General features: G+C 49.7%; 57 protein-coding genes (2 of these 57 only partly in view). 40 read left to right on the top strand and 17 right to left on the bottom strand.

Going from position 1 to position 56,669, the window contains the following annotated elements; genetic code table 11:
* Window positions 1-720: the 5' portion of a succinyl-diaminopimelate desuccinylase gene (gene dapE / locus AYJ59_RS06810; RefSeq protein WP_127119668.1), read on the bottom strand. Its footprint begins 417 nt before the window's first position; only the first 720 of its 1,137 coding nucleotides appear in the window; it begins with the start codon at window positions 718-720; its stop codon lies off the left edge, out of view.
* Between the two features lie 99 nt (window positions 721-819).
* A complete protein-coding gene (locus tag AYJ59_RS06815) occupies window positions 820-1,167 on the bottom strand; it encodes an arsenate reductase (protein WP_127119669.1) in 348 nt (115 codons plus the stop codon).
* A 164-nt stretch (window positions 1,168-1,331) separates the two neighbouring features.
* Between AYJ59_RS06815 and AYJ59_RS06820 the strand changes: the two genes are divergently transcribed.
* Window positions 1,332-2,231: a DapH/DapD/GlmU-related protein gene (locus tag AYJ59_RS06820; protein WP_029938197.1), complete on the top strand. Its 900-nt coding sequence runs from the start codon at window positions 1,332-1,334 to the stop codon at window positions 2,229-2,231.
* Window positions 2,232-2,331: 100 nt separating this feature from the next.
* On the top strand, window positions 2,332-2,715 hold the full coding sequence (locus AYJ59_RS06825) for a VOC family protein (RefSeq protein ID WP_127119670.1): 384 nt from the start codon (window positions 2,332-2,334) through the stop codon (window positions 2,713-2,715).
* Between the two features lie 65 nt (window positions 2,716-2,780).
* Here AYJ59_RS06825 and glnD read toward each other — a convergent pair whose 3' ends face one another.
* Both glnD and map read right to left on the bottom strand, forming a co-directional pair.
* Window positions 2,781-5,453: a [protein-PII] uridylyltransferase gene (gene glnD, locus AYJ59_RS06830; protein WP_029938195.1), complete on the bottom strand. Its 2,673-nt coding sequence runs from the start codon at window positions 5,451-5,453 to the stop codon at window positions 2,781-2,783.
* A 57-nt stretch (window positions 5,454-5,510) separates the two neighbouring features.
* The gene (gene map, locus AYJ59_RS06835; RefSeq protein ID WP_029938194.1) at window positions 5,511-6,317 is read right to left on the bottom strand and encodes a type I methionyl aminopeptidase; all 807 of its coding nucleotides are present in this window, start codon (window positions 6,315-6,317) and stop codon (window positions 5,511-5,513) included.
* Window positions 6,318-6,553: 236 nt separating this feature from the next.
* Here map and rpsB point away from each other — a divergent pair, with 236 nt between their 5' ends.
* From rpsB to AYJ59_RS06910, 15 genes are all read left to right on the top strand, one after another.
* Window positions 6,554-7,288 (top strand): 30S ribosomal protein S2, encoded by a 735-nt coding sequence (rpsB, locus tag AYJ59_RS06840; RefSeq protein WP_127119671.1) that lies wholly within the window; start codon window positions 6,554-6,556, stop codon window positions 7,286-7,288.
* Between the two features lie 100 nt (window positions 7,289-7,388).
* Entirely contained in the window at window positions 7,389-8,273 is an 885-nt protein-coding gene (tsf, locus tag AYJ59_RS06845) for a translation elongation factor Ts (RefSeq protein ID WP_127119672.1), read from the top strand.
* A gap of 215 nt (window positions 8,274-8,488) precedes the next feature.
* Window positions 8,489-9,199 carry a UMP kinase gene (gene pyrH, locus AYJ59_RS06850; RefSeq protein ID WP_029938191.1) on the top strand — a complete coding sequence of 237 codons (711 nt, stop codon included), beginning with the start codon at window positions 8,489-8,491 and terminating at the stop codon, window positions 9,197-9,199.
* 33 nt (window positions 9,200-9,232) lie between these two features.
* A complete protein-coding gene (gene frr, locus AYJ59_RS06855; protein WP_029938190.1) occupies window positions 9,233-9,790 on the top strand; it encodes a ribosome recycling factor in 558 nt (185 codons plus the stop codon).
* Window positions 9,791-9,901: 111 nt separating this feature from the next.
* Window positions 9,902-10,645, top strand: a complete 744-nt coding sequence (locus AYJ59_RS06860) for an isoprenyl transferase (protein WP_127119673.1) — start codon at window positions 9,902-9,904, stop codon at window positions 10,643-10,645.
* Window positions 10,639-11,448: a phosphatidate cytidylyltransferase gene (locus tag AYJ59_RS06865; RefSeq protein WP_127119674.1), complete on the top strand. Its 810-nt coding sequence runs from the start codon at window positions 10,639-10,641 to the stop codon at window positions 11,446-11,448. Before AYJ59_RS06860 ends, AYJ59_RS06865 begins: the two co-directional genes overlap by 7 nt.
* Window positions 11,445-12,815, top strand: a complete 1,371-nt coding sequence (gene rseP / locus AYJ59_RS06870; protein WP_127119675.1) for an RIP metalloprotease RseP — start codon at window positions 11,445-11,447, stop codon at window positions 12,813-12,815. Before AYJ59_RS06865 ends, rseP begins: the two co-directional genes overlap by 4 nt.
* Window positions 12,808-15,102 (top strand): outer membrane protein assembly factor BamA, encoded by a 2,295-nt coding sequence (bamA, locus tag AYJ59_RS06875; protein ID WP_127119676.1) that lies wholly within the window; start codon window positions 12,808-12,810, stop codon window positions 15,100-15,102. Before rseP ends, bamA begins: the two co-directional genes overlap by 8 nt.
* Before the next feature lie 108 nt (window positions 15,103-15,210).
* Window positions 15,211-15,744, top strand: a complete 534-nt coding sequence (locus AYJ59_RS06880; protein WP_029938185.1) for an OmpH family outer membrane protein — start codon at window positions 15,211-15,213, stop codon at window positions 15,742-15,744.
* 20 nt (window positions 15,745-15,764) lie between these two features.
* Window positions 15,765-16,808, top strand: coding sequence for a UDP-3-O-(3-hydroxymyristoyl)glucosamine N-acyltransferase (gene lpxD / locus AYJ59_RS06885; protein WP_127119677.1), 1,044 nt, complete (start codon window positions 15,765-15,767; stop codon window positions 16,806-16,808).
* Window position 16,809: 1 nt separating this feature from the next.
* A complete protein-coding gene (gene fabZ / locus AYJ59_RS06890) occupies window positions 16,810-17,250 on the top strand; it encodes a 3-hydroxyacyl-ACP dehydratase FabZ (protein WP_029938183.1) in 441 nt (146 codons plus the stop codon).
* A gap of 24 nt (window positions 17,251-17,274) precedes the next feature.
* Window positions 17,275-18,045, top strand: a complete 771-nt coding sequence (gene lpxA / locus AYJ59_RS06895; RefSeq protein WP_029938182.1) for an acyl-ACP--UDP-N-acetylglucosamine O-acyltransferase — start codon at window positions 17,275-17,277, stop codon at window positions 18,043-18,045.
* A complete protein-coding gene (lpxB, locus tag AYJ59_RS06900) occupies window positions 18,029-19,219 on the top strand; it encodes a lipid-A-disaccharide synthase (RefSeq protein ID WP_237260280.1) in 1,191 nt (396 codons plus the stop codon). Before lpxA ends, lpxB begins: the two co-directional genes overlap by 17 nt.
* A complete protein-coding gene (gene rnhB, locus AYJ59_RS06905) occupies window positions 19,216-19,842 on the top strand; it encodes a ribonuclease HII (protein WP_127119678.1) in 627 nt (208 codons plus the stop codon). Before lpxB ends, rnhB begins: the two co-directional genes overlap by 4 nt.
* A 159-nt stretch (window positions 19,843-20,001) precedes the next feature.
* Window positions 20,002-20,988 (top strand): chemotaxis protein, encoded by a 987-nt coding sequence (locus tag AYJ59_RS06910; protein WP_127119679.1) that lies wholly within the window; start codon window positions 20,002-20,004, stop codon window positions 20,986-20,988.
* A gap of 80 nt (window positions 20,989-21,068) precedes the next feature.
* Here AYJ59_RS06910 and ykgO read toward each other — a convergent pair whose 3' ends face one another.
* Window positions 21,069-21,194 carry a type B 50S ribosomal protein L36 gene (gene ykgO / locus AYJ59_RS06915; RefSeq protein ID WP_011370693.1) on the bottom strand — a complete coding sequence of 42 codons (126 nt, stop codon included), beginning with the start codon at window positions 21,192-21,194 and terminating at the stop codon, window positions 21,069-21,071.
* Window positions 21,195-21,328: 134 nt separating this feature from the next.
* Here ykgO and AYJ59_RS06920 point away from each other — a divergent pair, with 134 nt between their 5' ends.
* The 3 genes from AYJ59_RS06920 to AYJ59_RS06930 all read left to right on the top strand — a co-directional run bounded on the left by AYJ59_RS06920 (window position 21,329) and on the right by AYJ59_RS06930 (window position 25,011).
* Window positions 21,329-23,248 carry an ATP-dependent DNA helicase gene (locus tag AYJ59_RS06920; protein ID WP_127119680.1) on the top strand — a complete coding sequence of 640 codons (1,920 nt, stop codon included), beginning with the start codon at window positions 21,329-21,331 and terminating at the stop codon, window positions 23,246-23,248.
* The gene (tsaB, locus tag AYJ59_RS06925; protein WP_127119681.1) at window positions 23,245-23,928 is read left to right on the top strand and encodes a tRNA (adenosine(37)-N6)-threonylcarbamoyltransferase complex dimerization subunit type 1 TsaB; all 684 of its coding nucleotides are present in this window, start codon (window positions 23,245-23,247) and stop codon (window positions 23,926-23,928) included. Before AYJ59_RS06920 ends, tsaB begins: the two co-directional genes overlap by 4 nt.
* Window positions 23,929-24,153: 225 nt before the next feature.
* Window positions 24,154-25,011 (top strand): hypothetical protein, encoded by an 858-nt coding sequence (locus tag AYJ59_RS06930; RefSeq protein ID WP_127119682.1) that lies wholly within the window; start codon window positions 24,154-24,156, stop codon window positions 25,009-25,011.
* Between the two features lie 21 nt (window positions 25,012-25,032).
* On the opposite strand, the gene AYJ59_RS06935 is transcribed toward AYJ59_RS06930, so the two are convergent.
* Window positions 25,033-25,323 carry a hypothetical protein gene (locus AYJ59_RS06935; RefSeq protein ID WP_237260281.1) on the bottom strand — a complete coding sequence of 97 codons (291 nt, stop codon included), beginning with the start codon at window positions 25,321-25,323 and terminating at the stop codon, window positions 25,033-25,035.
* A 316-nt stretch (window positions 25,324-25,639) separates the two neighbouring features.
* On the opposite strand from AYJ59_RS06935, the gene ycaO reads away from it, so the two are divergent.
* The 7 genes from ycaO to AYJ59_RS06970 all read left to right on the top strand — a co-directional run bounded on the left by ycaO (window position 25,640) and on the right by AYJ59_RS06970 (window position 34,169).
* Window positions 25,640-27,367, top strand: a complete 1,728-nt coding sequence (ycaO, locus tag AYJ59_RS06940) for a 30S ribosomal protein S12 methylthiotransferase accessory factor YcaO (protein ID WP_127119684.1) — start codon at window positions 25,640-25,642, stop codon at window positions 27,365-27,367.
* A 168-nt stretch (window positions 27,368-27,535) separates the two neighbouring features.
* Window positions 27,536-28,492, top strand: coding sequence for an acetyl-CoA carboxylase carboxyl transferase subunit alpha (accA, locus tag AYJ59_RS06945; protein WP_127119685.1), 957 nt, complete (start codon window positions 27,536-27,538; stop codon window positions 28,490-28,492).
* Window positions 28,493-28,515: 23 nt separating this feature from the next.
* Entirely contained in the window at window positions 28,516-29,790 is a 1,275-nt protein-coding gene (tilS, locus tag AYJ59_RS06950) for a tRNA lysidine(34) synthetase TilS (RefSeq protein ID WP_127119686.1), read from the top strand.
* 134 nt (window positions 29,791-29,924) lie between these two features.
* A complete protein-coding gene (locus AYJ59_RS06955; protein ID WP_029938171.1) occupies window positions 29,925-31,553 on the top strand; it encodes a CTP synthase in 1,629 nt (542 codons plus the stop codon).
* Between the two features lie 16 nt (window positions 31,554-31,569).
* The gene (gene kdsA, locus AYJ59_RS06960; protein WP_127119687.1) at window positions 31,570-32,403 is read left to right on the top strand and encodes a 3-deoxy-8-phosphooctulonate synthase; all 834 of its coding nucleotides are present in this window, start codon (window positions 31,570-31,572) and stop codon (window positions 32,401-32,403) included.
* 116 nt (window positions 32,404-32,519) lie between these two features.
* Window positions 32,520-33,800 carry a phosphopyruvate hydratase gene (gene eno / locus AYJ59_RS06965; protein WP_127119688.1) on the top strand — a complete coding sequence of 427 codons (1,281 nt, stop codon included), beginning with the start codon at window positions 32,520-32,522 and terminating at the stop codon, window positions 33,798-33,800.
* Between the two features lie 12 nt (window positions 33,801-33,812).
* Complete coding sequence (locus tag AYJ59_RS06970; protein ID WP_038151605.1) at window positions 33,813-34,169, top strand: FtsB family cell division protein; 357 nt, start codon at window positions 33,813-33,815, stop codon at window positions 34,167-34,169.
* 2 nt (window positions 34,170-34,171) lie between these two features.
* Here AYJ59_RS06970 and AYJ59_RS06975 read toward each other — a convergent pair whose 3' ends face one another.
* The gene (locus AYJ59_RS06975) at window positions 34,172-34,717 is read right to left on the bottom strand and encodes a Smr/MutS family protein (protein WP_127119689.1); all 546 of its coding nucleotides are present in this window, start codon (window positions 34,715-34,717) and stop codon (window positions 34,172-34,174) included.
* 56 nt (window positions 34,718-34,773) lie between these two features.
* Here AYJ59_RS06975 and surE point away from each other — a divergent pair, with 56 nt between their 5' ends.
* The 4 genes from surE to AYJ59_RS06995 are packed head-to-tail and all read left to right on the top strand — an operon-like array spanning window position 34,774 to window position 37,536.
* Complete coding sequence (gene surE / locus AYJ59_RS06980) at window positions 34,774-35,526, top strand: 5'/3'-nucleotidase SurE (protein ID WP_127119690.1); 753 nt, start codon at window positions 34,774-34,776, stop codon at window positions 35,524-35,526.
* The gene (locus tag AYJ59_RS06985; RefSeq protein WP_127119691.1) at window positions 35,523-36,224 is read left to right on the top strand and encodes a protein-L-isoaspartate(D-aspartate) O-methyltransferase; all 702 of its coding nucleotides are present in this window, start codon (window positions 35,523-35,525) and stop codon (window positions 36,222-36,224) included. Before surE ends, AYJ59_RS06985 begins: the two co-directional genes overlap by 4 nt.
* A gap of 22 nt (window positions 36,225-36,246) precedes the next feature.
* The gene (locus AYJ59_RS06990; RefSeq protein WP_237260282.1) at window positions 36,247-36,819 is read left to right on the top strand and encodes a YqaA family protein; all 573 of its coding nucleotides are present in this window, start codon (window positions 36,247-36,249) and stop codon (window positions 36,817-36,819) included.
* Between the two features lie 15 nt (window positions 36,820-36,834).
* Window positions 36,835-37,536 (top strand): peptidoglycan DD-metalloendopeptidase family protein, encoded by a 702-nt coding sequence (locus AYJ59_RS06995; protein ID WP_127119692.1) that lies wholly within the window; start codon window positions 36,835-36,837, stop codon window positions 37,534-37,536.
* Window positions 37,537-37,578: 42 nt separating this feature from the next.
* Here AYJ59_RS06995 and AYJ59_RS07000 read toward each other — a convergent pair whose 3' ends face one another.
* Complete coding sequence (locus AYJ59_RS07000; RefSeq protein WP_029938162.1) at window positions 37,579-37,962, bottom strand: Mth938-like domain-containing protein; 384 nt, start codon at window positions 37,960-37,962, stop codon at window positions 37,579-37,581.
* A 317-nt stretch (window positions 37,963-38,279) separates the two neighbouring features.
* Here AYJ59_RS07000 and alaC point away from each other — a divergent pair, with 317 nt between their 5' ends.
* From alaC to thrC, 4 genes are all read left to right on the top strand, one after another.
* A complete protein-coding gene (alaC, locus tag AYJ59_RS07005) occupies window positions 38,280-39,476 on the top strand; it encodes an alanine transaminase (RefSeq protein ID WP_127119693.1) in 1,197 nt (398 codons plus the stop codon).
* A 13-nt stretch (window positions 39,477-39,489) separates the two neighbouring features.
* Window positions 39,490-40,806 carry a homoserine dehydrogenase gene (locus AYJ59_RS07010; protein WP_127119694.1) on the top strand — a complete coding sequence of 439 codons (1,317 nt, stop codon included), beginning with the start codon at window positions 39,490-39,492 and terminating at the stop codon, window positions 40,804-40,806.
* A gap of 70 nt (window positions 40,807-40,876) precedes the next feature.
* Window positions 40,877-41,923, top strand: a complete 1,047-nt coding sequence (locus AYJ59_RS07015) for a hypothetical protein (RefSeq protein WP_237260283.1) — start codon at window positions 40,877-40,879, stop codon at window positions 41,921-41,923.
* 81 nt (window positions 41,924-42,004) lie between these two features.
* Entirely contained in the window at window positions 42,005-43,480 is a 1,476-nt protein-coding gene (gene thrC, locus AYJ59_RS07020; RefSeq protein WP_127119696.1) for a threonine synthase, read from the top strand.
* 88 nt (window positions 43,481-43,568) lie between these two features.
* Here the strand turns inward: thrC and AYJ59_RS07025 are convergent, their stop codons facing one another.
* On the bottom strand, window positions 43,569-45,374 hold the full coding sequence (locus tag AYJ59_RS07025) for a single-stranded-DNA-specific exonuclease RecJ (RefSeq protein ID WP_127119697.1): 1,806 nt from the start codon (window positions 45,372-45,374) through the stop codon (window positions 43,569-43,571).
* Window positions 45,375-45,388: 14 nt separating this feature from the next.
* Between AYJ59_RS07025 and AYJ59_RS07030 the strand changes: the two genes are divergently transcribed.
* A complete protein-coding gene (locus AYJ59_RS07030) occupies window positions 45,389-45,994 on the top strand; it encodes a YqiA/YcfP family alpha/beta fold hydrolase (RefSeq protein ID WP_127119698.1) in 606 nt (201 codons plus the stop codon).
* Window positions 45,995-46,038: 44 nt separating this feature from the next.
* Here AYJ59_RS07030 and AYJ59_RS07035 read toward each other — a convergent pair whose 3' ends face one another.
* The 4 genes from AYJ59_RS07035 to dksA form a co-directional block, all read right to left on the bottom strand.
* On the bottom strand, window positions 46,039-46,260 hold the full coding sequence (locus AYJ59_RS07035; RefSeq protein ID WP_029938155.1) for a hypothetical protein: 222 nt from the start codon (window positions 46,258-46,260) through the stop codon (window positions 46,039-46,041).
* 56 nt (window positions 46,261-46,316) lie between these two features.
* On the bottom strand, window positions 46,317-46,898 hold the full coding sequence (locus AYJ59_RS07040) for a hypothetical protein (RefSeq protein WP_237260284.1): 582 nt from the start codon (window positions 46,896-46,898) through the stop codon (window positions 46,317-46,319).
* A 24-nt stretch (window positions 46,899-46,922) separates the two neighbouring features.
* Window positions 46,923-48,518, bottom strand: a complete 1,596-nt coding sequence (locus tag AYJ59_RS07045; RefSeq protein ID WP_237260285.1) for a bifunctional aminoglycoside phosphotransferase/ATP-binding protein — start codon at window positions 48,516-48,518, stop codon at window positions 46,923-46,925.
* A 73-nt stretch (window positions 48,519-48,591) separates the two neighbouring features.
* Window positions 48,592-49,020, bottom strand: a complete 429-nt coding sequence (gene dksA / locus AYJ59_RS07050; protein WP_029938152.1) for an RNA polymerase-binding protein DksA — start codon at window positions 49,018-49,020, stop codon at window positions 48,592-48,594.
* A gap of 232 nt (window positions 49,021-49,252) precedes the next feature.
* On the opposite strand from dksA, the gene AYJ59_RS07055 reads away from it, so the two are divergent.
* On the top strand, window positions 49,253-50,014 hold the full coding sequence (locus AYJ59_RS07055) for an HAD family hydrolase (protein ID WP_127119699.1): 762 nt from the start codon (window positions 49,253-49,255) through the stop codon (window positions 50,012-50,014).
* Between the two features lie 27 nt (window positions 50,015-50,041).
* Here AYJ59_RS07055 and AYJ59_RS07060 read toward each other — a convergent pair whose 3' ends face one another.
* Complete coding sequence (locus AYJ59_RS07060; protein WP_127119700.1) at window positions 50,042-51,385, bottom strand: FGGY-family carbohydrate kinase; 1,344 nt, start codon at window positions 51,383-51,385, stop codon at window positions 50,042-50,044.
* 149 nt (window positions 51,386-51,534) lie between these two features.
* On the opposite strand from AYJ59_RS07060, the gene AYJ59_RS07065 reads away from it, so the two are divergent.
* Genes AYJ59_RS07065 through yjgA form a run of 3 tightly spaced genes read left to right on the top strand, consistent with a single transcriptional unit; the run spans window position 51,535 to window position 55,061 of the window.
* Window positions 51,535-52,449 (top strand): cell division protein ZipA C-terminal FtsZ-binding domain-containing protein, encoded by a 915-nt coding sequence (locus AYJ59_RS07065; RefSeq protein WP_127119701.1) that lies wholly within the window; start codon window positions 51,535-51,537, stop codon window positions 52,447-52,449.
* 14 nt (window positions 52,450-52,463) lie between these two features.
* Complete coding sequence (gene ligA, locus AYJ59_RS07070) at window positions 52,464-54,482, top strand: NAD-dependent DNA ligase LigA (protein ID WP_127119702.1); 2,019 nt, start codon at window positions 52,464-52,466, stop codon at window positions 54,480-54,482.
* Between the two features lie 33 nt (window positions 54,483-54,515).
* Complete coding sequence (gene yjgA, locus AYJ59_RS07075) at window positions 54,516-55,061, top strand: ribosome biogenesis factor YjgA (RefSeq protein WP_127119703.1); 546 nt, start codon at window positions 54,516-54,518, stop codon at window positions 55,059-55,061.
* A 55-nt stretch (window positions 55,062-55,116) separates the two neighbouring features.
* On the opposite strand, the gene AYJ59_RS07080 is transcribed toward yjgA, so the two are convergent.
* The 3 genes from AYJ59_RS07080 to lexA form a co-directional block, all read right to left on the bottom strand.
* Complete coding sequence (locus AYJ59_RS07080) at window positions 55,117-56,022, bottom strand: DMT family transporter (RefSeq protein ID WP_127119704.1); 906 nt, start codon at window positions 56,020-56,022, stop codon at window positions 55,117-55,119.
* 93 nt (window positions 56,023-56,115) lie between these two features.
* The gene (locus AYJ59_RS07085) at window positions 56,116-56,625 is read right to left on the bottom strand and encodes an asparaginase domain-containing protein (RefSeq protein WP_127119705.1); all 510 of its coding nucleotides are present in this window, start codon (window positions 56,623-56,625) and stop codon (window positions 56,116-56,118) included.
* 23 nt (window positions 56,626-56,648) lie between these two features.
* A protein-coding gene (gene lexA, locus AYJ59_RS07090; protein ID WP_029938144.1) for a transcriptional repressor LexA crosses the window boundary here: on the bottom strand, window positions 56,649-56,669 show its 3' end. Its footprint extends 444 nt past the window's final position; the window shows 21 of its 465 coding nt (coding positions 445-465); the start codon falls outside the window, past its right edge — the gene reads right to left on this strand; its stop codon occupies window positions 56,649-56,651.

The raw sequence follows: 56,669 nt of genomic DNA on the forward strand, positions 1-56,669 counted from the left end.
ACCGGCATGGATGTTGGAGACTTGAAAAGAGGTCGGCGGAAAATATTCGTTACCGGTGTCCCAAACCGTTTCGGTGAGGGTTTTCAGTGCCGGGGCCAGCGTATGAATCGGGTTTTCAGCCAATTCAGGATAGGCAATGTGACCTTGAATGCCTTTGACGGTCAAGCGACCGCTGAGCGATCCCCGACGACCGTTTTTGATGGAGTCGCCCAGTTGTTGGCTACTGGATGGCTCGCCCACCAGGCAGTAATCGTATTTTTCGCCACGTACTTCCAGTGCTTCCACGACTTTAACGGTGCCGTCCACCGCCGGACCTTCTTCATCACTGGTAATCAGGAAACCAATGGAGCCCTTGGCATCGGGATGTTTTGCCACAAAACGCTTGGTGGCGACCATGAAGCAGGCGATGCTGCTTTTCATGTCGGCCGAACCGCGTCCGTATAACTGACCTTTGTCATCGATGTGCGCAGAAAATGGTGGATATTGCCATTGGTCGGCTGGGCCAGTGGGGACGACATCGGTGTGGCCGGCAAATACGATGAACGGGCCGGTTTCACCGCGTCTGGCCCACAAATTACTCACGTCGCCAAACGGCATGGGTTCGATCTGAAATCCCAGAGGACGAAGGTAATCGGCAATCACTTGTTGGCAGCCGTTATCGTCCGGGGTGACGGATTCGATTTGAATCAATTGTCGGGCGAGTTGAATGGTTTCGGTCATATTATCGGTCGCAAGTTTGGTTATTATCGGTTTTTTTACCGTTCATTTTAGGTGTTCGGCAGTGGTTTTAGAAGACTTGATTGTTCTGACAATCAACGCTTACAGTGCCTGTTGATAGTCGGCTTCTTTAAAGCCAAACAACAGAGCGGTTTCGGTTTGCAGTACCGGGCGTTTGATCAGTGTTGGAATTTCGGCGAGCAATTCCAGGTTGTCGCCGGCCATCAACTGTTGTTTTTGTTCGTCGTTCAGCTGTTTCCAACCGGTGCTGCGTTTATTGACGATAACATCAATCGGTTGTTGTGCCAGCCAATGTTGAAGGGTGTCCAGCGTAAGAGGGTTCTTACGGAAGTCGTGAAATTGATAATCCACCTGTTGCGTGTCGAGAAATTTACGGGCTTTTCGTACCGTGTCGCAATTGGGAATGCCGTATAACGTGATGGGTTTCATGCTGCTCTTTCCAAGGTTCGATTTGAGTCAATCCGTTATTTTAAAGCATTTTAAGGTGGTTTGAAGGGGAAGATGATGCCTTTCTCGGACAGAACGGCTTCTCTGTTTTGGTCAGAAAAGGTATACTTTGCGTTTTTGATTTTGAATGTTAAGAGAAGAGTGTTATGACTATCAAACGAATCGGCCATCGTTATAGCGATGCGAAAACGGGTGCAACTTTAGATGTATGGTTTCCACGTTCAAACAAAGAAATCGCGCGTAATTGTCTGGCGTTGAAAGCCGGCATCATTAAAAGCGATTTTGTGACGGTCGAGATCGCTTCGGTGGACGATGCACCGACGTCAGCGGAAGACGCGTATTTGCGTCTGCATTTGTTGTCGGAATGCGCTTATAAGCCGCATGACATCAATTTGGACGGCGTCTTCGGTCTGTTGACCAATGTGGCTTGGACCAGTGCCGGACCGGTGTTGCCTTCCGAGGTGGAGAATCTACGTGAAGCGATTGCCGACGAGCCGATTCAATTGACAATCACTTCGATTGACAAGTTCCCGCGTATGGTGGATTACGTGATTCCGGAAGGGGTACGTATCGGGGATGCGGACCGTGTTCGTTTGGGTGCGCATCTGGCACCGGGCACCACCATTATGCATGAAGGCTTCTGTAACTTTAATGCCGGCACTCTGGGTAACTCCATGGTGGAAGGCCGTATCAGTGCCGGTGTGATTGTAGGTGAAAACACCGATATCGGTGGTGGTGCTTCAATTATGGGTACACTGTCCGGTGGCGGTAAACAAGTCATTTCCATGGGGCAACGTAACCTGCTGGGTGCGAATGCCGGTTTGGGGATTTCTTTGGGCGATGATTGCATTATTGAGTCCGGCCTGTACTTGACGGCTGGCACCAAGGTTAAGATGCCGGACGGTTCGATTGTGTCGGCCCGTGATTTGTCCGGTCAATCCAAGCTGTTGTTCCGTCGTCATAGTCAAACCGGTCAGGTGCAGGCAATTATGACGGACGGTACGGTTTGGGGCGGTTTGAACGAAGCGCTTCACAGTAACGACTGATGACAAATTCATAACAACGCCTTCAGTTGTTTGAATACAATGAACCCAGCCTTTGCGCTGGGTTTTTTATGGGCCTTTGAAAAAAAGATAGGAGAAAAAGATGGCCAGAGTCATTGGGTTGGATCACGTCAGTATCCTGGTTTCGGATGCGGAGGCCAGTTTGAATTTTTACCAGGGGTTGTTGGGTTTGTCGGTTCTGGAAAAGCCGGATTTGGGTTTTCCGGGCTATTGGTTGGATTTATTCAATGGCCAAAGCCTGCATATTATGCAATTACCGAACCCGAGTAGTGGGTCTGAACGGCCTGAACATGGCGGGCGGGATTTTCACTTTGCACTCCGAGTGGATTCGATTGCCGATTATGAAGCGCATTTGCAACAACATGGTTTGACGTATACACGGAGTCGTTCCGGTCGAAAAGCCTTGTTTGTCAAGGATTTGGATGATAATGCGTTTGAATTGTTTGAAGTCAGTTCGAATGTGTAAAAGCGCCAGGCCTGGTCAATATGGAAATTTGCCAGGCCTGGCCGGAAGTAAGGATGCCGAATATTCTAAGGTTCGATATTATCCAGTAGGGCGGCCTTTAACGCTTCCTGCGTATGATGGGAATGAATCGAGTGGTTGCTGGTTGAACTGATCATAAAGACGTCTTCCGCCTTTTCACCTACCGTATTGATTTTGGCGTCGTGTACGCGAATCTGGCAGCTTTTGAAGGCTTGGCCGATGCGGGCCAGCAGGCCGGGGATGTCTTTAGTGGTGATGCTCAGTTCCGTGAGCTCTTCATTCAACTCTTGGAATTGAATTTCGGTCGGCGTGTGGAAAGCTCGCGTCCGTCTGGGTTCCGGCTGCGGCTGCGGGGTGCTGTCCGCTTTCAGGAATAATTGGTATTTCAGCGTGTCCTCGATTTCCGCCAGAATCATGTCGTCGGTAATCGACAGGCTTTCGTGGTTAAGCAGATAGATAATCACCAGCGTCATGTTGTCGGAGCCGGAGTAGATTTTCGCTTCCACGATGTTCAGGCCGAGTTTGTCAAGAATCTGGGTGAATTGCGCGAAGAGGTAATCACGGTCGTGCATGTAAATAATCAATTCGGTGGCGCCGCGAGACGTTGTCGGTTGCAGGTGTACGTTGATTTCATCTTCGCTTTCATCGTGCAACGCTTCGGTGATGCGCGCGATTTCGCCGGGGCTTTGGCGGTTGAAAAAATCGGTTTGTTCAAACGACTGCCAGAAGGTTTGGAATTCCGGTGGTGTCAGGCCTTTGCTCTTCAAAAATTCGCTGGCTTTTTCTTTATTGAAAATCGCTTGTTTGGCACGGTCTCTCGGCAAGGTCGACGTGGCGTCCAATGCCTGGGTGGTGTTGTGGTAAAGCTGTAGGAAAAGTTGGTTTTTCCAGTCGTTCCAAACATCATCCGAGGTGGAGCGCACATCCGCCAACGTTAGCAGGTAGAGATAGTCCAGGCGTTCCTGTGTGCCGACCTTTTCGGCGAACTGAGCGATGACTTCCGGGTCGGACAAATCTTTTTTCTGGGCAACGTAGGAGAAATCCAAGTGGCGCAATACCAGCCAGCTGAGGAGTTCGGTATCGTTTTTGTTCAGGTTGTGTTTGAAGCTGAATTCTTTGGCATCAATGGCACCGAGCTTTTCGTGTGCGCCGTTACGGCCTTTGGCAATGTCGTGGAATAAACCGGCCAGTAAGAGAATCTCCGGTTTGCACAATTGTTTGGCGATTTGGTGCGCCGTCGGGAACTCGTAGGCGTACTGGTTGATGAAGAAACGTCGCAGGTTTCGGATAACTAAAATGGTATGTTCATCAACAGTATAGGCGTGAAAGATATTAAACTGCATTAAGCCGGAAATTTTTTTGAAACTCGGCAAGTAAGCGCTCAAAATGCCATAAGCATACATGCGTTTGAGTGCGGCATTGACGCCTTTCGGTTGGCGGAAAATTTCAATGAATAACGCCTTGTTGATCGGGTCGGAGCGGAACTGGTCGTCGATCAAGTGCAGGTTGTTGCGAATCAAGCGGATGGTGCGCGAACGAATTCCCTGAATCAGATGTTGGTAGTTTTCGATGATGATGAAAATTTCCAGCAGTGCCGTTGGGTTTTTTTCGAACAAATTGGTTTTGGTGACATCAAGGTAGTTGTTGACGATACGGAAACGTGGGTTGATCTGCTCGATGTGGTCTTCACTGGTGCGGAAAATTTCTTCTTTAAAATGCTGTAACAGGATTTCATTCAGACGTGCCACAATATGCACGTTCTGATAATAGGGTTTCATGAAAGCTTCGACCGCCTTGACGCTGTCGTCGCTGGACAGATTGGGGTACAGTTTTTCCGCGAGTTGTTGCTGGTTGTCGAACAGTAAACGGTCTTCATGACGTTTTTTCAAACGGTGCAGGGCAAAGCGAATGCGGTTGAGGTAGAGGTAAGCCGCTTGAATTTCCTGAAATTCGTGCAGGGTGATGAAGTTGTGTTGCATCAGTTCCTGCAGGGAGCTGGCGCCGAAGTGACGTTTAGCCACCCAGAGAATGGTTTGGATGTCGCGCAAGCCGCCGGGACTTTCTTTGATGTTGGGTTCCAGCTGGTACAGGGTGTTGTGATAGCGTTTATGGCGGCGTGCTTGCTCTTCCAGCTTGGCTTCGAAAAACTCTTGGCTGGGCCAGAAGGTTTTGAGGTTGAAGAGGTTTTGCAGGGCTGAGAACTGTTCGTAATCCCCCGATAACCAGCGTGCTTCGAGTAGGTTGGTGGCGGTGGAGACGTTTTCCTTCCCGGATTCGATGCATTCTTCCAGATTGCGCACTGCGTGGCCGACTTCAAACCCCAAGTCCCATAAATAGGTGATGAATTCGATGATGGTTTGTTGGTGGGCTTCGTAAGATTCGCCGAGAATCAACAGGTCGATATCGGAGTAGGGTTGTAGCTCACCACGGCCATAGCCGCCGACGGCAATCAAGGTCAGCCGGTGGTCGCCGTCCTTCGGAAAAAAATGCTGCCAGATTTTTTTCAGTAACTGGTCGATGAAGGAGGTGCGTTCTTTGATCAGTGCTTCGATGGAGCGTCCCTGATCAAATTTAGTGAATTGCTGTTCGTTGAATTCTTTCAGCAAGTCTTTTCCCGCACTCAGGGATTGATTGCGTTCCGCATGCGTCAGCTGGTAAATGAAGCTGGGAATCGAGCTTTCGTTGTTGTCGGGCGTGGTGGCAGGCGTGTCACTCGGCATGCGGAATCCTTCTGGTCGTTCAATTTGGTTCGAAAAGTCGGTGAGGTGTCTGGCGGTTTAAGGCAAGACGGGTTCTTCGCCGGGACGTAATGTCATGATTTCGTAACCATCGTCGGTGACGGCTAGCATGTGTTCCCACTGTGCGGAAAGTTTTCGGTCGGCCGTTTTGACCGGAAAAATGGTATTGCCTGGGTGTTTTTTGTTCGGCCCCAGTGTTTTAACGTTGGCTTTACCTTGGTTGATCATCGGTTCGATGGTGAACACCATGCCCGGTTGTAAGACAATGTCTTTCAGTTCGGGCTGCGTATAGTGCACGACCTGAGGCTCTTCGTGGAATTCGGAACCGATGCCGTGGCCGCAGTATTCTTTGACCACGGAAAAATGATTGTTGTGGGCATGGGTTTCAATGGCCTCGGCCACATCGTATAAGGTGGCGCCCGGTTTGACGGCTTCAATGCCGAGCCACATGCATTCATGGGCCACGCGACACAAACGGTGTGCGAACGGTTTGACCTCGCCGACTTCGTACATCATGCTGTTGTCACCGTAATAACCGTCTTTGATGACGGTGACGTCGATATTGACGATATCGCCGTTTTTCAGCTTTTTGTCGTGGTCGGGAATGCCGTGGCAAACCACGTCGTTGACGGAGATGCAGCTTTCCGACGGGAAGCCGTGGTAGCCCAGAGTGGCGGAAACCGTTCCTTGAACATCGGTCATGTACTTGGCCATGATGTCATTGAGTTCGCCGGTGGAAACACCGGGTTTGACATAGGGTTCAATCATCACAAGTACATCGGCGGCCAGTTTTCCGGCGACGCGCAGTTTTTCGAGTTCCTGTTCGGTTTTGATTTTGATGGCCATTGAGCTTCCAGAGTTAAGTTGTTTTTGATTGAAAAATCTTGAAAAAAAAACGGCCACATGGTATAAATGCGCCGCCTTTTCGAATAAAGGCATTTTAACAGAAAATCCACACGCCTGCCGATACATCAAACGGGGTGCTGTTTCCGAGTTTTGAGCGATTTTATCGTAAATGACGCCGAATCGAAACAGTTCGTTTGTTGGGCTGGCGGAGGCTTAACCCAAAATGGAGAAAAATCATGGCTAAAGTCACTATGCGCCAAATGTTGGAAGCGGGTGTTCACTTCGGACACCAAACACGTTATTGGAACCCTAAAATGGGTGAGTACATTTTCGGTGCTCGCAACAAGATTCACATCATCAACCTGGAAAAAACCTTGCCGATGTTCAACGATGCTTTGAACTTCCTAGGCGGTATCGCAGCGAACAAAGGAACGGTATTGTTCGTTGGTACGAAGCGTGCGGCAGGCGATTTGGTTGCGGAAGAAGCGAAGCGTTGCGGAATGCCTTACGTGAACCACCGTTGGTTGGGTGGTATGTTGACCAACTTTAAAACCATCAAACAATCCATCAAAAACCTGAAAGACCTTGAGACCCAGGAACAAGACGGTACTTTTGAAAAAATCACTAAAAAAGAAGCGTTGATGCGCTCCCGTCAAAAAGACAAGCTGGAATTGTCCTTGGGTGGTATCAAAGATATGCGTGCCATGCCGGATGCGATTTTCGTGATCGATACCGGAAATGAAAAAATCGCTATCCAAGAAGCGAAAAACCTAGGGATTCCAGTTGTCGGTGTTGTTGATACCAATAACGATCCAAACGGTCTGGATTATGTGATTCCGGGTAATGATGATGCGGTTCGTGCCGTATCTTTGTACCTTTCTTCAGTGGCGGATGCCATTATTGAAGGGAAAGGCTCTATCACAACCGCTTCTGAAAGCGACGAGTTCGTCGAAGAGCAAGCGGAAGCTTAATCGAACCGAACCGACGCTTCGCGTTCAAGAAACTACCAGGCCTGGTCATTCTTTCCAGGCCTTTTAAATTGATTACAACTTATTTTTAGGGGTCTAAAAAATGGCTGTTACTGCATCTATGGTAAAAGAACTGCGTGAAATGACTGGCGCAGGCATGATGGATTGTAAAAAAGCGTTGGGTGAAACCGACGGCAATATGGAAGAAGCGGTTGAGTTTCTTCGCAAAAAAGGGATGGCTGGCGCGGATAAAAAAGCCGGTCGTACAGCGGCTGAAGGTGTTATCGCGATTGCCGTTTCCGATGATCAGAAAAAAGCAGCGATCGTTGAAGTGAACTGTGAAACCGACTTCGTGGCGAAAGGTGATGAGTTCAAAACCTTTGCGGATGAAATTGCAGCCATCGTTTTGGCAACTGGTCAGGTTGATATTGATGCGTTGATGGGTGAAAAAATGGCCAATGGTCAAACCATCGACGAAAAACGTCGTGAAATGATCGGTAAAATCGGTGAAAACATGGCGGTTCGTCGTATCGAGTTGGTTGAATCAAACGGTACCATCGGTCAATACCAGCACGGCGAGAAAATCGGTGTAGTGGTTGCGATGAACGGTGGTGATGACGCCTTGACGCGTGACGTGGCGATGCACATCGCCGCTGCAAAGCCAGCGGCGATTTCAGCCGACGACGTGGATGCGGAAGTATTGGAAAAAGAGCGTAAGTTCCAAATCGAACAAGCTCAGGACTCCGGTAAGCCAGCCGAGATTATTGAAAAAATGATCGAAGGTCGTATGCGTAAGTATCTTCAAGAGATCACTTTGTTGGGTCAGGCGTTTGTTAAAGACCCAGATCAAACCGTTGAGAAGCTATTGAAAGCCTCTGACGCTTCTGTTACCAACTTCGTGCGTTTGGAAGTCGGTGAAGGGATCGAGATTGAAGAAACCAACTTCGCGGATGAAGTGGCTGCGGCCGCGGCTGCGGTGAAGGGTTAATTCGGTTTCCGATTTCATGGAACTGAAAAAGTTCTGTCGATAACCGATCGGCAGGGCCTTTTGAAGAAAAGCCATGATAAGCAAATTGTTTATCATGGTTTTTTTTTAACTTTTTTTCGCGATTTGTTTTGAAAGTCATTTTATAATGCCTTCCATTCCAAAATGCGTTTCAAAACGATTCGCAAGCAAAAATTCAAGAAGATTTAAGGTGAGTCATGTCATTGAAATATGAACGAGTGTTGCTGAAATTCAGCGGTGAAGCTCTGATGGGCGACGGCCAATTTGGTCTGGATGCACAGACATTGCGTCAAGTGGTTTCGGAAGTCAAAGCCTTGCGTGAGCTGGGAGTGGAAGTCGGTCTGGTGGTCGGTGGCGGTAATATTTTCCGTGGTGCTCAGATTATGGGTTCCGGTATTCAACGGACCACAGGCGACCAAATGGGCATGATGGCAACCGTCATTAATGCTTTGGCATTGCGTGACGTGATTGAAGACATGGCGATGCCGGCGGTGATTTATTCCGCAATGGGCATTGAAGGGGTCTCGCATGGCTTTAATGCAAACCATGTGAAAAAAGGCCTGGCCGAGGGGCAGGTGGCCATTTTTGCGGCGGGGACCGGGAGTCCTTTCTTTACGACCGATACGGCGGCCGCGCTACGCGGCATTGAGATTGATGCCGACATCGTTTTGAAAGCCACGAAAGTGGACGGGATTTATACGGCGGATCCGGCAAAAGACCCCACGGCTGAGCGTTTGGCCGAATTGAGTTACGATGATGTGATTCAAAAAAACCTGCAAGTCATGGATATGACGGCATTTGTGTTGTGTCGTGACCATAAAATGCCGATCCGGGTGTTTGATATGTTCAAAAAAGATGCGGTGATTCGAATTGTCAAAGGTGAAGATGAAGGCACTTTGGTGCACTGACTTCAGATTTGAGTTCAAAGGAGAAAATAAAAGATGTTGGATGAAATTTTTGATGATGCAAATGAAAGGATGAAAAAGTCGGTTGAGAATCTGGAGAGCAATTTTGCCAAGATTCGCACCGGGCGTGCTCATCCGAGCATTTTGGATTCGATTAAGGTTGATTATTACGGTTCGGAAGTGCCTGTCAGTCAAGTCGCGAACGTGAATGTTGAAGATGCACGTACCCTGACGGTTCAGCCTTGGGAGCAAGCGATGGTGGCCGTGGTTGAAAAAGCGATCATGACATCTGACCTGGGGATTAACCCGGTGACGAACGGTAATATGATGCGTATTCCGATGCCGCCATTGACCGAAGAGAGACGGAAAGAATTCATTAAGATGGCGCGTGCCGAAGCCGAGCAGGCTAAGGTGGCAGTGCGTAACATTCGTCGTGATGCCAATGCCGATTTCAAATCCTTGAACAAGGATAAAGAAATCACCGACGACGAGTTGCGTCAAGCGGAAGATCAAATCCAAAAAGCAACGGACGCGCATGTGACGGAAATCGATGCAATGCTGGCGGAAAAAGAAGCCAGCTTGATGGAAATTTAAGCTGAAATTCTTTCGCATTTGCGGCATAATTACTCGTTAATTGTCAACAGCGGCCTGTCTTGGCATTTGCCTTGAGAGGCCGTTTTTGTTTAAACAACCAATCCGCTAGGAATGCTTTTGAGTCAACGCCAAACGAATCCCAATATCCCGAAACACATCGCCATTATCATGGATGGAAATGGACGCTGGGCGAAGCAGCGTTTTCTGCCGCGTTTTGTTGGTCATCAAAAAGGCGTCAATGCCGTTAAGCGGGTGGTGAAGCGTTGCGGTGAAATTGGCGTGGAGTCGTTGACACTGTTTGCTTTCAGTACCGAAAACTGGAAACGCCCGGAAGAAGAAGTGAATAAGTTGATGGGCTTGTTCCTGATGGCGTTGCAGAAAGAAGTGTCGAAGTTAAACGATAACAATGTTCGGTTACGGGTTATTGGCGACCGTTCAGCGTTCAGTGAGGAAATTCAAGCGCATATCGAAAAAGCGGAGACATTGACAGCTAAAAATACGGCGCTGACGCTGAATATCGCCGCCAATTACGGCGGGCGTTGGGATATTGTTCAGGCTGTAAAGGCTTGGCAGACTGCGCACCCTGACCAGTCGGCGGCCGATTTAACCGAGGCCGAGCTGTCGCAATATGTGTGTCTCGCTGATCAGGCGGTTCCGGATTTATTGATTCGAACTGGCGGTGAGCAGCGCGTCAGTAATTTCCTGATTTGGCAAATGGCATATGCCGAGCTGTATTTTTCCGATGAGCTTTGGCCGGACTTCAATGAAGCTTCCATCGATCAAGCGGTCGCATCTTTTCAAAACCGTGAACGCCGTTTCGGTAAAACCAGCGAGCAGGTGGCCTCTTCATGTTGATGCAACGCGTGATTACAGCCAGTTTACTGTTCTTTCTGGTGGGCGGCCTGTTATTTTACGGAAACGACCAGGCCTGGGCGTTTTTTGTCTTATTGGCGACTTTTTTATGTGGTTGGGAATGGGCCGGTTTAGCTCGCATTCAATCTCAGGCGACGCGAGTCGTCTATGGCGTATTGGTGGCGTCAGCCGCAGGGTTGGTGTTTAGCATCAACAGTCCGTTGCTGTGGTTATGGCTGACGCTGGTGATTATGGCGGTGATGGCGACCATGGTCATGATTCATCAATGGAGCGCCGGGCAATATCTGGTTAAATCGAAAGCGGCGATTTTGGTATTGGGTGTGCTGGTGCTGGCCAACTTTGCCAGTATCTTAATCGAGTTTTTATCGGTGCTGTCGCCTGCGATTTTGTTATTGAGCCTATTTGTGGTCTGGGCCATTGATACCGGGGCCTATTTTGCCGGCCGGCGCTTTGGACGACGCAAGCTGGCGGTGCATGTCAGTCCTGGCAAAACCTGGGAAGGCGTGTACGGAGGAGCCTTGCTTGCCTTTGTCATTGCTGTGATCGGTTTGAATTGGCTACAACCGGTATTGCAGTTGTCTTATGGTAGCGTGGCGTTGATTTTTTCAGGGTTGGCGTTGTTTTCGATTTTCGGTGATTTATTTGAAAGTCTGCTGAAACGGCAGGCTGATTTAAAAGACAGCAGTCAACTACTGCCTGGTCATGGCGGTTTACTGGATCGGGTTGACAGTTTGTTGGTGGCGGTTCCGATGTTCTTTTTCGTTTGGCAGTGGATTTTGGCATGACGATACTGTGGTCAATTGCGGGGTTTATCGTGGCGATGGGGTTGCTGGTCGCGATCCATGAGTGGGGCCACTATATTGTCGCACGGGCCTTCAATATCAAAGTGACCCATTTTTCGCTGGGGTTCGGTAAGGTTTTTTACCGTCGTCAAATGGGCGAAACCCAGTTTCAATTGAGCGTGTTGCCACTGGGTGGTTACGTTCGATTTGTGGACGAACGAGAAGGTCCTGTGGCGGAAGAGGACTTACCGAGAGCCTTTAATCGCCAAAGCGTTTATCGCCGCTTTGCAGTGGTGGCTGCCGGCCCGTTGGTAAATCTGGTGTTTGCCTGGTTGGTGTTTTCATTGATTTATTTTTCCGGTATTACCGGTTTGAAACCGGTGTTTGAAACGGTGCCGCCTCAAACGCCGTTGGCGAAAAGCTTGCCGCAAAACGACCAGGCCTGGCAGGTTTTGTCGGTTGATGACCAAGAAGTGCTGGATTGGCGTGCGGTGTATCAACAGGTGTTACAGGCACTGGTTAAAGGTAAACCGGATATTGTTGTCGGTCTGCAATCCATGGATGGTGCGGAATCCAAGACGGTGGTTTTGACGATGGCTGAACTGGATATCAATCAGCCGAAACAGGATTGGCTCTCGGCGCTGGGTTTTGCGCCGAAATACCCGGAAATACGCCCGGTCATCAGTCGCGTGGTGGAGGGTTCTCCTGCCGAGAAAATGGGCTTGCAGAGTGGTGATTGGGTTCGCCGAATTGATGGTCAGCCGATTGAAACTTGGTCGCAATTAGTGGAATATGTGCGCAAACATCCGGGTAAAGAAGTAGAATTGCTGGTCGACCGGAATGGCCGGGCTGAATTTGCTCGGGGGGTATTGGCGCAAAGAGAGGCGGCTAATGGTCCAATCGGAACGCTGGGCGCAGCCGTAAAAATGGATGCTGAAGCTCTGAGTGCTTATCGTGTGACGGTGTCTTACGGTCCCTTGGCGTCTTTGGAAAAAGGTTGGCGTCATACCGTTGATTTAGTGGAAATGACGTTGGACATGATTAAAGGTATGTTGGTCGGTAGTGTATCGGTCACGAACCTGTCCGGCCCCGTGAGCATTGCCGAATTTTCCGGTAAAGCCATGCAGTCCGGTTGGGTGGCTTTTTTAAGTTTGCTGGGGCTGCTCAGTTTGAGTTTGGGCATTTTGAACTTGCTGCCGATTCCGGTTCTGGATGGTGGGCACTTGTTCTTTTATGTAATTGAAATGATTAAAGGGGCGCCGGTTAAGGAATCGATTGAAGCCGGTGCACAAAAAGTTGGCCTGATGTTGATTTTAGGACTGACGTTTTTTGCTTTATTTAATGATGTGGTACGAATTTCGAATGGTTAAACAGTTTTCTCAGCGGATTCTTTTGGTACTGGTTGTTGTCTTTACCGTGCTGAGCACCGCACAGGCCGCCGATTTTAAGATTCAAAAAATTGAGGTTGAAGGTAATAAGCGCATCAGCTTTGAAACCATTCGCAGTTACCTGCCGGTGGATATCGGAGATGAATTGACACCATCCAAAGTGCAGGAAGGGATCGAAAAACTGTACAAAACCGGTTTCTTCCGTGATGTGGCCTTTTTTGAACAAGGCGATGGTGTACTGGTGATTCGTGTGCTGGAGCGTCCGTCGATTGCGGATATCACCATTGAAGGAAACGAGCTGATCAAAACCGAAGACATGAATATGGCTTTGGATTCCCTGGGGGTCAAAAAAGGGCGCATTTTCAATGATACTCAGATGGACCGTATCATCCTTGATTTGCGTCGTCGTTATCAAAACCAGGGGTATTATGCCGCGGAAGTGGATATTGAAGTGACCGAACTGCCGCGTAATCGAGTTGGTTTATTGATTAAGGTCGAAGAGGGTAAGCCGGCCAGTATCGGACGTATTACGCTGGTGGGGAACCAAACCTATGAAGATGATCGGCTGAAAAGCGCCATGCTCCTGTCGGAGTCGGCCATGATCGGCGATTCGGACAAATACGCCAAGCCGAAGTTGCAATCGGATATCGAAACCTTGCGTTCTTATTATATGGACCGTGGGTTTGCCGAGTTCAAGGTGATCTCTTCTCAAGTAAGTTTGTCGTTGGATAAGACTCAGGTATTCTTGACCATTAATATGAAAGAAGGGCCGCAGTATACGATTTCCACGATTAAGTTCACCGGTGAAACCATTATCACTCAGGATGAATTGCGTGGTCTATTGAGAATCCGAGAAGGTGAGTATTTCTCGCGCAGTAAAATCGTGGCCACGGTCAATGCCATTCGCGATCGCTTGAGTGAAGAAGGCTATGCTTTTGCAGAAATTGAGCCGATTACTAATCTGGATAAAGATAATCGATTGGTGTCATTGGATTTCCGTATCGAGCCGAAAAGCCGCGTGTACGTCCGCCGCATCCGAATTGAAGGTAATACGCGTACCAAGGATTACGTTATCCGCCGGGAGTTACGTCAGTTTGAGAGCGCGCCTTATTCTTTGAAAGCGGTGCGTCGTTCCAATACGCGTTTGAATCGATTGGGGTATTTTAAAACGGCCAAAATCGATACCGACCGTATTTCCAAGGATCAGGTCGATTTAGTGGTTAAAGTCGAAGAACAATCAACCGGTTCTTTTAACGCCGGGGTGGGGTATTCGCAGGTGGATGGCGTGAGTTTCACCCTGGGTGTGACCGAGCGTAATGTCATCGGTTCCGGCTATCGTGCGAATATCAATGGAACCTACAGCGCATCGACAAAATCCGCCGATGTGGGTGTGACCAACCCTTATTTCACCGTCGATGGCGTTTCCTTAGGCGGTGGACTTTATTACCGTGAAATCGATGCGGCCGAATTGGATGTGTCCAGTTATACCACTAACAACTATGGTATTCGTTTTAACTTGGGATATCCGACCAGTGAGTGGAGCAGTCTGAATTATGGATTAAAATTCGATGACCAAACGCTTCAGTGTGTGGATGACTTCCTTTACTGTAAAAATTATACTGCGGAATATGGTAAGCACTTTAATTCAGTGCGCTACACCATGGGTTGGAGTCACGATACCAAAAACGCTTTTTATTTTCCGACGGATGGTCATAGCACCAGTGTCAGTGGGGAGCTGGTTATTCCGACCAACTCGGATGTGTCTTTTTATAAGCTCTATTTTAATGAAACGTTCTACCAGCCGTTATCGGATATTTTTACCTTGCGTTTGAAAGGCGATCTCGCTTATGGGGATGGCTATAATGGCTCCAAAGGCATTCCGTTTTATGAAAACTTTTATGCAGGCGGTATCGGAACGGTACGGGGTTATGAGCCCAACTCGCTGGGGCCAAGATATGATGAAGCAACCGATGGCTCAACTGACCCGACGGGAGGGCGTATTCGAATCATTTCCAATGCGGAGGTGATTTTCCCGATGCCGTTTATCGAGGATTCAGGAAATTTGCGTTTGAGTCTGTTTGCGGATGCGGGGAATGTCTTTACCGATTGGAATGAGGTGAAGCTACCGGAATTTCGTTCGTCGGTTGGTTTAGGCGTTTCATGGATTACACCGGTTGGACCGTTATCGTTCAGTTTTGCGAAAGCCCTGAACTATACCGATACGGATAAAACCCAAGTGTTCCAGTTTAACTTAGGTGTTGCGATGTAGGCACTGACCGTGAAAAATGGTTATTGTCACTCTGTGTAAATATGGTTAAAAATCCGAATCAAATCGGATACAATATTTAAAATATTTTTAGCGTTAAGGGAAGTTTTTATGCGAAAGTGGCTCGCGATTTTAGTAGGAAGCGTCTTCGTTTTCTTGTCTGGTCAGACCTTGGCACAACCGGCAAAATTGGGTGTGGTGAATGTCGCTTTGCTGCTGGAAAAAGCTCCTCAAGCGCAGGCAGCAGGGCAAAACCTGGAAAAGGAATTTGGTCCGCAACAGGCGGAGCTGAAAAAACTGGCGAAAAAGCTGGAACAAAAGCAACAAGATTACCAAAAAAACCAGTTGGTGATGTCCGAATCGCAAAAAGTTACGGCTGAACGTGAAATCAGCATGATGACACGCGATATTCAGCGTAAGCGTAATGATATTCAAGAACTGGTCAATATCCGTCGTAATGAAGAGTTGGCGTCTTTGCAAAGTTTGGTTAATCAAGCGATTAAAGAGATTGGAAAACAGCAAAAGTTCGATTTGATTCTCTATGAAGGGATTGCATACACCAATAACCGTTTAGATATTACGCAAAGTGTTCTGGAGTACTTGGAAAAAGAGTACCAGAAAAAACGAGCCAATTTTAATAAGTAACATTTTATTAGAGCGCAAGATTGAAGCTGCAAACGATTTTAGATCACCTGGAAAAGCAAGGAGTTGACGTTGAGTTTCTAGGTGACTCATCCCATCAAGTAAATCAAGTCTCCGGATTGTCTGAGGCTTCTCCTGAGCATATCAGCTTTTTATCCGATACCAAGCGTATGGGTGAATTGGAAACCAGCCAAGCTGGAGCCGTTATTCTCAAGCCTGAGCATCGTGACATCACATCAACCAACCGTTTACTCGTCTCAAACCCCTATTATGTTTACGCGTTAACCGCGCAATTACTGAACCCCTTGACTCCCGAACCGGGCATTCACAGCAAGGCGGTCATTGATCCGAGTTCAACCATCGGTAAATCCGTATCGATTGGTCCTAATGCTGTTATTGGTGCGAATGTTTCTATTGGTGATGGGGTTTCAATTGGTGCCGGAACGGTTATTGAATCCGGAGCGCAAATTGGCCACCGTTCTTATTTGGCACCGAATGTGACCGTTATGCACGATTGTGTAATCGGTGATGATGTCCGTATGGAATCAGGCTGTGTGATTGGTGGGGAAGGCTTTGGCTTCGCCAATGAAAAGGGAGAATGGCACCATATTCCTCAAATTGGACGAGTGGTGATTGGTGATCGCGTCTATATCGGTAATAACAGTACGATTAACCGTGGCGCAATAAATGATACAGTGATTGAATCTAACTGTATAATTGATTGTCTGGTCCAGATTGGGCACAACGTTAAGCTTGGTTATGGGACGGCCATTGCCAGTCAGGCTGGTATCGCAGGCAGTACGGAAATTGGTCAATACTGTGTTTTGGCTGGACAAGCTGGTGTGACAGGGCATGTGACGATCGCCGATCAAAGTCATTTCGGCGCCAAATCCGGTGTGACTGGGCATATTAAAGAGGCTGGAAGCTATTCCGGCTTTCCGGCGGTGCCGACGGCCGAATGGCAAAGAACCATGGTTCGCATGAAAGGGCTTTCGAAAATGGCTCAAAAAGTGAAACGGTTGGAAAGCGAATTAGAAGAAATAAAATCACAATTGGAAAATAATTAAAATGCTAATCGATATAAAAGAAATTTTTGAATATCTACCGCATCGTTACCCTTTTTTGCTGGTAGATCGCGTAACCGAATTCAACGCGGGTGAGTCTCTAAAAGCTTATAAAAATGTCACTTACAACGAACCACAATTCACAGGGCACTTTCCGGATAACCCGATTATGCCAGGTGTGATGATTATCGAAGCCATGGCGCAATGTACCGGTATTTTAGCGTTTAAAACCCAAGAAGTGAAGCCGGATGGTTCTTCAATGTATTACTTGGCCGCCGTGGATAACTGCCGTTTCAGAAAGCCCGCTGTTCCCGGTGATCGCTTGGAGTTCGAAGTCAAAACGGTCAATAATAAGAAAGGTATCTGGAAATTTCAGTGCACGACCAGTGTCGACGGGAAAATGATTGCTTCCTGTGACATGATGTGCGCGGAACGCAGTGTTTAATCGCTTCAGAACAAAGGATATTGAGTGATACATTCAACGGCAATTGTTGATTCTCAGGCGAAAGTCGCGGCGGATGTCGAAATTGGCCCTTATTCCATTATTGAGGGGCCGGTCACGATTGGAGAGGGCACGGTTGTTGGACCGCATGTTGTGATTTCGGGCCCGACCACCATCGGAAAAAATAACCGTTTTTATCAGTTTTGTTCCATCGGTGCCGCGCCACAGGACAAGAAATATGCGGGTGAGCCCACGACCTTGGTCATTGGCGATAACAATACGTTCCGTGAAAATGTGACAGTGAATCGAGGAACGGTTCAAGATCGTGGCGAAACCACGATTGGCAACGATAATTGGGTCATGGCCGGAGTGCATATCGCCCATGATTGTGTCGTCGGAAACCATGCTATTTTCGCGAATGCGTCCGCCTTAGCCGGTCATGTTATTGTGAATGATTGGGCGATTCTGGGTGGCTACACATTGGTGCATCAGTTCTGTAACATCGGAGAACATTCCTTTTGTGGCATGGGTAGCGTCATCAACCAAGATGTCCCGAATTTCGTCACGGTGTCCGGAAATCTGGCTGGTCCGCGTGGCTTGAATGTCGAAGGCTTGAAGCGTCGAGGGTTTGACCGCGAGCAAATCAACTTAGTGAAAAAAGCTTACCGCGCACTCTATCGCACGGGTTATCGCCTTGAAGAAGCGATTTATGAAATCGATGCGATGAACGATGAGCGTGATACCTTGGGACCGCTTGTCAGCTTCCTTAAACAGTCCAATCGTGGCATTGTCCGATAACTCAATTGTAATGGATGCGATGTCCAACCCGCCTGTTTTTGCCCTGGTCGCCGGCGAAGCTTCCGGCGATACCTTGGGCTCAGAACTGATTATCTCCCTTAAAAAACGGTTTCCCCACGCGCGTTTTGTTGGCATTGGCGGTCCTAAAATGTTGGCACAGGGTATGGAAAGCTGGTATCCGATGGAACGTTTGTCGGTGATGGGGCTTTTTGAAGTTCTGAAGGTTCTACCAGGCCTGGTCAAATTGCGCAAAGAGTTGATTCAGCGTTTATTGGATTTGAAACCGGATGTCTTTATTGGCGTGGATGCACCGGATTTCAATTTTCGAGTTGAAGCGGCGATGAAGGCCGCTCAGATTCCAGCCATTCATTATGTCGGGCCATCCGTTTGGGCTTGGCGGGAAAAGCGGTTGTTGAAAATCAAACGTTGGGTGGATGGGGTGTTGGTCTTGTTTCCGTTCGAACTGCCGTTTTACGAAAAATACGGGATTCCAGCCAAATTCGTCGGCCACCCGTTGGCGAATCAGGTGCCCGAGACCCCTAACCGAAAGGCTGCACGTCAAGCCTTAAAATTACCGGAAAATGCTTTGATTACCGGGCTGCTTCCCGGTTCTCGTAGCAGTGAAATCAATTTATTGATTGATGTCTACATTCAAGCGGCCAAAATTCTGCACCAAATGTATCCTACGATGCAATTTGTCATTCCTTGTGTGAATGACAAAGCGAAACAGCGCATTCAGCAATCATTGGAGACGTATGGTCAGGGGCTGAAGGTGCGATTACTGGATCAGCAGGCGCAATTGGCGATGGAAGCCTCGGATCAATTGATTGTCACTTCCGGTACGGCAACCTTGGAAGCCGCTTTGATGAAACGTCCGCTGGTGTTGGCGATTAAGCTGCACCCGATTACCCATTGGATTATGCGTCGCCTGGCCACCACAAAGTGGATAGGCTTGCCCAATGTTTTGGCGCAAAAAACCATTGTCCCGGAATTTATTCAGGAAGATGCTTCGCCGCAGCAAATTGCGTTGGGGTTGGCGAAGTTGATTTCAGATCAAACACTACGCGATGCCCAGTTGACTGAATTTGATGCACAATATCATCAATTAAAACAAAATGCCTCTGAGTTGGCGGCGGATGCCATTCTTGAATGGGCCGAGTTACGCCCGTCATGAGTGTTCAGCAAGGTGAGTTGAATTTTTTCGCATCAGACGTTGCCGCTGGCAAAGGCTATGTGGTGGGGGTTGATGAAGTCGGGCGTGGACCATTGGTTGGCGACGTGGTGGCGGCCGCCGTCATTTTGCCTGAAAACTGTGCCTTGCCTCTGAAGGATTCCAAGGCACTGTCGGACACCAAGCGTAATCGGCTGACAAAGCAAATTAAAGCGGAAGCCTTAGATTTTTGTATTGCACGCGCGACGCCACAAGAAATTGATGAATTGAATATTTTACATGCGACCATGCTCGCGATGCAGCGTGCAGTAGACGGTTTAAAACTACCCATCGAAAAAGTCTTGGTGGATGGTAATCGTTGCCCGGATATCCCACATCCATGTGAAGCGATTGTCAAAGGGGACGGCAAAGTGGCGGAAATCAGCGCCGCTTCGATTTTGGCGAAAGTGCATCGTGACGAACAGATGTTGGCCTTGCATGAACGTTACCCGCAATATGGTTTTGACAGCCACAAAGGCTACCCGACCAAGCTTCATTTGGAAAAATTAGCCGAGCATGGTTTGATCCCGGGGTATCGCCATTCTTTTAAACCTGTCCGTAATTTCATAGTGCACTTGCCGAAATAATTTGATTAAGGGTCGATTAGGTTTTTGGCAAAGATTCATAATGAATTTTAATTTGAGAAAACCGTTTAATTGGATTAAAGTTTAAAAAAACCATTGCAATAATGGTGTCAATAAACGATTAAATCGTTATTTAAAACTCTGAAGACATTGGAAAGAACCATGACAACGACGCTGGAACAGGTTGAAAAAACCGCTCAACTCAGTAAAAACAACCAGATGAGTCTGATGATTTTTCAGGTTCAATTTCCACGAGAAGATTATGCGCCACCTTACTACGGCATGAATGTATTCAAAGTGCGAGAAGTATTGGAGGGGCGGGCTTTCGAGCTGTCGGAAATGCCGGATACCAATCCGTTGATTGAAGGCATGATTGAGTTGCGAGGGGTCTATTTACCGGTGATTAACTTGCCGAAATGGATGGGGTTCGAAATGACTGAAGAAGAGCGCGAGAAGTCGATTATTATCGTTGCGGACTTTAGTCATAATTTCATCGGCATGCGAGTCGCTCATATTCACGGTGTCGAAGAGAAGGACTGGGCCGATATCAAACCGGCCAGTAACTACAATGTCAACGTCAATACCAATCAGGTGGTGAACCACACCTATTTGGAAGGCACGGAAACACTGTGTTTTATTCTGGATATCGAGAAACTCTTGATTGAAGCCATGCCGTCCATGGCGGAAAAGATTTTTTCATCCGCGAAAGACGTCGGCAAGGCCGAATATGACTTTTGCGATGCGGTTATGTCGCGTGAAATTCTGTTTGCTGAAGACAGCAAAGCCATCCAGAAATACATGGGTATGGTGTTCGAACAACTGGGCTTGAAACATCGAGGCTTTGATAATGGCCGGTTGTTACTGGATTATGTGAAAGGATTGGAGGATATGAGTGGTATTTCCATGATTTTTACCGACCTGGAGATGCCGGAGGCTTCCGGCCATACGGTGATTAAAGAATTGCGCGGCAACCCGAAAACGCGTGATGTACCGATTATCGTGCACACTTCCATGACCAGTGATAATAACAGCCGGGAAGTGATTGAGATGGGTGCGGATCACTTTGTCGGTAAAGTCGATACCCAGTTGATTGTCGACACCATTAAGAAAATCGAAGCGAAGTTTTATCGGAAAGAAAATGTCGCTTAAGTTGTGAAGTTGGTAAACGACAGACAATAAAAAAGGCACTGATCAGGTGCCTTTTTTAGTTTGAAATCTCGGTTAAGAGATTAACGTTGACGCGCTTTGAATCTAGGATTCGTTTTGTTGATAACGTAAACTTTTCCGCGACGTCTTACAACTTGACAGTCCTTGTGACGTGTCTTAGCTGATTTCAAAGAAGATAAAATTTTCATTTTAGATATCCAATATGTTTTTAGGCCGAAGCCTATCGTTCAAATTTGAAAGAACGCATTGTACGTATTTTCGAAAGCCCTGTCCAGTTTTTTGTTAAAATGCCTGGGTTTTTCCAGCAAGAAGCGCGTTTTCGATGTCTTTAAAATCCCAAATCGATGCATATCTCGGTGCCGACGGACGTATTGCCCAAGCCGTGGACGGTTATCAGGTGCGTCAGGCGCAAGTGGAGATGGCGGAAACCGTTGCCGATATCATCGAGCAAGACGGCAGTTTATTGGCCGAGGCGGGTACTGGCACCGGAAAGACCTTCTCGTATCTGATTCCAGCCTTATTGTCCGGTCAAAAAGTCATCGTTTCCACGGCGACCAAAACCCTGCAAGACCAGCTATTAACCAAAGACATTCCGTTATTGATGGACGTATGCGGCATCAGCGGTACGGCCAGAGTCTTGAAAGGGCGTGAAAACTATTTGTGCCCTCAACGTTTGGAAATCGCCGAAACGGCTGAGCAAAACACTAAAGAAGTTTGGAAAAAACTGAACCTGATTCATGATTGGCAATTGAAAACGCGAAATGGCGATAAGTCGGAATTGCAGGCGTTGGATGAAAACGACCCAATCTGGAGCAAAGTGTGTGCGCGTATGGAGTTTTGCCAGGCCAATGAGTGCAGTGGCGATGATGGCTGTTTTTATCCCAGGGTCAAGCAGCAAGCTCAGGATGCTCAAATTCTGATTGTAAACCACCACTTGTTCTGTGCTGATTTGGCCTTGCGGGAACAAGGGTTTGGTGAAGTGCTGCCGGAAGCCGATATTTATGTATTTGATGAGGCGCATCAACTGCCGGATATCGCGGCGCAATTTCTCGGGTTCAGTGTGAGTCGTTATCAGTTGGACGAATTGGTTCGCGATGTTCGTACCGCTTATAAGAAAGAGGCGCCAGAGGCGTCTGAGCTGGCTGATCAGGCTTCGGCGGTTGAGGATAAGGTGCGGGTGTTTAATGAAGCACTCGGCAAGTGGGAAAAACGTTGGACCTGGGAGGCGTTTGAAGCTTCCAAAGCATCGCATAAGACATTGGAATTGCTTCGAAATCAATTGACCCAGCTGATTGAGGTGTTAAAACCGCTGACGGACAAAGGGAAGCTGCTGTCGGCGCTTTATAAACGCACTCAAGAGTTTGAGAAGCAGATTGGCAGTTGGTTGACGGCTTCGTCGGAAAATCAAATTCGCTGGGTCGAATCCTCTCAAGCGCGGTTTAAGTTGAACTTGACGCCGTTAAGTGTTGCTGATCCGTTCAGTCGGCAGCGGGATGCCTTGGGTGGCGCTTGGATTTTTACGTCCGCCACGCTCAGCGTGAACCACAGTTACGATTATTTTGCCCACCGTTTGGGGTTGGGGGATGCCGAAACCCGACAATGGGACAGCCCATTCGATTACGATAAGCAAGCGGTGATTTATCACCCGATCGGGTTGCCGGATCCTAAAGCACCGGATTACATTAAAGTGTGCCTTCGAGCGGCTTGGCCCTTGTTGCAGGAAAGCCAGGGGTGCGCGTTTTTATTGTTTACCAGTCACCGGGCCTTGCAGGAAGCCAAAGTGATTTTGTCCGAACACTGGGACGGTACCTTGCTGATTCAAGGAGACGGCCCCAAGACAGCTTTATTGCAGCGGTTTAAGGAAAGTGATAAAGCGTTATTACTGGGAACGAGCAGTTTTTGGGAAGGTGTGGATGTAAAAGGTGATGCACTGAAGTTGGTGATGATTGATCGGATTCCGTTTATCCCGCCGGATGATCCGGTGGTACAAGCGCGTGAAAACGCATTGAAACAGAAAGGGCTCAGCGGATTTTTCCATTTTCAAATTCCGGAAGCCACCATTGCCTTGAAGCAGGGAATTGGGCGCCTGATTCGCGACACCTCGGATTATGGGGTGTTGATGTTATGCGATCCACGGTTGACACAAAAATCCTATGGTCGCATTATCACCAACAGTTTCCCCAATTTCCGGTGGGTGTTTAATGCCGATGAAGCCAAACAAAAATTAAAGCGAGACGAATGACGATGCAGACGATTTTAGCGGTGGAAACCTCGACACAAGCGTGTTCGGCGTGCTTGAAGCGCGGCGAAGATGTCTATTTGGAATATGAGCTGGCGCCTCAGAAACACGCGGACCGTTTGTTGCCGATGGTGGATTCGGTGCTGAAACAGGCTGGTATCAGACCTGGTGAAATCGACGCCTTGGCCTATGGTGAAGGGCCGGGGGCTTTTACCGGTATTCGAATCGCGGCCGGTGTGATTCAAGGTTTGGCCTTTGCTTGGCAAAAACCGGTGGTGTCTGTATCCACTTTGGAAGCGCTGGCCTGGCAAGGCTATCAGGCTTCGGGGCAAGCTCAGTGGTGGGCCTGCCTGGATGCACGCATGCAGGAACTCTATGTGCAGTCTTGTCGCATCGAGTCAGGCGTTCTCGCTTCCGACTCGGCGCAACTGGTGTCTGAAGTTCAAGCGTTGGCCATGATAAAAGATTCCGGCATCTCACAGGGTGTGGGCGATATCGACCAAGTTTTTCCAGCGATTCAGGCCGCTTTTGGGCATTGGGAGTCGGCTTTGCCGTCGGCTGAAGCGGTGGCTGCAATTGCCGCACAGCGTCCCGAGCAGGCTTTTGATGTCGAAGAAGTGCTTCCTCAGCCGGTGTATTTACGGAACGATGTGGCCGATAAAAAACCGACGCCGACCGCTTGAACCCACGTAATGTGGGTGGTTGTTATCGGGGTGCCTATTTTTTAATCATCGCAGGTAACCCGTAAGAGATTATTCGGTTTTTTCGATTTCTTGAGGGTTTGCTCACACAATTATCCACAATTTCTGTGTATAGTTAACCGGGTTGAAGCTTGATAGAATGGCTGATGGATGGAAGTGAGCAGATTGAATGTCAGGGCTTCCCGAAAACATGATTGGAGATCGATTTTGAAAATACGTTTATCCGCCTTAGTGGTGACTTTAACACTGTTGTTATCTTCCTGGGCGATGGCCGCCGATATGCTATCGCATAAATTCAAGGTCGGTGAAACAGTTCTGGTGGGCTTTCCGTCTAATAACATCAAAGATGATGCTTACATTATCGGAATCGTCCGTAAAATCACGCCGAAAGGGGATTATCAGATTGCGGTGCGGGATTTCGTCGAGGGCCATGATTACGGTTTGTCCTGTGTGCCGATTGCCGTGGATTCGGCCGGGAATGAAACCGGACAGTCCGGCTGGGAGCTTTGGGACAACACCAAACAATTGACCAGTCAAGGTCTCGAATACATTGTGCCGGCGGATAAGGTGGTGAAGCTGGCCAAAGGCAAGCTGAACTTCATTGATCGCTACAATGTCTACATTACCTATTCCCGTTGGAAGTCCAATGTGCCGGTGATGTCCATCGATCGCTTGCAGAGTGCCGAAGCGGAAGCGGCTTATGCCGATATTCCGGGCATTATTCCGGCGTTTAAAGTGGCGGAGCTGGACCGAGCCAGTTATTTCGACCCGAAAAACGGCCGCCCTTATTGGCCACACGAGTCGGTACCGCACTTGACGAAGTTACTGGACCACATCATCGAGGTGTTGGATCAGAACCCGAAACTCAACCAACTTTGGCGCGCGAAACAGCGTGATTGGCCAGCAATTGAATCGAATATGAAAACGTATTTTCTGGTTGATGCCATCGATAAATCGGTAAAAGACGCCGATAATCTACTGGCGGAAGACGACGTGAAAAAAGCGGATCCCGAGGCAGTGAAAAAGCTGAAGAAACAACTTCGTTACCTCGGGCAGGACGTTTAAACGTTTATTGATTTTTTCCCATTATTTCGGGAAGTGGTAGTAGGTTTGATTCAGGTAATTGACGACTTCTTCCCGTTCATCATCGAACCACCCGACGTTCAAATTGCTGTCACAGTAAGCGACGGCTTTTTGTAAATCCACATAATTTTCCGGTTTCATTTTGGTCAAGGTCGGTTGGTTGTAGCCCAAATCGGCATGGCACTTCATGCAGTTGGCATCGTCGTGTAATGTTTTGCCCGGGTGCACATCCGCATAGGCCAACATAGGGGATACCAAAATCCCGGCTAAAAGAGTATTGCGCGCTTGTTTCATAAGTACTGCCTCCAACATTAACGATGGGTGGTTAAAAAGGGTATGAAATACGTAACACACTTTTCATTCTACTGAAAACCGTCTCAATTCCACATAAATGTTTTTGCTTCGATATTAGATGAAATTTATATTAGAAAACGCTTATTTTTTTTATGGGGGATTTACGCTGAATTCGGCCAGGCCTGGTGGGTATTAAATAACTGAAAAGAAAAGGGCTTTTTTCAGCGACATCGATTAAAATGCGCGCCAAAGAACCGCGGCATCAAATAAGGAGCCGTGCAATGACAGATTCAATAACCTGACAAAGGAATGATGCATGGTTGAACAAACGTTTATCAAAGGCAAGGATGCCTGTCTGGAAGACTCCATTAGCCGGATGCAGGGGCTGTTGGCATCGGCCGGGTTCGACATTGAAGAAGCTTCTTGGTTGAACCCGGTGCCGAATGTCTATTCCGTGCACATCCGCGATAAGCAGTGTCCGGCCTTATTCACTAACGGCAAGGGTGCCAGCCGAAAAGCGACTTTGGCCAGCGCCTTGGGTGAGTTTTTCGAACGTCTGGAGACCAACTATTTTTTTTCCGATTTTTACCTGGATGAAACGCCCGATTGGCTGTACTTCCCGGACGAAAAAGTGGTGCCTTGCGAGGCGTTTAAATCGTTGCTGCCTGACGCGCTGTGGGCCGTTTACGACGCTGACGGAGATATGGAAGGCGAGGATTTATTGAGCTTGAACGACGCGACGGATGGTATTCGTTGCTTGCCGATGGTCGCCGCCGGTTCCGGTGAGACGGCTTATTTTCCGATGAATCTGTTCAGTAATCTGTATGCAAGCAACGGGTTGAGTGCGGGGAATACGCCGAAAGAGGCGTTGGTGCAAGGGTTGTCGGAAGTGTTCGAACGTTGGGTGAAACGTCGTATTTTGACTGAAAACCTCTGTTTGCCGGAAGTGCCGGAGTCGGTGGTGACGCAATATCCGAATGTGATTCGGGCTCGTGACGCGCTACGCGAGCAGGGTATTGAGGTGTCGATTCGCGATGCGTCATTGGGTGGGCACTTCCCGGTGATGAACGTGACTTTGTTTGAACAGAAAACCGGGCGTTGTTTTGCTTCTTTTGGTGCGCACCCAATCTTTGAAGTGGCGCTGGAACGCACCTTGACCGAATCGCTTCAAGGCCGCAGCCTGGATTTGCTCGACGGCTTCCAATTGCCGGTGTTTGACGAAGCGTTGGTGGCGGACGACGAAAACATTGAAAACCACTTTATTGACTCCAGTGGCTTGATTCACGCACGTTTTATTTCCCATCAATACGACTTCGAATTCGTTGCCTGGGATTTTGAAGGCGACACGCAATCTCAATTCGATGACTTAGTGGCCAAAGTCCATCAACAGGGCGCGGAAGTTTATTATGCTGAATATTCGCACTTTGGTGTGCCAGCCTGCCGTATTGTGGTGCCGGGCATGTCGGAAGTGTTTCCATTACATGAGTTGTTGGACAACAATCAAAACCGCGGACGCGCTTTGCGGGATGAGTTGGAAGCCTTGGCCCAGTCCGATGAAGCGGATCGGTTTGAAACCGCTTTTGATGCCATCGAATCACTCGGTTTTTCCGAACATCAGGGCGTGGCCAATTTGATCGGGTTACTGCCGGATGCGGATTCGTATTGGAAAAAATTGAAAATCGTTGAATTGCAGATGTGGTTGGCGCTGGCCAATCGTGAGTATGAAACCGCCTACGATTTATTGCAGGCCAGTCTGTACTTTGTCGATGATGCCGAGATGTTTACTTTTTACAAAGCGCTTGGGTTTGCATTGGAAATCTTGATGCTGGGCGACTTGGCGGCCTATCCTTTGCCGGTTCAGCAACAGTTGTTTGGCAAAGCCGTGGTGGAACGTGTTTGGCGAAATATTAACGGGGAAGAATTCTTTGGTGGGTTGCCGATGGGAATGGCGGCCTTTGAATGCAGTCGCAGTCATCAAAATTTACTGTTGGTGTACCAACGCGTTCGAGCGGTTAAGGCCGAAGCCTGGAAGCTGGCCGATTAATGGCGTTGAAGTTTTTTCAACCCTTGTCGGGGTTTTAAATCAACACAAAAAGTCGGAATTTGGTAAAATGTCGACCAGATTTTATGAACCGAATTTATACGCAGAATACGCAAAGGCCCGAAGCCAAATGGGACCTGTGCTTGCTTGAGATTGAAATAGGAAGCCTCAATGAAACTGGATTTTTTAGATTTTGAACAACCGATTGCGGAATTGGAAGCCAAGATCGACGAGTTGCGTCATTTGGACGGGCAGGACATGGATTTATTGAAAGAAGTGTCGGCGTTGGAAGAGAAGAGTAAAAACCTGACGCAATCCATCTTCAGTCGTTTGTCGGATGTTCAGGTCGCTCAAGTGGCGCGTCACCCGCAGCGTCCGTATATGCTGGATTACCTGAAAGAAATCTTTACCGACTTTAAAGAAATGCACGGCGACCGTGCGTTTGCCGATGATGCGGCGATTGTCGGTGGTCTGGCGCGTATCGACGGCCAGCCGGTGATGGTCATCGGACAGGAAAAAGGGCGTGACACCAAAGAGAAAATCCGCCGTAATTTTGGTATGCCACGTCCGGAAGGTTACCGTAAAGCGTTGCGTCTGATGAAAACGGCCGAGCGTTTCAATTTGCCGATTTTAACCTTTATCGACACGCCGGGCGCTTATCCGGGCATCAACGCCGAAGAACGCGGTCAATCCGAAGCCATTGCCCGTAACTTGATTGAAATGTCCGAGTTGACGGTACCGGTGATTTGTACGGTCATCGGTGAAGGCGGCTCCGGCGGCGCCTTAGCCATCGGTGTTGGTGATGTGACCATGATGATGCAATACAGCACCTACTCGGTGATTTCGCCGGAGGGTTGTGCGTCTATTTTATGGAAAGATGCCGCCAATGCCGCCGATGCCGCGTCGGCACTCGGCATTACTGCGCCAAGATTGAAAGAGCTAGGTTTGATTGACATCATTATCGATGAGCCATTGGGTGGCGCGCACCGTAACCCGAAAGCGGCAGCCTCCGTACTGAAGCAGGCTCTGTTGAGTCAAATGGAAACCTTGTCGAAACAGCCGGTGGATGCTTTGTTGGAAAACCGTTACCAGCGCTATATGCAATACGGTAACTTCGACGTGGCGTAATCGCCGTTTCGAATAGGAATAGCATGTCTTTTTCAAAGGTTGAGTCGGCGGTTTCGGCGCTGGCTGACCTTTATCCCTCCGAATATTCTTTTCTGGTGGCCTTCAGTGGCGGGCTTGACTCCACGGTTTTGCTGGATGCGCTATCGAAACGTTTCCCGGCCGAGCGTTTACGGGCGGTTTATGTTCATCATGGATTGCAGTCCGAAGCGGATGATTGGGAAGCCTTTACCCGGGCTTTTTGTAGCGCTCGGCATATTTCATATCAATCCGTTTCGGTGGCGGTACCGGATGCTGCGCGCCAAGGCGTGGAGTCTGTGGCTCGGCAAGTGCGCTATGAAGCGCTTTATGCACAGCTGGATGATAAAACGGTTTTGTTGACCGCGCATCATCAACGTGATCAGGCAGAAACTTTTTTATTAGGCGCTTTGCGCGGTGCTGGAGTCGCCGGTTTGGCGGCCATGCCGTTTGAAAAGACGGTTTCTCATGGCCGCAAAACCCTTTCACATTGTCGACCGCTATTGCAGGTGCCGTACCAGGCTTTAAAAGCCTATGCGGAGTATTACCAACTGAGTTGGGTGGAAGACCCATCCAATCAGGATGTGACCTTGAAGCGCAATTTCATCCGTCATGCGTTATTGCCGAAAATCCACCAGGCCTGGCCGAATCCGGAACAATCGTTGTCGCAGAGTGCGGAGCGAGTGTCCGAAAGTTTGCGGTTGTTGGATGATTTAGCGGAAATGGATTTGCAAAATTGTACCGCGAATCACTATCAGTTGGCGTTAGGGCCCCTCGTCAGTTTGGGGATGTCGCGCGTGAAAAACGCCTTGCGTTATTGGGCCAAAACGCAGGCATCGCAGGTAACGCTTAATGCCAAAGTATACGATTGGCTGGAAACCAGTTTGCAAAATACTAACCCGCAGGCGCACCCCAAGCTGAAACAGGCGCAATGCGACTTTTATGTTTACCGACAAACCCTGTATGCGTTGCCGGAAACGTTGCCGGTCGATTATCGTGTCGCTTGGTCGGCGTTTGAACCGGCGCAATGGTATTTTTCCGAGCCGTTCGATAAGCGGTTGGAAATCGACCAGGCCTGGCCGAAACCGGAGTTCTCGGACTGGGTGGTGCGAGCCATGACCGATTTGGAAGCTGAAGCGCTTGGCCCGAAAACACAATTAAAAAAGTGGTTTCAAACGCGTGGTGTCCCCTCGTGGGATCGTAACCGTTGGCCGGTTTTGGAAATCGACGGCAAAGCGGTGGCGATTCTAGGCGGTTATACGAATTTTTCCGGCCGGGATTGATGCAATCAAAGATTGCTCAAGCCTTGGGGTTACGGTATAATTAGCTTCCATTCTGATTACCCAATTCCGGTGGGTGCTTTATTCCAAACAAAGCTCTCAATTTGCTGAATTAAAGTCTAAACTAAAGTGATTTCATGACAAAGTTTATATTCGTTACTGGCGGTGTTGTTTCTTCCTTAGGAAAAGGGATTGCCGCTGCCTCCCTCGGGTCGCTTCTGGAAGCCAGAGGCCTCAAAGTCAGTATGTTAAAGATGGATCCGTATATCAACGTCGATCCAGGCACCATGAGTCCGTTCCAACATGGCGAAGTGTTCGTTACCGACGATGGCGCGGAAACCGACTTGGATTTGGGGCATTACGAGCGCTTTGTACAACGTAACTTCACCAAGCGAAACAGCTTCTCCACCGGTCAGGTGTATGAAAAGGTGATTCGCAATGAACGTCGCGGTGATTATTTGGGTGGCACCGTTCAGGTGATTCCGCACATTACCGATGAAATCAAACATCGCATCAAGTTGGCCGCCGCCGGTGCGGATGTCGCCTTGGTGGAAGTCGGCGGCACCGTGGGTGATATCGAATCCTTGCCGTTCTTGGAAGCCATCCGTCAGTTGGGCGTGGAAGTCGGTCGTGAACGCGCCATGTTCATGCATCTGACCTTGTTGCCATACATCGCGGTGGCCGGTGAAGTGAAAACTAAACCCACCCAGCACTCGGTCAAAGAATTACGTTCCATCGGGATTCAACCGGATATTTTGATCTGTCGTTCCGAGCGCCCGTTGGAAGAATCGGAAAAACGCAAAATCGCGCTGTTCACCAATGTGGAAGAACAAGCGGTTATCAATTCGCTGGATGCGCGTACCATTTATGAAGTACCAAGAATGTTGCATGAGCAAGGCTTGGATGAGCTGGTCACCAACCGCTTCCGTTTGAATGTTCCGGTCGCGGATTTGTCCGACTGGGATAAAGTGGTTGACGCGCAATTGAACCCGAAAAAATCGGTGGACATTGCCATGGTCGGAAAATACGTCGATTTAACCGAAGCCTACAAGTCGTTGATTGAAGCGTTAGTGCACGGTGGCATTCAGACGTTGACGCAAGTGAATATTCACTACATTGACTCAGAAGACATCGAAAAATCCGGCACCGGCGTGATTGAAGAAATGGATGCGATTCTGGTGCCGGGCGGTTTCGGCGAACGCGGTGTGGAAGGGAAAATCCAAGCCATCCGCTATGCACGTGAAAACAAAGTGCCGTATTTGGGGATTTGCCTGGGCATGCAAATGGCGGTGGTCGAATATGCTCGCCACGTCGCCGGCTTGACCAATGCACACAGTACCGAGCTGGACCCGAAAACACCGACACCGGTGGTGGCTTTGATCACCGAATGGACCGATGAAGACGGTAAAGTCATTGAACGTGATGAAACCGTTGATTTGGGTGGTACCATGCGTTTGGGCGGCCAAGGCTGTCTGCTGGCGAAAGGCAGTAAAATGCAACAGATTTACGGCCAGGAATTGATTCGCGAGCGTCATCGCCACCGTTACGAAGTGAATGACGGTTACATCGCCAGATTGGAAGCGGCCGGCTTGAAAATTTCCGGGCGTTCCGAAGACGGAAACCTGGTCGAAACCATTGAAATCGAAGATCATCCTTGGTTTGTGGCCTGTCAGTTCCACCCGGAATTTACCTCCACGCCACGAAACGGTCATCCGCTGTTTAAAGCATTTGTGGAAGCGGCGAACGAATACAAAGAAAATTCTTAATTAAGAAGGCATTGAAATGAATTTATGCGGTTTTAACGTTGGTATCGACCAACCTTTATTTTTAATTGCCGGTCCGTGTGTGATCGAATCTGAACAATTGGCGATTGATACGGCGGGGCAACTGAAAGAGTTGACCGATTCGTTGGGCATTCCGTTTATTTTCAAATCGTCTTATGATAAAGCGAATCGTTCGTCCACCAAAAGCTTCCGTGGCTTGGGGATTGAAGAAGGATTGCGCATCTTGCAGAAAGTGAAAGACGAAGTCGGTGTGTCGGTTTTGACGGATGTTCATGAAGACACCCCTTTGGATGAAGTGGCGTCGGTGGTGGATGTGATGCAAACGCCGGCCTTCTTGGTGCGCCAGACCAATTTTATTCAAAACGTCTGTCGCCAAGGCCTGCCGGTCAATATCAAAAAAGGACAGTTCCAGGCGCCGTGGGATATGGATCAAGTGGTATTGAAGGCCCGTGAAGTCGGAAACGATCAGATCATGGTCTGTGATCGCGGCACCTCATTTGGTTACAACACTTTGATTTCCGATATGCGTGGGTTGGCATCCATGCGCCAAACCGGTTGCCCGGTGGTGTTTGACGCGACGCATTCCGTACAACAACCGGGTGGGCAAGGCACCACTTCCGGTGGACAGCGTGAAATGGTTCCGGTTTTGGCACGTGCCGCGGTGGCGGCTGGCGTGTCCGGCGTCTTTATGGAAACCCATCCGGATCCTGCTAATGCCTTATCGGACGGCCCGAATATGTGGCCGCTGGGGAACTTGAAGCCTTTATTGGAAACCTTGAAAGCGGTTGACGATGTGGTCAAGGACAAAGGCTTTATTGAAAACCTGTCATAAGGACGGCTTTAAGAGCCGATAAAACCGAATTTGTCATCCGTTTGCCATATTCTGACTTTAGAATGGAGCGGATGAAACGAAGAAACTGAGTAAAAAAAGAAAATAGGAAAAGGCATATGTCATTGATTAAAGATATCAAAGCTCGTCAAGTCATCGACTCACGTGGTAACCCTACGGTGGAAGCCGATGTCATCTTGGAAGACGGCTCAAAAGGTCGTGGTATTTCTCCGTCTGGCGCGTCAACGGGTTCTCGTGAAGCCATTGAGTTGCGTGACGGTGATGCGTCAAAATTCGGCGGTAAAGGCGTTTTGAAAGCGGTTAATAATATTAACACCGAAATCAAAGCCTGCCTGCTAGGCAAAGACGCAACCGACCAAGCGGCGATTGACAATGCAATGATCGAGTTGGACGGAACCGACAATAAGGCCCGTTTGGGGGCTAATGCGATTTTGGCGGTTTCGATTGCGGTGGCGCAAGCGGCGGCAAAATCCAAGGGCTTGCCATTGTATGCTTACTTGAAAACCGACGATTACAAAATGCCGGTTCCGATGATGAACATTATCAACGGTGGGGAGCATGCCGATAACTCGGTGGATTTCCAGGAGTTCATGATTATGCCGGTTGGTGCGCCATCCATGTCCGAAGCCATTCGTTACGGTGCGGAGATTTTCCATGCGTTGAAAAAAGTATTGCATGACAAAGGTTACAACACCGCCGTCGGTGATGAAGGTGGTTTTGCACCGGATCTGAAATCCAACGAAGAAGCGATTCAGGTGATTTTGGAAGCGATCGAAAAAGCCGGTTACAAAGCGGGTGAAGACATTATGATCGCGATGGACGCGGCCTCTTCCGAATTGTACAAAGACGGCCAATATTACCTGGCTTCGGAAAACAAAACCCTGTCTTCCAATGAAATGGTTGATTTGTTGTCCGGTTGGGTCAGCAAGTATCCGATTATTTCGATTGAAGACGGTTTGGACGAGTCCGACTGGGACGGTTTCAAATATCAAACGGAAAAAGACGGTCAGCGTTTGCAGATCGTGGGCGACGACTTGTTCGTGACCAATCCTAAGATTTTGAAAGAAGGAATCGAAAAAGGCATCGCCAACTCGATTTTGATCAAGATTAACCAAATCGGTACGCTAACGGAAACTTTCCAAGCGATTCAAATGGCCAAAGACGCCGGTTACACGGCCGTGGTGTCTCACCGTTCCGGTGAAACCGAAGATACGGTCATTGCCGATATCGCTGTGGCGACCGGTTCGGGGCAAATCAAAACCGGTTCCATGTCCAGAACGGATCGTATCGCCAAGTACAACCAATTGATTCGTATTGAGGAAGAATTGGGCGACGCGGCCGTTTACCCTGGAAAAGACGCGTTTTATAACCTGAAATAATCCGGGTTAATCTTGAAAATCATCTACATTGCACTCGCAATTGTTATTTTGATTCTACAGGTTCGCTTACTGTCATCGGACGGTGGCGTGGGCGAACTGTTATCCCTTCAAAAAAATCTCGATGAACTGCACTCTAAAATCGATGTGTTGGAACAAAACAACGCCTTGCTTCGTAAAGAGGTGAAGGATTTGCAATCCAGTACGCAAGCGATTGAAACCATTGCCCGACAAAAACTGGGCATGATTGGTGAGGATGAGGCTTTCATTAAGATTATCGAGTTACCGAAATCACAACCAAAAGCGGTTGAAAAACAAACCGATATGGAAAGTAACGAGGCTACTGAAACGCCTTCGAATTCTTTGCCGTAAGGCTAACGCTGGTTTTTCAAAAACACGTAAACGGCCCCAGTGCCACCGTCTTTGGGTTGCGCGCTGCAAAAACCGAGCAAGTCGGGAATTTGCGGTAAACGGTAGTTCACCAAGTTTTTGAGGACGGGGTAATCGGATTCCGAGTGATAGCCTTTACCGTGCACGATAATCAGATAGCGGGCTTGGCTTTGCAGTGCTTCGTGAATGAAGTGCTCCAGGGCCTTTTCGGCTTCCAACTCGGTATGGCCGTGTAAGTCCAGACAGAACCGTGTTTTGAAGTCGCCTTTTCGTAGTCGCTTGAAATCCTGAGCCGAGCAGTTTGGATGCTGGTACTCGATGTATTCAAAGGCGGATACGCGAGACGGCCAGGCCTGGTCGTTTCCTTGAAATAATTGACCGGGTTCAGGTGAAGTCGAACGGCGTTTGTGACGTAGGGGCGGCTGCGATTTCGGCGCAACCGTTGCGACGGTTTTACGCGAATTCAGTTTTTGCGTGCCTTGAACGGCTTCCGCAAACAGGGATTTATCTTCATCTGAAATGTGAGACATACTATAATGACATGGTCTAAAGGACAGCTGTTATTTTACCCTAGTCAAGGCAGGTTATGAAAATCTTGTTATCCAACGATGACGGCTATGACGCTCCAGGCATTCGAGCGTTGTGGCAGTGTATGCATCGTCTGAATGTACACTCCGATATTCGGCTTATTGCGCCGGACCGAAACCGCAGTGCGGCCAGTAACTCTCTGACTTTGATGGAACCGCTTCGAATTACCCGGCATGAAGATGCCATTTACAGTGTGAACGGCACGCCGACCGATTGTGTGCATTTGGGCATCAATGGTGCCCTGGACTTTCAACCCGAAATGGTGATTTCCGGTATTAATGCCGGCGCCAATATGGGGGACGATGTCCTTTATTCCGGTACGGTCGCCGCGGCCACGGAAGGCCGTTTTTTAGGTAAACCGTCCATTGCGGTGTCTTTGTGTGGGGATCGCCATTTTGAGACCGCCGCTGAGGTGGTGACACGCCTGTTCAAAGATTTTCAAAAATTGCCGTTGGATAAATCCACTATTCTCAATATCAATGTCCCGGATATCCCGGTTGAAGAATTGAACGGCATTCAAATTACACGACAGGGTAAGCGCCATTGTTCGGAGCAGGTGGTGCGTACCAAAGACCCGCGTGGTAAGCCCATTTACTGGGTCGGCCCGGCCGGTGAGGCGGAGGATGCTTCCGAGGGAACGGATTTCCATGCGGTCGAAAATGGTTATGCGTCGGTCACGCCGTTGAAAATCGACTTAACCCATTATGAAATGCAAGCACTGCTAAAAGGCTGGTTTGAAGAGAATCCATGAAAAGTCTGTTAAACCAGCCGATTGAATACCCAAATGAAGCTTATTCTGGCGCTCAGGGGGTTGGCATGACATCACAACGCACTCGTAACCGTTTGGTAGAACGCTTGATGGCTTTAGGTATTACAGATGAAGCGGTTTTGAACGCCATTCGAGTGACGCCCAGACATTTATTCATCGATGAAGCCATGGCTTCGCGGGCCTATGAAGACACGGCCTTGCCGATTGGTCACGGCCAGACCATTTCTCAGCCTTGGGTGGTGGCGAAAATGACGTCCTGGTTGCTGGCGGACGGACCTTTGCATAAAGTGTTGGATGTCGGGACCGGTTCAGGCTATCAGGCCGCGATATTGGCTTTGCTGGTGGACGAAGTGTACAGTGTGGAGCGGATTGAACCGTTATTGCTCCGCGCGCAACAGGTACTGAAGCAGTTAAGGTTAAACAATGTCCACGCCAATGTGGCAGATGGTTTTTGGGGGATTCCTTCTGAAGCACCGTTTGACGGTATTGTGTGTGCGGCGTCACCGGAGTCGGTGCCGCAGGAGCTGTTGGATCAGCTGAGAGTCGGCGGCCGTTTGGTGATGCCAATCGGCGGGACTGAGCAGGGGTTGTTCGGCTTTGTCAAAACCGAAACCGGTTACACCGAAGACTATTTGGGGCCGGTAATGTTCGTTCCGATGCTGTCAGGCATCGAAACATAATATGTCATGAAAAGGAAAAAAATTGTTCCGCCGATTGTACGATAAGACCCTGCAGTGGTCGAAACACCCTAAAGCCCCGTGGTACCTAAGCGGGATGAGTTTTGCCGAAGCCTCTTTTTTCCCGATTCCGCCGGATGTGATGTTGATGCCGATGAGTTTGTCTCAGCCGAATCGCGCCTATTTTTTTGCTTGGATCACGACCGTTACCTCGCTGCTGGGCGGACTGCTGGGGTACGCCATCGGTTATTGGATGCTGGAAGCCATTTGGCCGCTGTTAGAATCGGTGAACTACGTTGATAAATATCGAACCATCGAAGGTTTTTTCGATGAATACGGTGTGTGGATTGTTTTCTTGGCCGGGTTCAGTCCGATTCCCTATAAGCTCTTTACCATTTCCGCCGGAGCCACTAATATGGCGTTATTGCCGTTTATTCTGGCCTCGTTCATCGGCCGCGGCGCACGGTTCTTTTTGGTGGCTGCGCTGATGAAGGTCGGCGGTGAGCGATATGAATCCAAGATTCGTCAATACATCGATTGGATCGGTTATGGTTTAATCCTATTGGTGGTCGTTTATCTTTTAATCAAACAGTTGTAAGGTTTTTATCCCGTCATGAAGCAGGCACTCATCGGATTATTGCTGATAGAAGTGGTATGGCTGATTACAGGCTGTGCACCGGCAAGATACCGTGGTGAAGCCGGGAGTCGGGCCTATTTCGATGATCTGTCCGGTTGCGGTTCGGTGTATGTGGTGCGGAGCGGCGATACCTTGAGTGAAATCGCCGCTCGTTGCGATGTTGATATGATGGCGCTGGCGGATAAAAACCATTTGGCACCGCCTTATACCTTGTATGTCAAACAGGAATTGACCATTCCAAGCGGTTCATCAAGCCGGAGCACGGTTTCCCACCGTTCTGCAAAAACACAACCTTCCTCCAGTGCCTATAAGAAAGCGAATTTCAGTTGGCCGGTCAAAAAGAAACTCAAATACGAATACGTGAAGGATGCATCCGGTTTGAACAGCTTGCGTATTTATGGTGGTATCGGCGATGGAGTGTATGCGGTGGCGGCCGGTAAGGTCGTGTATGCCGGTAACGGAATTCGTCAGTACGGCAATATGGTCGTCATTAAACACGATACCGAGCATTTAACCGTTTACGCCCATAATGATTCCTTGCAGGTTAAGGAAGGGCAGCGGGTGAAGAAAGGTCAGCTCATCGCGACCTTAGGGCAAACCGGTAGTGTGAAAAAGCCGGAGTTGTACGTCGAAGCCCGTTATCGTGGCCGGAAGATCGACATTAAAAAACTATTTTAAGTGCAGGATTTTAAATCGTTTTTTGAACGGTTGCGACGGCCATTAATCGGCTGCAGGTTCCATAATCAGTGCCAGTGCCACTTCACGGTCTTCGGTTGTTAAGACATTATAGGTTCGGCAGGCCGCGGCGTTATCCATCACTTCCAGGCCAATACCATTTTGGGTACAGAACGCGAACAGTTTCGGCGCCGGAAATGTCTGACGTTCGCCGGTGCCCAGGATAATGACTTCCGGCCGCAATGAAAAGACTTCTTGCAGGTGGTCTTCGCTGAGTTCATCCAGCGTGCGGCAGGACCAGTCGGTCACCAATTCATGCTGATTCAAAAAACAGCTGCCGTGGACATCGGTTTCATTGATTTTGACCAGGCCTGGTTGATATTTTTTGACTGAAAGAATGTTGGAATCTCGGTGTTCGGTAAATTTCATAGTCAGGCTCCTTCAGTCGGTTTTTTACCACGAATTATACCCACATTTCAATTGACGAAAAAAAATGTTTCTGTATCATAAACAGACTAAATCTCATTACACTTTCTGCTTATAGGAGCCGCAAAGTCCGCACAGTGAAATTGTGAGTGCGCGCTTTGATGTTTCGAGGTTTCAAAACCGTCTGTTTTGTCTGATACATCCTGAAAACACGGATACAAGCAACGATTGTCGTTGTTCTAGACAAGGAGAATCTCGTTTCTGAAAAAACCGAAGGCAAGGCCCCGTTTGGCAGAACCAATTTAAAGGTTAAACACTCCGTGACTGGCGACTTTCAAAGAATCAAACGACTTCCTCCTTATGTATTCAATATCGTCGGAGAGCTAAAGGCCGAAGCCCGACGCCGCGGTGAAGACATCATCGATTTCGGGATGGGGAATCCGGACCAGGACACCCCGAAACACATCGTCGACAAACTGATTGAGGTGGTGCAACGCGAAGGCACCCATCGCTATTCTGTTTCTCAAGGCATTCCCCGTTTACGTAAAGCCATCTGTAACTGGTATAAGACCAAGTTCGATGTTGATTTGGATATGGACACCGAAGCGGTCGTTACCATCGGTTCCAAAGAGGGCTTGGCGCACTTGGCGTTAGCGACGGTCGATAAAGGTGATACGGTACTGGTGCCGAATCCGGCTTATCCAATCCACCCTTACGGCTTTGTGATTGCCGGTGCCGATATTCGTCATGTGCGCATGACGCCGGATGTCGACTTCTTCGAAGAGTTGGAAAAAGCCATTAAGGAATCCTGGCCGACACCGAAAATGCTGGTGCTGAACTTCCCGGGGAATCCGACTACGCAAACGGTGGACTTGGAATTCTTTGAAAAAGTCGTGGCCATCGCCAAAGAACACGATATTTGGGTCATTCACGATTTGGCGTATGCCGACATCGTATTCGATGGCTATCAATCACCGTCCATTCTGCAAGTGGAAGGAGCGAAGGACATTGCGGTCGAATTCTATACCTTATCGAAAAGTTATAACATGCCGGGCTGGCGTGTCGGCTTTATGGTCGGTAACCCAACCTTGGTGCATGCACTCAAGCGCATGAAATCCTACCTGGACTATGGTACCTTTACGCCGATTCAGGTTGCGGCTATCGCGGCCTTGGAAGGGCCGCAGGATTGCGTGCAGGAAATCTGCGACATGTATCGTTCGCGCCGTGATGTATTGTGTCAGGGCTTGAACAGCATCGGCTGGGAAGTGGAACCACCGAAAGCGACCATGTTCGTCTGGGCCCCGATTCCGGAAGCTTACCGTGAAATGGGCTCGTTGGAGTTTTCCAAAAAATTGTTGACCGACGCGAAAGTGGCGGTCTCGCCGGGGATTGGCTTCGGCGATTATGGTGACGATCATGTCCGTTTCGGCTTGATTGAGAATGAACATCGTACCCGTCAGGCGATTCGTGGCATTCGGGACATGTTCCGAAAAGACGGATTGATCAACGTAAAATAAGTGTGGAGTGAGTGTGAAGCAAGTTAAGTTAGGTTTGTTGGGATTCGGTACCGTCGGCGGTGGTACGGCCACCATTTTGAAAAACACCCTGTCTGAAATCGAACGCCGATTGGGCGGGGATGTTTCCATTCAAATCATTCACATTGCCGTGCGTGATTTGAACCGAAAACGTGCCGTCGAGGTCGACGGAGCCATTATGACCGACCAGCCGCTGGACGTGGTCAATAATCCGGATGTCGATATGGTCGTCGAGCTGATGGGCGGAACGACCCTGGCGAAAACTTGCATTGAAACCGCAATCGAAAACGGCAAATCCGTTGTGACCGCCAATAAGGCGTTGATTGCCGAACATGGCAACGAATTGTTTGAGTTGGCTGCGAAAAAAGGTGTTTCCATCGCTTATGAGGCGGCTGTGGCCGGCGGTATCCCGATTATTAAGGCCTTGCGTGAAGGCTTGGCCGGAAACCAAATTGAATGGGTCGCCGGCATCATTAACGGCACTGGCAACTACATTTTGACCGAAATGAAAAAGCCCGGTGCGGACTTTGCCAAGGTTTTGAAAACGGCTCAGGAATTGGGTTATGCCGAAGCCGACCCGACGTTTGACGTGGAAGGCATTGATGCGGCGCACAAATTGACCATTCTGGCCTCTATTGCGTTCGGTATCGAGTTGCAGTTCGAGCGCGTTTATACCGAAGGCATCAGCCAAATCACCGCGGAAGATATTCGTTTTGCCGACCAACTAGGGTATGAAATTAAACACTTGGGCATTGCCAACCGCGCCGAGGACGGCTTTTCGCTGCGCGTTCACCCAACCTTAGTGCCAAAGTCCGTTTTGTTGGCGCAGGTGAACGGAGTGATGAATGCGGTGATGGTCAACGGCGACCACGTCGGGCCAACCATGTATTATGGGCCGGGTGCCGGTGCCGGGCCAACCGCTAGCGCGGTGGTGGCCGACATTATCGATTTGATTCGTGCCGAGCATCAGCCACAGGCGGATCGCGTTCCAGGCTTGGGCTTCGCGTTGAATCAACTGGAGTCGGCGCCGGTATTGCCAATCAGCGAGATCAATTCAGCGTATTACTTGCGATGTTTCGCGAAAGACAACGCAGGCGTGTTAGCCGAATTAAGCGCGACGCTGGCCGAACATCACATCAATATCGAATTATTGCACCAGGAACCATCGTCTCAAAATCCGGACGATGCCACCGTGGTCATTATCACCAACCAAGTCAAAGAATCCGATGTCGATCAGGCGATTCAAACTTTGGAAGCCATGGATGCCATTGATGGCAAAATCATGCGCATTCGAGTCGGCGCACTGGATTAAATTCTTTGAACCGGCCAAGATGGCCGGTTTGGGTTTTCGAACTTCTATCTCATCGTAAAGGATGTCCGTTATGGCCTCTCAAGCAAAATCGGTGACGCTTTGGCTGCCGGAGTTGCTGGTGCCGTTATCGTCGTCGGACCTTCCGGAAACCGATGTTAAGGCCTTGCATGTGCCGGCTCTGCGTACGCTCTTGTCGCGCGCGGATGCCTTTCCCGCCAAGACGCAAACCTTTCATGAAACCGCCAGCTATTTGTTCCATCAAACGCAAACCTTACCGGTGGCCTCGGTTATGGCGTCGGTGCAACTGCCGGACTACGATGCGGATGCTTTCTGGTTGCGTGCCGAACCCTGTCAGGTGATTCCCGACCGCGATACCCTGGTGATGATTCCTCCGGGTGATTTGGCCGTGACGGAAACCGAATCCAAAGCCCTGCTGGAAGCGTTTAATGCCCACTTTGCCGAAGATGGCGTACAGTTGGAGTATGCCGGTGCGACCGACTGGTATTTACGCATCGCGCAACCGGTCGATTTACAGTCGACGCCTTTGTCTCGCGCGGCGTATCAAAACATCAATCCGCATTATCCGAAAGGCAATGCCGCCGGTTACTGGCACCAGTTGATGAATGAGACGCAAATGCTGTTTTTCACCCATCCGGTGAACGAAGCCCGTCGCGAGCGTGGCTGGCCGGAAATCAACAGCTTATGGTTTTGGGGGGAAGGCCGTTTGGCAGTCGATCAGGTCGAGTTCCGGCCACAGGCGAAAATCTGGTCCCAAGATGCGTATCTGCAAGGCTTGGCAAACTTGGCGCAAGCGGGCTACAGCCCACAACCGAAAAACTACCAGGCCTGGTCGGAATCCGCATTGTCGACAAAAGGAGGGTTTGCCCATCATCTGCTGCATTTGACGATGCCGACGGCAGGGCAACAGACCCAAACTGAATGGCTGGCCGGCTTGCAAACGCTGGAAAAGACCTGGTTTGAACCGTTATTGCTGGCTGTAAAAAATCAAGACATCGATTCATTGTTCATCGATGTCGGGTTGCCGAAACGCTATCATTTGAAACCAAAACACCTGCGTCGGTTCTGGCGCCGTAAGAAATCGCTTGCACGGCTATAAGCGTCGCATAATCGGGATTTCGCCCCCGATTTTTTGTATAATCTGCCGTTATTTACGAACTGATATTCAATTGGAATCTGTATGAAATTTATCGAAACCCGCGGTAACGACGGTCAAAGACCCGAATCGATCACGTTCTCTCAAGCGATCTTAAGCCCGATGTCTTCCTTCGGCGGCATTTATTCGCCGGAAAGTCTGCCGCACTTTGGTTTGGATTTTTTGCAGCAACATGCGAACTCCGATTATAAAACCCTGGCCAAAGCGGTTTTGGCGATGTTTGAAGTGGATATCGCTGAAAGCGTGATTGACGAAGCGCTGTCGTTGTACGATGCGTTCGATGAGCCAAAAAACCCGGTTCCGGTGGTGAAGGTGTATGACGATCTGTATGTCAGTGAGCTGTATCACGGGCCAACGCGTGCCTTTAAGGACATGGCGCTGCAACCGTTCGGTAAAGTGCTGTCGTCGGTCGCGCAAGCCAATGGCGATAAATATCTGATTCTGGCTGCCACCAGCGGCGATACCGGCCCGGCGGCCCTGGAAACCTTCAAGAACCGTGACAATGTGCAAGTGGCGTGTTTGTATCCGGACGGCGGTACCTCGGACGTGCAACGCTTACAAATGGTGACCGAAGATGCGGCGAACTTGAAAGTCATCGGTATTCACGGTGATTTTGACGATGCTCAGACGGCTTTGAAAACTCTGCTGGTATCGGATACTTTCCGCGATAAGCTGAACGAAAACCACATTTCCTTGTCTGCGGCCAACTCGGTGAACTTCGGGCGCATTATTTTCCAGACCATTTACCACATCCATAGTTATTTGGAATTGGTGCGTCAAAACGCCATCGAATTAGGTGATTTGGTGTATCTGAATGTGCCGAGCGGTAATTTCGGAAATGCGTTGGGCGGTTATTACGCTTATAAGATGGGCTTGCCGGTCAAACAGATTCACATCGCTTCCAACCAGAATAATGTGTTGACCAAATTCATTAAAACCGGTGAGTACGACTTACGAGACGCTTCGGTGATTCCAACGACTTCTCCGGCGATGGATATTCTCAAGTCGTCCAACATCGAGCGCATCCTCTTCGACTTGTTCGGCGCGGAACGCACTAAAGAACTGATGTTGAAGTTGGATAACGACAAATACTATGCGTTGACCGCCGACGAGTTGAAGCAGGTTCAAGCGATTTTCGCCGCCGACTTCTGCTCCGATCAGGAAGGGAAGGACTACATTCGAGCGGCGTTTGAAGCCGGGTATTTGATGTGTCCGCATACCGCGACCTGTTTCAAGGCTTACGACACCTGCCGTGACGATACGTCCATCAAAACCATCGCTTATTCGACGGCGGAATGGACCAAATTCTCGCCGGTGATTGCCGATGCGTTGACGGGCGAGTCGTTCGAGCATGATAAGGACGCTTTGGAGATGATTTCCCTGAAAGCCAAGGTCAAAATTCCAGAGCAGATTGCAGCATTGTTCGATAAAGAGGTTGCTCAGAAGACCGTTATCGACAAAGAGCAGATCGAACAGGAAATTCTCAGTTTCTTGGGGTAGAGTGCGTTGAATCGACGGCGTTCCAAAGTTGGGCGCCTTTATGATAAAACCGACCAGGCCTGGTCGGTTTTTTTTATGTCTCCAAGATTTAGGCTGGTTGTAGGGTGACGATTTTCAACTGTAAGTTGGTACGACCGTAGAAGGTATTTAAGCTCGGCTGATAAACGCAACGGACATGTTCATGGCCGAAAAAACGATCCGGCGCGTCGGCCGAGGGCTTGGCATTGAACTGAATGCCGGATAATACCTGACCGTTTTGTGTTTGCAGTTTGACCGATAAATGGGTTTTGGTCTGGCCGACATGGCGCGCTTCCAATAATCGAAATTCACCGTAAAACAATGGCTTGGGCCATTCTCTGCCATAGGGTTCGAGCTGATTTAATTCCTGAATCAAGGCGGGCGTGAGTTGCCAGTCTTCCAGGCATCCGTCGGTTTCAATGATGGGTACGGGCACTTCGTCGTTGAGTTGTTGGCGGACGGCTTCTTCAAACAGGTCGGCAAACACGTCGAATTTTTCAATCGGAATCATGCAACCTGCCGCGCCTTTGTGGCCCCCCATTGACTGGAAAAGCCCGTCATGGGTATCCGCCATCCATTGAAAGGCTTCGCGCAAATCGATATTGGACACGATGCCACGGCCACTGCCGGCGAGATTACCGTCCTGCAGGTCGGTCATCGCAATGGTCGGTACACCGTATTCCTCACCGATTCGGGAGGCGATAATTCCTTGAATGCCGGCATTGCCTTGCATTTGGATACACAGGGTGAACTTACGATCGTGGTACAGTTGTTTGGCCTGTTCACGTGCTTGAGCCAACATGGCTTCCTGTTGCTGACGTCGGTCCAGGTTGTCTTGGTCGAGTTGTTCCAGATGACGGGCGGCTTCCGGTAAATTCGCGGCATTTAAAAACTTGAACGCGGTGGTCACATCACTGACCCGGCTGGCGGCATTGATTCGGGTTGCGACCTGAAAGCCGAGGTACTCGGCATTCAGTGGCTGGCCTTGATTGTCGTTCATTTGATGCAGGGCTTGCCAGGTCGGGTGTTGCAATTGATTGATGACACTCAGGCCGGACTGGACAATGGCCCGGTTGTTCAGGCTTTTCAAACTGACGCTGTCGGCTACGGTGCCCAATGCGATATTCGGCGCCAAGGCCTTTAAGCTGGGGCTGTCTTTAGGTAAGCGTCCGCGCCGGATCAACTCGCTTCGGGTTTGTCCCATCACCAGAAAAATCACGAAACAACCGGCCACGGTTTTGTCGTAACCGCAACCGTCTTGTTGCGGGTTCACCGTGCAGACGGCACTGGCAGGGGCGCCGGCCACGGTCATCTGGTGGTGGTCGGTGACGCAGACCGGAATACCGGCATCGGCCAATTGGCGGATACGTGGTTCGTCGCTGGAACCTTGATCGGCGGAAATGACCAAATCGATGGGTTTTTGAATGGCGAGAATCCGTTGGACGACGTCATCGGTAATGCCATAGCCTTCGGTGCGTTCACCGATGATGTGTTCGATGCGCTGCGGTGCCACACCGAAAAAATCGATGAGCGCGCGCGTCGCGACCCAGGCCGAAGTCACGCCGTCCGTGTCGTAATCGGTGGCGAGAACGATTTTGCCGTCGGATTCGATGGCGTCGGCAATCAAGCGCGCGGCCCGGTCGGCGTTTTTCAGTTCATTAGGGTGTTGCAGGTGTTGCAGTTTGGGGAAAACGATTTTCTGCACCGCGTCCGCCATGTTATCATCGGTCAAATCGGACGGAGCCAAGCGGTTGGCGACCAGTTTGGATTGCAGTGGCGTCAAGCCCAGCGAAAGGGCGGCTTGAAGGACATCCGGATGTGGTGAGCGCTCAATGATTTGCGGTTGTTTCGGGTGCGTTTGATTCGTTTCTGACATAAAGAGATTTTAGCATGATTCTGTATTTACATGGTTTTTTAAGCTCGGGGAACAGTCATAAAGGCCAATGGGTCAAACGGGCATTTGAAGCCGAAGGCGTCGAGGTGTTGACGCCAACTTATCCGATCGTGTCGCCGCAAGCGTCGGTGGTGGCGATTGATTCCGTGGTGCAGCATTCGATTTTGAACAGCCAGAATGTGAAAAACGGCCAGGCCTGGTGTGTTTTCGGATCGTCGATGGGTGGTTTCTATGGCCGTTACATCGCTCAGCGTTACGGCGTGCCGGTTGGCATGATTAACCCGGCGTTGACCCCCAAACCGATTTTAAGCGCTTACTTGGGGGAACACGACAACCCGGCCACGGGCGAGCATTTTTGTTTGGATGAGGGGTATCTCACGGCCCTGGAACCTTATCATACCCATGTTGATGTCAATCAGCCGTCGCTGCTGCTATTGGATAAAGACGATGAGGTGATTCCGTATCAATGGGCGTATGAAGCCTATCATGGTACGGGCGAGGTGTGTGTGTTCGACGGCGGGAATCATGCCTTTCAGCATCTCGACCAGGCCTGGCCGAAAATGAAACAGTTTGTGGAACAGTATGTGACTCGAAAGGGGTGAGTGAAGCGCTTCTAGGTGGTTGGGTTTTAGGCGGTTCCGGGCGATTAAGCCATAATATCGATAATGGTGCCCAGCATGTCGTTGCCGGTTTTCAAGGCTTTGGCCGAACTTTGGACCTGTGTTTCGGATTGCTTTAAATCCACCAACGATTCGTTTTTACTGGGGTTGTTCATATCCGCCAGTTTCGCGCTGGTATTGTCCAGTTGGTTGAAACCGTTTTGAATGCCTTGGTAGGCGTATGCATTGGCGGAAGTGGAAATGTCCATGAGAAACTCCTGAAAAAAGCGTCGCCAAAAATCAGCGAACCGGTTTCATCTTAATCCTATTTACCTTTTTCCGCAACAAAATAGGGATCGCGATTCATCACGGTATAACGAATAAAGACATTACCGTAGCGTTCACTGCCTTCACGGTCAACTTCCACCTTCATTTGATCGTTTTGCCAGATGTAGGCGGTGTAATCGGGTGAGCCGCCCCAGCCTTTACGAATAATGCGCGTTGGTTGACCGATTTGTTCAACGATGGTTCGCGCCACCGCTTTGGTGCTGATCGGCGTCAGACGATTGTCAAATTCAATCGATTGCGGGCGAAACAGCCGGTAAGCGGAAGTGGTTTTACCAGCATTGTCGTAGCGGAATTCTACATAGTAACTGTCACGCATTCGTGACCAGGTGAAGAATTTATCCAGGTTACGCTGGCGTTTGGTGGAGTCGGCTTGTTTGAAACCGCCGATGTCCCAAAGCTGTTTGCGCACGCTGTCCAAGTCGCTGTCGGTCACCGTGAGTCCCAGCAAGGTGATTTGGTCTATCGGTTTGGGGCGTTCGTCCGCCGCCCACCCAAGGCAGGGAGAAAGAGCAAAGGCCGTCAAAATGGACAGTTTGAAAAAATCACGCATCATAATCATCAGTTTAACCGAATTCGTTATGAATTATAGCGGCGGGTTCAGCCAATTCTTGAGCATTTCTTCGTCAATTTCGGCACCGGGTGTTAAGGTCAGGGTGATGTCGGTTTCCGATGGCGGTTCAAGCGATTCAAGCTGCCGGTGCATGACGGCAACGTCGGCATCCGACGGATTGGTGTCGGCGGTTTGACGTTCATGCAGATTACGACGAACCACCTCAAGGTGATTGTTTGGGGTGATGTAGAGTTGATGTGCGCGGCATTTAGCTTGCGCCGCCAAGGCCAAAAACGGTTGGCGGTGTTCGCTTTTCAAAAAAGTGGCGTCGACGATGACGCTGTAGCCTTCGGCTAAAAGCGTTTTGGCCAAGTGATGCAGGCGTTGATAAGTTTGTCGACTCATTTCCGGTGCATAGAGGCGTGTTTTTTCCGATTCGGGTACCCGGTGTGTCGGGTCGATGCCGTAAAGGCGCTTGCGTTCAATGTCGGAGCTGATGACGATGGCATCCAGGTGGTTGAGCAAGGCTTGTGCATAATGGGATTTGCCGGAACCGGATACGCCGACCATTAAAATCAATTTCGGCTCAGGCAGGGCGTAGGCGTCATCTTCGGCTTGCTTTAGGTACTGTAGAGCCAGGTCAAAATGTTGTTCGGCTTTAAATGAACCTTTGGGCAACTGATGATAACGAAGGGCGGTGATTTTGGAGCGCACCATGGAGCGGTAAACTTGGTAAAAACGAATAAATTTCAACCCGTTATAATCACCGGTTAAACTCAGATATTGGCTGAGAAGCTTGCGTTTCAAGACCACTTGTTGCCGGTTGTCGAGGTCGATCATCAAAAAGGCCAGGTCGTTCATCACGTCGATCCAACGAAATTGTTCGTTGAACTCAATGCCGTCAAACAAGGTCGGAACATCGTTCAATAAGGTGATGTTATCGAGATGCATGTCGCCGTGGCAAGCACGGACGAAGCCATCGGCTTTACGCGCCAATAAGTCGTCGTAAAGCGTTTTCTGTGTGAAGTGCGTCCATTCGGCCAACTGCTTGAGACGATATTGTTGTTCCGGGTGTGGAAAGCTTTTCAGCAAAGGTGGAAAGTTCTCCAGCATAGGGTGGATGAGATTATCCGGGTGACCGAAATCATCCTGTTCGATGGTGGCTTCGGCAGAGGCGTGAAACTGAGCGATGCGTTCCGACAGCGCCTGGATTTGTCGGTCATCCAGCGTGTGCTCTTTGAGATAACGGCCCAGCACGCGATTGGGGTCGAACTGTTTCATCTTGATGAGGTATTCGACCGGGTCGCCGTTCGGTTCAAATTGTACTTGGCCGTCGTGGAAATACAGCGGGCAGATGTCGATATACAGTTCTGGCGCGCTGCGTTGGTTCAGCTGGATTTCCAACTCGCAATAGCGTTTACGGTCGGCCAGTTGTGAGAAGTCCAAAAAACCGAAATCCACAGGCTTTTTGAGTTTGTAGGCGTAATCGCCGGTCAGGAAGACAACGGAAATATGGGTTTCAATCGTGGTGATGACTTCGGTGGGATGCGGGTAGACATCGGCACGGGACAATTCATCGATGAAAAAGGGTAAATTCACAAAATCCGCGGCGTGAGTTGGTTGGTCCATCGTCGTGAGACGGCGGAGCGAGTCAGTCAAAAGCGCCTGAGTGGCGCTTTAAACGATCTGAGTCATATGGAAATTAGGCGATGCCTTGTTTTTCGCGCATTTCCTGTTTGGTCTTCATTTCAACGGTCAGCGTGGCGGTTGGTCGAGCTTCCATTCTCGCGAGGCCGATGGGTTCACCGCTCATTTGACAGAATCCATATTCGCCGTCTTCGATGTCTCTCAGCGATTTATCGATTTTGGAAATCAGTTTGCGTTCACGATCACGGGTTCTCAGTTCCAAAGCGAATTCTTCTTCTTGCGAAGCACGATCGTTCGGATCGGCCGGAGTGGAGGAATCGGATTTCAAATGGTTTACCGTGTTACTGGCTTCCCAAATCAACTGCTTTTTCCATGCCAACAGTTTGTTTTTGAAATGCTCTAGCATTTCCGGACTCATGTACTCTTCGCCGGGTTTTGGCTCGTACAGAGGGTAGTTTTCGATAAAATCATGTGAAAGTTCCATCACTTTCCCTTTTTTGTCGTTTTATTATGAAAGACCTTATCTCTCGTCCCTGACTTGTGAAAAGATCCAGACTTAAAAAATCTAACTGCGTTTTATACCAAGTTTTAAAAAGGGTGACAACAAAATTTTTCGGTATTTGAAGGTCTTGAGAGTTGCATATTTCGCGAAATACGCTTTAATAGGCGCAGTTTTCAAAAATAAAATTCTTAAAAAAATAAGGAAATTAAACATTATGGCAGAGTTACAAGCATTGCTGTTCGATGTGGACGGTACCCTGGCGGACACCGAACGCGACGGGCACCGAGTGGCCTTCAATATGGCTTTCGACGAAGCCGGTCTGGACTGGGATTGGGATGAAGCGCTTTACGGCGACTTGTTGGCCGTGACCGGTGGTAAGGAGCGTATTCGTTACTACTTGGATAAATTCAATACCGAATTCGAAAAGCCGGAAAATTTCGACGATTTCGTCAAGGGACTGCATGCGGCGAAAACCAAGTTTTATACCCAGTTGTTGTCCGAAGGCAAGATTCCGTTGCGTACCGGCGTGGAACGTTTGATTCAGGAAGCTCGAGATGCGGGCATGCGCATGGCGGTTGTGACCACCACCACGCCGGCTAATGTCACGGCGCTGTTGACCAATACGCTGGGTGACGATTCGGAATCCTGGTTCGAAGTCATTGCCGCCGGCGACATAGTGCCAGCTAAAAAACCGGCGCCGGATATTTACCACTGGGCGTTAGAGCAGATGTCATTGACACCGGAAGAGGCGATTGCCTTTGAGGATTCGTCTAACGGCATTCTGTCGTCTTCGGCCGCAAATGTCCGTACCATCGTCACCATCAACGAATACACCAAAGACGATGATTTTTCGGCGGCGCATTTGGTGTTGGATCACATGGGAGAACCGGAAGAGGCTTTCACGGTTTTGTCCGGTAATGCCCAAGACCACAATCATTTGAATTTGGATTTGGTGAAAGCAGTCGCCAACGCTTGATTGATTCTACGGTCTTGATTTCAAGACTCAGTCGCCGTGCGGCTTGCTGTCATCCACCTGCAATAGGCGGGTGACGCCCAGGGCCGCATCGGCATTTTTCATGGGGATGATTTCCCCGTCAAAACGTTGCTGTCGCAATGTCATCCATGCGTCATTTTGAATACCGCCGCCGGTGGTAAAGATGCGTTTCGCTTCCGGTCCGCCCAATTCGTGTAAACGTGCGTAGCCTAAAGCTTCAATTTCAACCAATCCTTCCAATAACCCTTGTAAAAATCGTTCGTCGGAATCCGGTCGTGGGTCAACTTTAGGGGCGAGCGTCGGGTCGTTGATGGGAAAACGTTCGCCAGAATTCGCTAACGGATAATAATCCAGCCCGGTCGGTTTGTCGGTTTGCAAACGGGGAATCAAGGTTTTCAGTGTTTCCAGTGAGAAATACTTTAACAAGACGGCCCCGCCGGCATTGGAGGCGCCGCCGACCAGCCATTGATTCCATAAACGGTGGCTGTAAATGCCGTATTCGGGTGCGAATACCGGTTTGTCCGACAGCAGTTTCAAGGCGATGGTGGAACCGAGAGAGGTCACGGCATCGCCGATTTCACTGGCTCCGGACGCGAGAAAGGCGGCGATGCTGTCCGTCGTGCCGCTGTAAACGGTTAATTCCGGGGTGAAACCGTAACGACTTGCCACATCCGGCAAGACACCTCCAATCGGCGTGCCGGGCGGAACCACCTGCGGTAAAGGCAGTCCGGTCAGGTCATTTAGCCAATTCGGCCAGGCCTGGTGAATCGGGTCATAACCGAGTTTCAAGGCGTTGTTTTCGTCGGTGATACCACAACGACCAGTCAAATAGGCATTCACCCAATCCAGTTGATGAAAAATAACGGCTTCATGCGACTGACGCCCGTTTAAGGCATGTTTTTCCAGCCACATGACTTTTGCCAGTGTGCTGGAGGCGCCGTGAGCGGCTGTGTCGCTGGGCGCGAATTGACGAATCCGTTCGGCTGCCTCGGTGGCGCGCTTATCATCGTACATCAGCGCTTGTGTCCAAGCCTGTCGTTGTCGGTTGCCAAGCAAGACCGTCGAGGAGGTGGCATCCAGTGCCATTCGTGTGACATGCGGAAAATAACCGGTTTCGGATAGCGCTTCAAACAGTTGGTTTAAGGTTTGAACCCAGAGGTCGGCTGTTTGCTCACTGTTCGGGCCTTGACGATTGGGGAACGGCATTGGCACCGAGGCCGATGCTAACGGGGCTGGCGCAGGGTTGGTGTTCGGCGTTTTTTCGACAATGACGCCCCGGATGCCGGAGGTGCCAATGTCGATGCCCAATAATAATTCGGAGGATAATGTCGGAGCCGGTTTTGTTTGTGACATGCAATCTTCTTGATTTAAAGGGGAAGGCGTCGTTTATGACGGATTAAAACATGCGCATACGCTTTTCTTTGTACCCAAATTAAAGTAAAATTTTGCGCATTCATTGGTCAATATTCTATCAACTCAAACAAATTTAAGGGAAGTGCTGAATGAACGAATTGCAACAAGTGTTACTGATATTTGCAATTATTGTCATTGCCGGGCTTTACATCCTTCAAAAAATCAAGGCAAAACGCAATCAATCAGCACCAGACTCCCAGCCTGAACAGCCTGTTGAAAACACCCGCACGTCGGCCGACAAGGCCTTGAACGAACTGGGCGAAGCGCACATTCCCTTATCGCAACAAACTCAGCATCGTCTGCATATGGACGGCGAGGAAGAAGAAGTGATTCCGGACTCCCAGTTGGGCTTGTCGTTTGGACAGGAGTTTGAAAAACCCAAAACGGAAGCGCCGACGCAGGAAGAAGAAACACCTTCGGAAACCGAAGAGCGTAAACCGCGCCACATCGTTTTGGAAGCGGAAGACATTCATCCGGTCGGCGGGGTGGAAGAAGGCGGCGCATCCGCTGATGACGATGACTACAAGCCGAGCTTTGGCATTCCGGAAGGCGGCGTGAATACGCCGGAGACCGAAGTGGAAACCGAACTGAAAGACCCTCAAATTTTCGCCATCATCGTGATGGGGACCGATGATTTCCTATGGCCTAAAGTCAACCAAACCTTGCAAGGTGTCGGCTTGGTCCCTTCCGAGCAAGGCATTTTCGTAAAAAAAGATTCGATGGGCAATGAAATCATTCGTGTCGCCAATTTGATGGAGCCGGGCACTTTCCCGTTGGACCAACCGACCAACAGCGAATTGAAAACCGCTGGTGTGGTGTTGATTCTGGAGCTGCCGACCACCGTCAAAGCGCCTGCGGTGATGCACGACATGATTATGATGTCACGCAAAATTTCCCAGCGTCTGAACGGCCGACTGTATGACGGCGAGCGTCATCTTCTGAAAGAATCCGACCTGCAGGCGATGCGTGATGCGGCGGTGGCTTACGAATCGGCGGCCATTTAAGTCTGAACGCCTCTATGTCCGATCGCCAACACTACCTCGACCTGGTTGAAACCCTCAATAAGCACAGCTATCAGTATTACGTTCTCGATGATCCCTTGATCAGCGACCCGCAATACGATGTGATGTATCAAGAACTCTTGACGCTCGAAGCGGATCATCCGGATTGGGTGGTCAAGGAATCGCCCAGTCAGCGGGTCGGTGACCAGCCGCTCACCGAATTCAAAACCGTCCGCCACGCGTTGGCCATGTATTCCCTGGACAATGCCTTTAACGATGAGGACTTGGCGGCGTTTTTGAAACGCATTCAGGAAAAAGAGCCAGGCCTGGCGGAAATCGACTTTTCCGCCGAGCCGAAAATGGACGGTCTCGCCATCAATATTCGTTATGAAAACGGTGAACTGGTGCAAGCCACCACCCGTGGCGACGGCCAGGTCGGCGAGGACGTCACCCATAATGTGCGTACCATTCAAGCCATTCCGTTGAAGCTTTTCGGCCAGGCCTGGCCGGAAGTGGTGGAAGTGCGCGGCGAAGTGTTCATGTCCAAACCGGCATTTGACAAACTGAACGCCTATCAGCAATCCATTGACGGCAAAGTGTTTGCCAACCCTCGAAACGCCGCCGCGGGCTCTTTACGACAACTGGATGCCAAAATCGTCGCCAAACGTCAGTTGAGTTTCTACCTCTATGGCTGGGGCGAAATCAGCGATGACTGGCCGGTACCGGAACGTTATTCGGACATGATTGAGCAACTGGTGGCGTGGGGCTTGCCATCCAACCCGAATTCCGAAGTGGTTCGCAACCTGGACGGAATGTTGGGCTACTATGAAAAAATATTGGGCTTGCGTGACGAATTGCCGTATGAAATCGATGGCATTGTCTATAAAGTCAACCGTATTGCCTTGCAAGCACACCTTGGGTTCACCGCTCGCGCGCCTCGTTGGGCCATCGCGCGCAAATTCCCGGCGCAGGAAGTCTGGACCAAGCTCTTGGATATTGAAGTGCAGGTTGGGCGTACAGGCGCCATTACGCCGGTAGCGCGTCTGGAACCGGTTTCCGTCGGCGGTGTGACCGTTTCCAATGCCACATTGCATAATATGGATGAAATTCGCCGTAAGGATGTCCGCATCGGTGATACCGTTATCGTGCGCCGTGCCGGTGATGTGATTCCCGAAGTGGTGGGGCCGGTGTTGGCACAACGTCCGGACGACACCCGTTTGTTTGAAATGCCGAGCCATTGTCCGGAATGCGGTTCCGATGTGGTCAAGGAAATCGATAAAGCGGCTTACCGTTGCACGGGTGGATTGGTTTGTCCGGCACAACGCAAACGTTCGCTGTATCATTTTGTGTCGCGTAAAGCCATGGATATTCAGGGCTTGGGTGATAAACTGATTGACCAGCTGGTCGATATCGGTTGGGTCAAACATCCAGACGATTTTTATCATCTGACGGTCGAGCAATTGGCGACGTTGGAACGCATGGCGGAAAAATCGGCACAGAATGTGGTGGACGGCATTCAAGCGTCTCGCGAAACCACCTTGGCCAAGTTCATTTACAGCTTGGGGATTCCGGAAGTCGGTGAAGTCACGGCGCGGAATTTGGCAAATTATTTCAAAGATTTACCCAGTATTCAGCAGGCCACGCTTGAAGAATTTATTGAGGTGGATGACGTCGGTGAAGTTGTCGCCGAACACCTGGTGAACTTTTTCAAGGAGCCGCATAATGAAGAAGTGATTCAAGGTTTGTTGGATGCCGGCATGCATTGGCCGGCACCGAAAGCCGCCGACGTACCGGTTGATTCGCCGTTTGACGGAAAGGTGGTGGTGTTGACCGGCACTTTGACCGAAATGAGCCGCCCGGAAGCCAAAGACTGGCTGGAATCGCTGGGTGCTAAAGTCACTGGCAGCGTGTCCGCCAAAACCGATTATGTCGTGGCCGGCGAGAAGGCCGGCTCGAAATTGACCAAAGCCGAATCGCTGGGCGTGGCGGTGCTGGACGAGTCCGAATGGCTGGCAATGATGCCGCCGCGCGCTTAAAAAAGCGTTTAACATCTGATATGGGAAATGATTATGGTCAGACCACGTAATGTCAACCGAACCAAAGCCAAAAAAGAAATCCCGGATTGGGAACAGGAAGAGTTCGAAAGCCGCACGGACATTAAGAAAGCCGCTCAGGCCGTCACCGATTTGGGCGTGCAATTGACCGAACTGTCCGATTCCGCCTTAAAATCTTTTGAATTGCCGGATGATGTCATCAAAGCCATCATGCAACTGAAAGAAATGAAAAACGGCCCGGCGATAAAGCGTCAGAAGTTGTTCCTCGGAAAATTATTGCGTAAGAACGAGCCGCTGATTGTACACATCAAACAACGACTGTTTGAAATCGAACAAAAAGCCAAACAGCAAACGGCGCATTTTCATCGTTTGGAAAAGTGGCGCGACCGCTTGGTGGAAGAAGGGGACGACGCCCTGAATGACTTTATGGCGGAATACACTCATGCCGATCGCAGTCAGTTACGCCAATGGATTCGCAATGCTCAAAAAGAAGCTGAGCAGAACAAGCCGCCGAAAGCGTATCGAGCGATTTTTCAGTATTTGAAAGGCTTGGAGTGGTAATCCCTTTTAATAGATGGAATAGACCGCTCCTTTCCCGTTTTGTGCAGTTAAATCGTTAAGGCATTCTAGACGTCAGCAAGCGGAAGTTTTCTTTGGAGATGCGGTGTCCGAACTCAAACGAAACCAACCCTAAAATTACCAGGCCTGCCCCCAGCCAAATTTGGCTGTTCAAGGGTTCGTCATTCAGAAAATGCCCTAGCAATAACGCCATGACCGGCGTAATCAAAGTTATCAACCCCAACCGAATCGCATCCAACCGTTTCAGAACGTAATAATAGAGGATGAACCCGACTAAGGAACCGAATACGCCCAGATACACGATGGCGTTCAGGGCTTTCGGCGGCAGGGTTGGCAGTTGGGTCAAAAATTGCGGGTGGACGAGCAGATACACCGTACTGGTAATCCAGACGGCCCCGGCCACAATATGGGTGTTCGGCAAGCCATGGTTGTACTTTTTGACCAGAACCGTGCTCAGGGAGTGAAAGGTGACGGCAATCACCGCCAAACCAATGCCAATCAGTAGGTTTTGGCCGTGCGTCCAATCCAGATTCGGGCCGAGAATCACCGCCAAACCGCTGAAGCTGACGACGATGCCGAGGTATTTACTGAAGGTCAGCTGCAGGTTTTTTAAAATCAAAAACGCCATCACGCCGGTGAGAATCGGCGTCAGGCCGAAAATCAACGAAATCCAGCCCGAAGGCATGGTCTGAGCGGCGTAATACATGGGCGTCATGCCGCCCAACATGCCCAGGCTGGCGGATAAATAGATTTTGATGTCCCGCCATTGCAACGAAAAAGGCTGCCGGGTCCACCAAATCAAAATCGGAATAATCAAAGTGGCGCTGATCAGAATCCGCCCGGCGACCCCGACAAACCAGTCAACCTGGCCACTCCACTGAATCGCCAGCGGCGTGGTTGCCCAAATGGCGACCACGGCCAGATAAGCCAATAAAACGTTCATAAATAAGAAATCCTCAAAGTGTAAAAACCGAAAAAATATGGAAGTGAAGGCTTCGGGGCGGGTGTTTCAAATCAAGGTGTTGTGTTGCATCCACTAGACCGTCAATTCGAAAACACCCTTTTGTCGGTTTTTCATCACTCGACAGGCTTCGAACAGTTCGCCATTCATGGCGATGTAAACACCGTTCTGAGCCAGTTGGGCGGCCGTGAGGGCCGCGCCGAGGTTAAAACAGGCGTCGGATTCGCCCAGTCGGAAAGGTCGCATCGCGCCGGTGAGCACAATGGTTTTATTACAAAGATTGGCGTTTTCGGATAGCGCCAAGGCGGTGTCGACCATGGTGTCGGTACCATGGGTAATGACGATGGATTCGGTGTCGGCGTCCTGGCAGGCCTGGGCGATTTCGTCCCGATCCAAATCGGTCATTTCCAGGCTGTCTTTCAGCATCAATACCCGAGTCTCGACCGCCAGAGTGGTGTTGGCCTGGCGTAGCATGGCCGGCAAATGGGTTTCGGAAAAGACCAAAGCACCGGTGGTGGTTTGGTAGTCTTTATCCAGCGTCCCGCCGGTGACAAGCAACGTGAGTTTCGGGTCTTTAGGGTGCATTCCGTTTGCCGTTATCTGCTGCGTTATCCGGGCTGCCGTAGAAT

This window comes from Thiomicrospira sp. S5, from assembly GCF_003991075.1.
Taxonomy (GTDB): Bacteria; Pseudomonadota; Gammaproteobacteria; order Thiomicrospirales; family Thiomicrospiraceae; genus Hydrogenovibrio; species Hydrogenovibrio thermophilus.

Excerpts from the sequence above, each read along its gene's own strand:
- AYJ59_RS06815 (WP_127119669.1), bottom strand. The coding sequence starts at position 1,167 with ATGAAACCCATCACGTTATACGGCATTCCCAATTGCGACACGGTACGA.
- AYJ59_RS06820 (WP_029938197.1), top strand. The coding sequence starts at position 1,332 with ATGACTATCAAACGAATCGGCCATCGTTATAGCGATGCGAAAACGGGT.
- AYJ59_RS06825 (WP_127119670.1), top strand. The coding sequence starts at position 2,332 with ATGGCCAGAGTCATTGGGTTGGATCACGTCAGTATCCTGGTTTCGGAT.
- glnD (WP_029938195.1), bottom strand. The coding sequence starts at position 5,453 with ATGCCGAGTGACACGCCTGCCACCACGCCCGACAACAACGAAAGCTCG.
- map (WP_029938194.1), bottom strand. The coding sequence starts at position 6,317 with ATGGCCATCAAAATCAAAACCGAACAGGAACTCGAAAAACTGCGCGTC.
- rpsB (WP_127119671.1), top strand. The coding sequence starts at position 6,554 with ATGGCTAAAGTCACTATGCGCCAAATGTTGGAAGCGGGTGTTCACTTC.
- tsf (WP_127119672.1), top strand. The coding sequence starts at position 7,389 with ATGGCTGTTACTGCATCTATGGTAAAAGAACTGCGTGAAATGACTGGC.
- pyrH (WP_029938191.1), top strand. The coding sequence starts at position 8,489 with ATGTCATTGAAATATGAACGAGTGTTGCTGAAATTCAGCGGTGAAGCT.
- frr (WP_029938190.1), top strand. The coding sequence starts at position 9,233 with ATGTTGGATGAAATTTTTGATGATGCAAATGAAAGGATGAAAAAGTCG.
- AYJ59_RS06860 (WP_127119673.1), top strand. The coding sequence starts at position 9,902 with ATGCTTTTGAGTCAACGCCAAACGAATCCCAATATCCCGAAACACATC.
- AYJ59_RS06865 (WP_127119674.1), top strand. The coding sequence starts at position 10,639 with ATGTTGATGCAACGCGTGATTACAGCCAGTTTACTGTTCTTTCTGGTG.
- rseP (WP_127119675.1), top strand. The coding sequence starts at position 11,445 with ATGACGATACTGTGGTCAATTGCGGGGTTTATCGTGGCGATGGGGTTG.
- bamA (WP_127119676.1), top strand. The coding sequence starts at position 12,808 with ATGGTTAAACAGTTTTCTCAGCGGATTCTTTTGGTACTGGTTGTTGTC.
- AYJ59_RS06880 (WP_029938185.1), top strand. The coding sequence starts at position 15,211 with ATGCGAAAGTGGCTCGCGATTTTAGTAGGAAGCGTCTTCGTTTTCTTG.
- fabZ (WP_029938183.1), top strand. The coding sequence starts at position 16,810 with ATGCTAATCGATATAAAAGAAATTTTTGAATATCTACCGCATCGTTAC.
- rnhB (WP_127119678.1), top strand. The coding sequence starts at position 19,216 with ATGAGTGTTCAGCAAGGTGAGTTGAATTTTTTCGCATCAGACGTTGCC.
- AYJ59_RS06910 (WP_127119679.1), top strand. The coding sequence starts at position 20,002 with ATGACAACGACGCTGGAACAGGTTGAAAAAACCGCTCAACTCAGTAAA.
- ykgO (WP_011370693.1), bottom strand. The coding sequence starts at position 21,194 with ATGAAAATTTTATCTTCTTTGAAATCAGCTAAGACACGTCACAAGGAC.
- AYJ59_RS06920 (WP_127119680.1), top strand. The coding sequence starts at position 21,329 with ATGTCTTTAAAATCCCAAATCGATGCATATCTCGGTGCCGACGGACGT.
- tsaB (WP_127119681.1), top strand. The coding sequence starts at position 23,245 with ATGACGATGCAGACGATTTTAGCGGTGGAAACCTCGACACAAGCGTGT.
- AYJ59_RS06935 (WP_237260281.1), bottom strand. The coding sequence starts at position 25,323 with ATGAAACAAGCGCGCAATACTCTTTTAGCCGGGATTTTGGTATCCCCT.
- ycaO (WP_127119684.1), top strand. The coding sequence starts at position 25,640 with ATGGTTGAACAAACGTTTATCAAAGGCAAGGATGCCTGTCTGGAAGAC.
- accA (WP_127119685.1), top strand. The coding sequence starts at position 27,536 with ATGAAACTGGATTTTTTAGATTTTGAACAACCGATTGCGGAATTGGAA.
- tilS (WP_127119686.1), top strand. The coding sequence starts at position 28,516 with ATGTCTTTTTCAAAGGTTGAGTCGGCGGTTTCGGCGCTGGCTGACCTT.
- AYJ59_RS06955 (WP_029938171.1), top strand. The coding sequence starts at position 29,925 with ATGACAAAGTTTATATTCGTTACTGGCGGTGTTGTTTCTTCCTTAGGA.
- kdsA (WP_127119687.1), top strand. The coding sequence starts at position 31,570 with ATGAATTTATGCGGTTTTAACGTTGGTATCGACCAACCTTTATTTTTA.
- eno (WP_127119688.1), top strand. The coding sequence starts at position 32,520 with ATGTCATTGATTAAAGATATCAAAGCTCGTCAAGTCATCGACTCACGT.
- AYJ59_RS06975 (WP_127119689.1), bottom strand. The coding sequence starts at position 34,717 with ATGTCTCACATTTCAGATGAAGATAAATCCCTGTTTGCGGAAGCCGTT.
- surE (WP_127119690.1), top strand. The coding sequence starts at position 34,774 with ATGAAAATCTTGTTATCCAACGATGACGGCTATGACGCTCCAGGCATT.
- AYJ59_RS06985 (WP_127119691.1), top strand. The coding sequence starts at position 35,523 with ATGAAAAGTCTGTTAAACCAGCCGATTGAATACCCAAATGAAGCTTAT.
- AYJ59_RS06995 (WP_127119692.1), top strand. The coding sequence starts at position 36,835 with ATGAAGCAGGCACTCATCGGATTATTGCTGATAGAAGTGGTATGGCTG.
- AYJ59_RS07000 (WP_029938162.1), bottom strand. The coding sequence starts at position 37,962 with ATGAAATTTACCGAACACCGAGATTCCAACATTCTTTCAGTCAAAAAA.
- AYJ59_RS07015 (WP_237260283.1), top strand. The coding sequence starts at position 40,877 with ATGGCCTCTCAAGCAAAATCGGTGACGCTTTGGCTGCCGGAGTTGCTG.
- thrC (WP_127119696.1), top strand. The coding sequence starts at position 42,005 with ATGAAATTTATCGAAACCCGCGGTAACGACGGTCAAAGACCCGAATCG.
- AYJ59_RS07025 (WP_127119697.1), bottom strand. The coding sequence starts at position 45,374 with ATGTCAGAAACGAATCAAACGCACCCGAAACAACCGCAAATCATTGAG.
- AYJ59_RS07030 (WP_127119698.1), top strand. The coding sequence starts at position 45,389 with ATGATTCTGTATTTACATGGTTTTTTAAGCTCGGGGAACAGTCATAAA.
- AYJ59_RS07035 (WP_029938155.1), bottom strand. The coding sequence starts at position 46,260 with ATGGACATTTCCACTTCCGCCAATGCATACGCCTACCAAGGCATTCAA.
- AYJ59_RS07040 (WP_237260284.1), bottom strand. The coding sequence starts at position 46,898 with ATGATTATGATGCGTGATTTTTTCAAACTGTCCATTTTGACGGCCTTT.
- AYJ59_RS07045 (WP_237260285.1), bottom strand. The coding sequence starts at position 48,518 with ATGGACCAACCAACTCACGCCGCGGATTTTGTGAATTTACCCTTTTTC.
- dksA (WP_029938152.1), bottom strand. The coding sequence starts at position 49,020 with ATGGAACTTTCACATGATTTTATCGAAAACTACCCTCTGTACGAGCCA.
- AYJ59_RS07055 (WP_127119699.1), top strand. The coding sequence starts at position 49,253 with ATGGCAGAGTTACAAGCATTGCTGTTCGATGTGGACGGTACCCTGGCG.
- AYJ59_RS07060 (WP_127119700.1), bottom strand. The coding sequence starts at position 51,385 with ATGTCACAAACAAAACCGGCTCCGACATTATCCTCCGAATTATTATTG.
- AYJ59_RS07065 (WP_127119701.1), top strand. The coding sequence starts at position 51,535 with ATGAACGAATTGCAACAAGTGTTACTGATATTTGCAATTATTGTCATT.
- ligA (WP_127119702.1), top strand. The coding sequence starts at position 52,464 with ATGTCCGATCGCCAACACTACCTCGACCTGGTTGAAACCCTCAATAAG.
- yjgA (WP_127119703.1), top strand. The coding sequence starts at position 54,516 with ATGGTCAGACCACGTAATGTCAACCGAACCAAAGCCAAAAAAGAAATC.
- AYJ59_RS07080 (WP_127119704.1), bottom strand. The coding sequence starts at position 56,022 with ATGAACGTTTTATTGGCTTATCTGGCCGTGGTCGCCATTTGGGCAACC.
- AYJ59_RS07085 (WP_127119705.1), bottom strand. The coding sequence starts at position 56,625 with ATGCACCCTAAAGACCCGAAACTCACGTTGCTTGTCACCGGCGGGACG.